The organism is Lederbergia panacisoli (assembly GCF_024626525.1).
Classification (GTDB): Bacteria; Bacillota; Bacilli; order Bacillales; family Bacillaceae_C; genus Lederbergia; species Lederbergia panacisoli.
In genome coordinates, this window is the sequence record NZ_JANJGU010000019.1 from 1 (window position 1) to 57,671 (window position 57,671).

57 protein-coding genes (1 of these 57 running past the window's edge) are annotated in these 57,671 nt (G+C 37.3%); 10 read left to right on the top strand and 47 right to left on the bottom strand.

Annotated elements, in window-relative coordinates:
* Positions 1–375 precede the first annotated feature (375 nt).
* From NQ185_RS17755 to lutA, 10 genes are all read right to left on the bottom strand, one after another.
* Positions 376–1,437: a Gfo/Idh/MocA family protein gene (locus tag NQ185_RS17755; RefSeq protein ID WP_257583372.1), complete on the bottom strand. Its 1,062-nt coding sequence runs from the start codon at positions 1,435–1,437 to the stop codon at positions 376–378.
* 12 nt (positions 1,438–1,449) lie between these two features.
* Positions 1,450–2,313, bottom strand: a complete 864-nt coding sequence (locus tag NQ185_RS17760; RefSeq protein ID WP_257583373.1) for a sugar phosphate isomerase/epimerase family protein — start codon at positions 2,311–2,313, stop codon at positions 1,450–1,452.
* A gap of 31 nt (positions 2,314–2,344) precedes the next feature.
* Complete coding sequence (locus NQ185_RS17765) at positions 2,345–3,328, bottom strand: Gfo/Idh/MocA family protein (RefSeq protein ID WP_257583374.1); 984 nt, start codon at positions 3,326–3,328, stop codon at positions 2,345–2,347.
* 1 nt (position 3,329) lies between these two features.
* Positions 3,330–4,313 (bottom strand): Gfo/Idh/MocA family protein, encoded by a 984-nt coding sequence (locus NQ185_RS17770; RefSeq protein ID WP_257583375.1) that lies wholly within the window; start codon positions 4,311–4,313, stop codon positions 3,330–3,332.
* A 17-nt stretch (positions 4,314–4,330) separates the two neighbouring features.
* Positions 4,331–5,302, bottom strand: coding sequence for a Gfo/Idh/MocA family protein (locus NQ185_RS17775; protein WP_257583376.1), 972 nt, complete (start codon positions 5,300–5,302; stop codon positions 4,331–4,333).
* Positions 5,303–5,314: 12 nt separating this feature from the next.
* Complete coding sequence (locus NQ185_RS17780; protein ID WP_257583377.1) at positions 5,315–6,136, bottom strand: sugar phosphate isomerase/epimerase family protein; 822 nt, start codon at positions 6,134–6,136, stop codon at positions 5,315–5,317.
* A 19-nt stretch (positions 6,137–6,155) separates the two neighbouring features.
* The gene (locus tag NQ185_RS17785; RefSeq protein ID WP_257583379.1) at positions 6,156–7,364 is read right to left on the bottom strand and encodes an ROK family transcriptional regulator; all 1,209 of its coding nucleotides are present in this window, start codon (positions 7,362–7,364) and stop codon (positions 6,156–6,158) included.
* 118 nt (positions 7,365–7,482) lie between these two features.
* Complete coding sequence (locus tag NQ185_RS17790; RefSeq protein WP_257583380.1) at positions 7,483–8,202, bottom strand: LutC/YkgG family protein; 720 nt, start codon at positions 8,200–8,202, stop codon at positions 7,483–7,485.
* The gene (locus NQ185_RS17795; protein WP_257583381.1) at positions 8,199–9,626 is read right to left on the bottom strand and encodes a LutB/LldF family L-lactate oxidation iron-sulfur protein; all 1,428 of its coding nucleotides are present in this window, start codon (positions 9,624–9,626) and stop codon (positions 8,199–8,201) included. The genes NQ185_RS17790 and NQ185_RS17795 overlap by 4 nt, the downstream gene beginning before the upstream one ends.
* 16 nt (positions 9,627–9,642) lie before the next feature.
* Entirely contained in the window at positions 9,643–10,359 is a 717-nt protein-coding gene (gene lutA, locus NQ185_RS17800; RefSeq protein WP_257583382.1) for a lactate utilization iron-sulfur protein LutA, read from the bottom strand.
* Between the two features lie 185 nt (positions 10,360–10,544).
* On the opposite strand from lutA, the gene NQ185_RS17805 reads away from it, so the two are divergent.
* Complete coding sequence (locus NQ185_RS17805) at positions 10,545–12,188, top strand: DUF4091 domain-containing protein (protein ID WP_257583383.1); 1,644 nt, start codon at positions 10,545–10,547, stop codon at positions 12,186–12,188.
* 165 nt (positions 12,189–12,353) lie between these two features.
* On the opposite strand, the gene NQ185_RS17810 is transcribed toward NQ185_RS17805, so the two are convergent.
* The 14 genes from NQ185_RS17810 to NQ185_RS17875 all read right to left on the bottom strand — a co-directional run bounded on the left by NQ185_RS17810 (position 12,354) and on the right by NQ185_RS17875 (position 31,687).
* A complete protein-coding gene (locus tag NQ185_RS17810; protein WP_257583384.1) occupies positions 12,354–14,726 on the bottom strand; it encodes a glycoside hydrolase family 95 protein in 2,373 nt (790 codons plus the stop codon).
* 103 nt (positions 14,727–14,829) lie between these two features.
* Positions 14,830–16,083 carry an alpha-L-fucosidase gene (locus NQ185_RS17815; RefSeq protein WP_257583385.1) on the bottom strand — a complete coding sequence of 418 codons (1,254 nt, stop codon included), beginning with the start codon at positions 16,081–16,083 and terminating at the stop codon, positions 14,830–14,832.
* Between the two features lie 67 nt (positions 16,084–16,150).
* Positions 16,151–17,023, bottom strand: a complete 873-nt coding sequence (locus NQ185_RS17820) for a sugar phosphate isomerase/epimerase family protein (protein WP_257583386.1) — start codon at positions 17,021–17,023, stop codon at positions 16,151–16,153.
* Between the two features lie 17 nt (positions 17,024–17,040).
* Entirely contained in the window at positions 17,041–18,318 is a 1,278-nt protein-coding gene (locus tag NQ185_RS17825; RefSeq protein WP_257583387.1) for an alpha-L-fucosidase, read from the bottom strand.
* 109 nt (positions 18,319–18,427) lie between these two features.
* On the bottom strand, positions 18,428–19,258 hold the full coding sequence (locus NQ185_RS17830) for an amidohydrolase family protein (RefSeq protein WP_257583388.1): 831 nt from the start codon (positions 19,256–19,258) through the stop codon (positions 18,428–18,430).
* Positions 19,259–19,283: 25 nt separating this feature from the next.
* A complete protein-coding gene (pfkB, locus tag NQ185_RS17835; protein ID WP_257583389.1) occupies positions 19,284–20,207 on the bottom strand; it encodes a 1-phosphofructokinase in 924 nt (307 codons plus the stop codon).
* Positions 20,208–20,304: 97 nt separating this feature from the next.
* Positions 20,305–23,664 (bottom strand): DUF4832 domain-containing protein, encoded by a 3,360-nt coding sequence (locus NQ185_RS17840; protein WP_257583390.1) that lies wholly within the window; start codon positions 23,662–23,664, stop codon positions 20,305–20,307.
* A 74-nt stretch (positions 23,665–23,738) separates the two neighbouring features.
* Entirely contained in the window at positions 23,739–25,001 is a 1,263-nt protein-coding gene (locus NQ185_RS17845) for a Gfo/Idh/MocA family protein (RefSeq protein WP_257583429.1), read from the bottom strand.
* A gap of 35 nt (positions 25,002–25,036) precedes the next feature.
* A complete protein-coding gene (gene nagA, locus NQ185_RS17850; RefSeq protein ID WP_257583391.1) occupies positions 25,037–26,200 on the bottom strand; it encodes an N-acetylglucosamine-6-phosphate deacetylase in 1,164 nt (387 codons plus the stop codon).
* 52 nt (positions 26,201–26,252) lie between these two features.
* The gene (locus NQ185_RS17855; protein ID WP_257583392.1) at positions 26,253–27,092 is read right to left on the bottom strand and encodes a carbohydrate ABC transporter permease; all 840 of its coding nucleotides are present in this window, start codon (positions 27,090–27,092) and stop codon (positions 26,253–26,255) included.
* Positions 27,093–27,105: 13 nt separating this feature from the next.
* Entirely contained in the window at positions 27,106–28,047 is a 942-nt protein-coding gene (locus NQ185_RS17860; protein ID WP_257583393.1) for a carbohydrate ABC transporter permease, read from the bottom strand.
* A gap of 74 nt (positions 28,048–28,121) precedes the next feature.
* Complete coding sequence (locus NQ185_RS17865) at positions 28,122–29,399, bottom strand: ABC transporter substrate-binding protein (RefSeq protein ID WP_257583394.1); 1,278 nt, start codon at positions 29,397–29,399, stop codon at positions 28,122–28,124.
* A 105-nt stretch (positions 29,400–29,504) separates the two neighbouring features.
* Positions 29,505–30,236 carry a GntR family transcriptional regulator gene (locus tag NQ185_RS17870; protein ID WP_257583395.1) on the bottom strand — a complete coding sequence of 244 codons (732 nt, stop codon included), beginning with the start codon at positions 30,234–30,236 and terminating at the stop codon, positions 29,505–29,507.
* A gap of 458 nt (positions 30,237–30,694) precedes the next feature.
* Entirely contained in the window at positions 30,695–31,687 is a 993-nt protein-coding gene (locus tag NQ185_RS17875) for a 2-hydroxyacid dehydrogenase (protein WP_257583396.1), read from the bottom strand.
* A 101-nt stretch (positions 31,688–31,788) separates the two neighbouring features.
* Between NQ185_RS17875 and NQ185_RS17880 the strand changes: the two genes are divergently transcribed.
* Both NQ185_RS17880 and NQ185_RS17885 read left to right on the top strand, forming a co-directional pair.
* Positions 31,789–31,953, top strand: a complete 165-nt coding sequence (locus NQ185_RS17880; protein WP_257583397.1) for a hypothetical protein — start codon at positions 31,789–31,791, stop codon at positions 31,951–31,953.
* Between the two features lie 123 nt (positions 31,954–32,076).
* Positions 32,077–32,694, top strand: coding sequence for a YktB family protein (locus NQ185_RS17885; protein ID WP_257583398.1), 618 nt, complete (start codon positions 32,077–32,079; stop codon positions 32,692–32,694).
* Between the two features lie 415 nt (positions 32,695–33,109).
* Here NQ185_RS17885 and NQ185_RS17890 read toward each other — a convergent pair whose 3' ends face one another.
* Positions 33,110–33,931 (bottom strand): ABC transporter ATP-binding protein, encoded by an 822-nt coding sequence (locus NQ185_RS17890; RefSeq protein WP_257583430.1) that lies wholly within the window; start codon positions 33,929–33,931, stop codon positions 33,110–33,112.
* Between the two features lie 127 nt (positions 33,932–34,058).
* On the opposite strand from NQ185_RS17890, the gene NQ185_RS17895 reads away from it, so the two are divergent.
* The gene (locus NQ185_RS17895; protein WP_257583399.1) at positions 34,059–35,528 is read left to right on the top strand and encodes a cellulase family glycosylhydrolase; all 1,470 of its coding nucleotides are present in this window, start codon (positions 34,059–34,061) and stop codon (positions 35,526–35,528) included.
* Positions 35,529–35,566: 38 nt separating this feature from the next.
* On the opposite strand, the gene NQ185_RS17900 is transcribed toward NQ185_RS17895, so the two are convergent.
* The 3 genes from NQ185_RS17900 to NQ185_RS17910 all read right to left on the bottom strand — a co-directional run bounded on the left by NQ185_RS17900 (position 35,567) and on the right by NQ185_RS17910 (position 39,098).
* On the bottom strand, positions 35,567–36,751 hold the full coding sequence (locus tag NQ185_RS17900; RefSeq protein ID WP_257583400.1) for an MFS transporter: 1,185 nt from the start codon (positions 36,749–36,751) through the stop codon (positions 35,567–35,569).
* Positions 36,752–36,848: 97 nt separating this feature from the next.
* The gene (locus NQ185_RS17905; protein ID WP_257583401.1) at positions 36,849–37,640 is read right to left on the bottom strand and encodes a histidinol-phosphatase; all 792 of its coding nucleotides are present in this window, start codon (positions 37,638–37,640) and stop codon (positions 36,849–36,851) included.
* Positions 37,641–37,658: 18 nt separating this feature from the next.
* Positions 37,659–39,098 carry an ABC transporter substrate-binding protein gene (locus NQ185_RS17910; protein WP_257583402.1) on the bottom strand — a complete coding sequence of 480 codons (1,440 nt, stop codon included), beginning with the start codon at positions 39,096–39,098 and terminating at the stop codon, positions 37,659–37,661.
* Positions 39,099–39,289: 191 nt separating this feature from the next.
* Between NQ185_RS17910 and NQ185_RS17915 the strand changes: the two genes are divergently transcribed.
* A complete protein-coding gene (locus NQ185_RS17915) occupies positions 39,290–40,126 on the top strand; it encodes an AraC family transcriptional regulator (RefSeq protein ID WP_257583403.1) in 837 nt (278 codons plus the stop codon).
* Positions 40,127–40,272: 146 nt separating this feature from the next.
* Entirely contained in the window at positions 40,273–40,683 is a 411-nt protein-coding gene (locus tag NQ185_RS17920; protein ID WP_257583404.1) for a YuzC family spore coat inner layer protein, read from the top strand.
* Between the two features lie 259 nt (positions 40,684–40,942).
* Here NQ185_RS17920 and NQ185_RS17925 read toward each other — a convergent pair whose 3' ends face one another.
* Positions 40,943–41,254, bottom strand: a complete 312-nt coding sequence (locus NQ185_RS17925) for a DUF3892 domain-containing protein (protein WP_257583405.1) — start codon at positions 41,252–41,254, stop codon at positions 40,943–40,945.
* A 33-nt stretch (positions 41,255–41,287) separates the two neighbouring features.
* Positions 41,288–41,908, bottom strand: a complete 621-nt coding sequence (locus tag NQ185_RS17930) for an SAM-dependent methyltransferase (protein WP_257583406.1) — start codon at positions 41,906–41,908, stop codon at positions 41,288–41,290.
* A gap of 72 nt (positions 41,909–41,980) precedes the next feature.
* Between NQ185_RS17930 and NQ185_RS17935 the strand changes: the two genes are divergently transcribed.
* On the top strand, positions 41,981–43,015 hold the full coding sequence (locus tag NQ185_RS17935) for a mechanosensitive ion channel family protein (RefSeq protein WP_257583407.1): 1,035 nt from the start codon (positions 41,981–41,983) through the stop codon (positions 43,013–43,015).
* Here the strand turns inward: NQ185_RS17935 and NQ185_RS17940 are convergent.
* The 6 genes from NQ185_RS17940 to NQ185_RS17965 form a co-directional block, all read right to left on the bottom strand.
* On the bottom strand, positions 42,990–43,547 hold the full coding sequence (locus tag NQ185_RS17940; protein WP_257583408.1) for a hypothetical protein: 558 nt from the start codon (positions 43,545–43,547) through the stop codon (positions 42,990–42,992). The genes NQ185_RS17935 and NQ185_RS17940 overlap by 26 nt on opposite strands.
* A 3-nt stretch (positions 43,548–43,550) precedes the next feature.
* Positions 43,551–44,183: an SCO family protein gene (locus tag NQ185_RS17945; RefSeq protein ID WP_257583409.1), complete on the bottom strand. Its 633-nt coding sequence runs from the start codon at positions 44,181–44,183 to the stop codon at positions 43,551–43,553.
* Positions 44,184–44,271: 88 nt separating this feature from the next.
* Positions 44,272–45,954: a cbb3-type cytochrome c oxidase subunit I gene (locus NQ185_RS17950; RefSeq protein ID WP_257583410.1), complete on the bottom strand. Its 1,683-nt coding sequence runs from the start codon at positions 45,952–45,954 to the stop codon at positions 44,272–44,274.
* Between the two features lie 13 nt (positions 45,955–45,967).
* The gene (locus NQ185_RS17955; protein ID WP_257583411.1) at positions 45,968–46,435 is read right to left on the bottom strand and encodes a cytochrome c oxidase subunit II; all 468 of its coding nucleotides are present in this window, start codon (positions 46,433–46,435) and stop codon (positions 45,968–45,970) included.
* 15 nt (positions 46,436–46,450) lie between these two features.
* Positions 46,451–46,585: a cytochrome C oxidase subunit II gene (locus NQ185_RS17960; protein WP_257583412.1), complete on the bottom strand. Its 135-nt coding sequence runs from the start codon at positions 46,583–46,585 to the stop codon at positions 46,451–46,453.
* Positions 46,586–46,783: 198 nt separating this feature from the next.
* On the bottom strand, positions 46,784–47,398 hold the full coding sequence (locus tag NQ185_RS17965) for a hypothetical protein (RefSeq protein WP_257583413.1): 615 nt from the start codon (positions 47,396–47,398) through the stop codon (positions 46,784–46,786).
* Between the two features lie 142 nt (positions 47,399–47,540).
* On the opposite strand from NQ185_RS17965, the gene NQ185_RS17970 reads away from it, so the two are divergent.
* The gene (locus NQ185_RS17970; RefSeq protein ID WP_257583414.1) at positions 47,541–47,948 is read left to right on the top strand and encodes a hypothetical protein; all 408 of its coding nucleotides are present in this window, start codon (positions 47,541–47,543) and stop codon (positions 47,946–47,948) included.
* 121 nt (positions 47,949–48,069) lie between these two features.
* Here the strand turns inward: NQ185_RS17970 and NQ185_RS17975 are convergent, their stop codons facing one another.
* The 3 genes from NQ185_RS17975 to cyoE form a co-directional block, all read right to left on the bottom strand.
* Positions 48,070–48,756, bottom strand: a complete 687-nt coding sequence (locus NQ185_RS17975) for an RluA family pseudouridine synthase (RefSeq protein ID WP_257583415.1) — start codon at positions 48,754–48,756, stop codon at positions 48,070–48,072.
* 226 nt (positions 48,757–48,982) lie between these two features.
* Positions 48,983–49,450, bottom strand: a complete 468-nt coding sequence (locus NQ185_RS17980; RefSeq protein WP_257583416.1) for a cupin domain-containing protein — start codon at positions 49,448–49,450, stop codon at positions 48,983–48,985.
* Positions 49,451–49,649: 199 nt separating this feature from the next.
* Positions 49,650–50,567 carry a heme o synthase gene (cyoE, locus tag NQ185_RS17985; RefSeq protein WP_257583417.1) on the bottom strand — a complete coding sequence of 306 codons (918 nt, stop codon included), beginning with the start codon at positions 50,565–50,567 and terminating at the stop codon, positions 49,650–49,652.
* A gap of 137 nt (positions 50,568–50,704) precedes the next feature.
* Here cyoE and NQ185_RS17990 point away from each other — a divergent pair, with 137 nt between their 5' ends.
* Positions 50,705–51,127: a cupin domain-containing protein gene (locus tag NQ185_RS17990; protein WP_257583418.1), complete on the top strand. Its 423-nt coding sequence runs from the start codon at positions 50,705–50,707 to the stop codon at positions 51,125–51,127.
* A gap of 53 nt (positions 51,128–51,180) precedes the next feature.
* Here the strand turns inward: NQ185_RS17990 and NQ185_RS17995 are convergent, their stop codons facing one another.
* The 4 genes from NQ185_RS17995 to NQ185_RS18010 all read right to left on the bottom strand — a co-directional run bounded on the left by NQ185_RS17995 (position 51,181) and on the right by NQ185_RS18010 (position 54,025).
* A complete protein-coding gene (locus tag NQ185_RS17995; protein WP_213130950.1) occupies positions 51,181–51,363 on the bottom strand; it encodes a hypothetical protein in 183 nt (60 codons plus the stop codon).
* Between the two features lie 74 nt (positions 51,364–51,437).
* Positions 51,438–52,250, bottom strand: coding sequence for an adenosylmethionine decarboxylase (speD, locus tag NQ185_RS18000; protein ID WP_257583419.1), 813 nt, complete (start codon positions 52,248–52,250; stop codon positions 51,438–51,440).
* A gap of 200 nt (positions 52,251–52,450) precedes the next feature.
* Positions 52,451–53,380: a glutaminase A gene (gene glsA / locus NQ185_RS18005; protein WP_257583420.1), complete on the bottom strand. Its 930-nt coding sequence runs from the start codon at positions 53,378–53,380 to the stop codon at positions 52,451–52,453.
* 75 nt (positions 53,381–53,455) lie between these two features.
* Complete coding sequence (locus tag NQ185_RS18010) at positions 53,456–54,025, bottom strand: vWA domain-containing protein (protein ID WP_257583421.1); 570 nt, start codon at positions 54,023–54,025, stop codon at positions 53,456–53,458.
* 88 nt (positions 54,026–54,113) lie between these two features.
* On the opposite strand from NQ185_RS18010, the gene NQ185_RS18015 reads away from it, so the two are divergent.
* Positions 54,114–54,596, top strand: a complete 483-nt coding sequence (locus tag NQ185_RS18015) for a hypothetical protein (protein WP_373370829.1) — start codon at positions 54,114–54,116, stop codon at positions 54,594–54,596.
* 51 nt (positions 54,597–54,647) lie between these two features.
* Here NQ185_RS18015 and NQ185_RS18020 read toward each other — a convergent pair whose 3' ends face one another.
* The 4 genes from NQ185_RS18020 to NQ185_RS18035 form a co-directional block, all read right to left on the bottom strand.
* Entirely contained in the window at positions 54,648–56,021 is a 1,374-nt protein-coding gene (locus NQ185_RS18020; RefSeq protein ID WP_257583423.1) for an MDR family MFS transporter, read from the bottom strand.
* A gap of 261 nt (positions 56,022–56,282) precedes the next feature.
* The gene (locus tag NQ185_RS18025; RefSeq protein ID WP_257583424.1) at positions 56,283–56,498 is read right to left on the bottom strand and encodes a helix-turn-helix domain-containing protein; all 216 of its coding nucleotides are present in this window, start codon (positions 56,496–56,498) and stop codon (positions 56,283–56,285) included.
* A gap of 10 nt (positions 56,499–56,508) precedes the next feature.
* On the bottom strand, positions 56,509–56,988 hold the full coding sequence (locus NQ185_RS18030; protein ID WP_257583425.1) for a DUF2975 domain-containing protein: 480 nt from the start codon (positions 56,986–56,988) through the stop codon (positions 56,509–56,511).
* Positions 56,989–57,166: 178 nt separating this feature from the next.
* A protein-coding gene (locus NQ185_RS18035) for a putative bifunctional diguanylate cyclase/phosphodiesterase (RefSeq protein WP_257583426.1) crosses the window boundary here: on the bottom strand, positions 57,167–57,671 show its final stretch. The gene runs 2,066 nt beyond the window's last position; 505 of the gene's 2,571 nt are visible here — the last part of the coding sequence; its start codon lies off the right edge, out of view; the stop codon is at positions 57,167–57,169.

The window sequence follows — 57,671 nt, forward strand, 5'->3', positions numbered from 1 at the left end:
TTCGCCCTTGTTACCCTGAATTCAAACCATTGGCGTGTTTGTCAAGGGCGATTGCGGAGTCATTCCACTAATAACTGGAAAGGGAACTGAGTATCTATTGAGTTTTCATAGAACTTTTGACACTACCTTCAAAGTAAGTTTCCCAATATATTAATTATGTTAAAATCCCCCCTATAAGACTTTAATACTATCTTTCTCCAGTGTCTTTATTAAGTTTACATTAACATAAAAGATGTAATAATTTCAATAGTTTTTTCAGTATTTTGTGAACCTTCAGATAATTAGACACCCTTCAACATTTTCCTAAAATTAAAAGGAAATCCACCCCTATTTCTAAGAGCGGATTTCCTTTTAAATGATTGCTTTGTGTAGAAATTATTCGAAATAAATCTCTTTTCCTTTTTCTGCTGATTCGTAAATACCACATAATATTTTTGTCATTTCGACACCATCCTGGACTGGGCTGAATGTTTCTTTCTCACCTAAGCAAGTGTCGACAAAGTGATTAATTTCATTTTGGAAGCCATCGATAAAATCAAATGTCAGACTATCTACTTGTGGAGTCACATTTAAGATTGTATCGTGTTTTTCTGTTATGATTGCAAGTTCCGGCTCTACTTCTGCCCCGCCTTTTGTACCATAAAGCTTCACAGCAATTTCATCCTTTTTAGCATGAAGCGTAAAGCTCACATCCACAAGCATAGAAGCGCCATTTTCAAAGCGGATCATTGCATTTGCCATATCTTCGACCGTATTTTTCTCTGGATCATAGTCGGCTGCTTGATAGAAAGAAAGATTTTTAATATTTTTACGGTTTCCAAGTTTGTTATACGTATTACTAGAAATAGATTTTACTTTCGGACGTCCCATCAAATACCATAATACGTCGATAACGTGTACACCGATATCAATTAATGGACCTCCGCCGGATCTCTCAACATCTGAGAACCACCCACCAGGATTTCCAAGGCGGCGAATACATGTTGCTTTCGCAAAATATATGTCACCAAGCTCGTCTTTTTCGATGAAATTTTTTAATATTTGTGTGTTGGACGCATATCTTCTCACAAATCCAACCTGTAATTTCTTACCACTGTTATTGACTGCTTCTTCAAGCTTTAATGCTTTTTCAACACTTGTTGTCATTGGCTTTTCAACGAGAACGTGTTTGCCGCTATTTACTGCAGCTGTAGCAATTTCAGCATGAGTGTTATTCCATGTACAAATACTTACTGCATCAATTTCTGGATCATTCATTAATTCGTTATAATCGACGTAAACTTTCTTCGCACCAAACTTTTCTGCTTTATCTTTTGCTCTTTGTTCATTTAAGTCACAAATGGCATAAAGTTCCACTTTTTCATTATTCACATATGCTCCTAAGTGAGCTTCAGATATTGAACCTGCTCCGATAACACCAATTTTTAATTTACCCATGATATTTTCCTCCTACACTTCCCCTAATAGTCTGCGAACATTGTCTAAAGCTATTTTTGAAGCTTGTTTACATTCTTCCATACCTTCGAATTCTATTGAAACATAACCATCAAATCCGGAATTTTTTACGATTCTTACAATCTCTTCCATATCGATATCCCCTTGGCCCACAATTGCTCCTCTTAAATAGTTACCTGCAATTGTTTGGAAAAATCCTTCGCCAGGGTTTTGATAGGATGGTCTGATATAGAAATCTTTAAAATGTAAAACCGATGCATGCCTGATGTTTTTCTTTACTGCGGATACAGGATCTTCGTCTGCACATAAGAAGTTGCCGATATCCACTGTCGTTTTAAAATTGTCGCGGTTCACTTCATTTAACAAGCGCAGGACGCGGTCACTTGCTTGAACATGGAAACCGTGATTTTCTATGCTCGTTGTAATCCCATATTGAGCTGCATAATCGGCAATTTGTTGGCATGCATCTACGATTATAGGAAGATCTTTTTCAAATTGAACAATTGAGGTATCCGCTGGTGCACGCCAAGCAACATCATGTCTCATGAACTTAACTCCAAGAGCATTTGCGATATCTACTTGTTTTTTTACTCTTTCAATTTCAGCATCAAAGGCTTCTTTTGTTTCAGTTAAAAAGTTAGCTCCAATTAAGTAATGTGAAAGCTCGATGCCTGCACTTTGTGCCTTTTCTTTAATTTGTTCAATGAGCTCGTCGTTATCATCAAGACTATATCCAATTGGAACGATCTCAATATGATCTCCGCCATTATCTGCTACCCACTGAATAGCATCTAAAATTGTCATTTCTCCGGAATTGATCGCTTGATATAAACTGTATGAACTTAATCCAATTTTCATTTTGTTCACCTCGTATGGATGTATCGAAATATTATTGTCTTTCTACTATCACAGTTTGACCTTTTTCACTTGATTCATATGCTGCTTTCACAACTTCTAATGTACGTAATCCATCTGTACCCGTAATGGAAGGGGCTTTTCCTCCTTTTACAGATGCGATGAAATCGCGTACTAGTCCCTCGTCCATATCTTCTGCGAAAGGAAGTTGAGAAATTTCTTTTGCATCATCATTGTAATAAAGAGAATGTTGTTTAAACGCATCAACTTGTAAATTCCCTTTAGTTCCAATGAAATTGATGATAGCATCTCCCCAAGTTGGGAATGTTTGTGGCCTTGACCAGCTTGGATCGATAGATACGATAACGCCAGATTCAAGCTCCAAAGCAACCATTCCACAATCTTCCACATCGATATCATAAAATCTTCTATCAAGTTCTGCATAAACGCTTTTCACTTCATCATTAAGCACCCAACGAATAATATCCATGATATGGACGATATGGTCCGTTGCAGCGCCGCCTCCTGACAGATCCTTTTCAATAAACCAACCGCCAGGCATTTTACCGTGGTTCGTTCCATTGATGGCAACAATTTCACCAAGAGCTCCGGAATTAATCAACTCTTTCGCTTTTTGGAATCCTGGTGCAAATCGAACTGGGTATGCGATTTGCAAGATAACTCCTTCTTCTTCACAAGCCCTGATCATTTCTTTTGCATCTTCTATTTTAGTTGCAATCGGTTTTTCACATAAAATATGTTTTTTAGCTTTAGCGGATTTGACGACATGCTCCTTATGCTTTGCATTTTCGGAACATATCACAACTGCATCAATATCTGAGCTTAAAAACTCATCTAGACTCGATACATATTGGCAGCCAAAATGATTGGCCATTTCCTGTCCGCGCTTAGAATCATCATCCCAAATAAACGCTAATTCAGTATCAGGGTGATTTACTAAATGAGTTGCGTAGCTATGTGCATGCATGTGAGCAAAACTAATGATGCCGACTTTCATGTTAATTTCCCCCTTTTCCTAGAGTGACGGGTTGTCCTTCTTGAGCGGATTGGATTGCTGCTTCGGCAACCTTTATAACTTTTAACGCATCCGCTGCAGTTATGATTGGTTGTTCTTCTCCAGAAAGACATTTTACGAAATGTTCCAATTGACGTTGATATGGATCCTTTTCCAAAATGTTTCTCGGAATTTGCACATGTTCTTCTGAACGGAATTGAACGGCCAATGGATTGCTATCGTCGTAATTGTATGTAATCATTCCTTTATCGCCGGTTAATTCAAAGGAAGCTTTAAATTTCGTTTCTGCCCAAGAAAGCTCAACATGCGCAATTGTACCGTCCGCCAGTTTTAAGTTAATGAATCCATACTCTAGATTTCCATCTTCGCCACTGCGTTTTACGCGTTTAGCCATCACTCTTTCTGCATCGCCAAATGTCCAAAGCAACCAGTCCAAATCATGTACGCCTAGGTCCATGAATAGTCCACCGCTTTTTGACTCATCGGTATACCATGAATCTGCTGTAGGGTGCGGAACACCTCTAGACATTCTAATAACTCCCGGATTTCCGATTGCTCCATTTTTAACTTGATTCTTTGCCTCCACATATTCCGGGAAGAAACGCAGTGTATGACCAACATGGAGTTGAACTTTGTTTTCTTCACAAACCTTGATAATATCTTCTGCTTCTACACTGTTTAAAGCGAGCGGTTTTTCACAAATCACATGTTTCTTATGATTAGCGGCTTCCACAACAAGGGCTGCATGCGTATGAGTAGGTGTGCAAATATCAATTACGTCAACATCTGTATTTGCAACGAGCTCTTCAATGCTGCTGAAAGCCTTTGTTCCGTATTTACTTGCTACCTCATTAAGTCTATCTTGATTTCGGGCGATAACACCAACTATTTCTATTCCCTCTATTTTTGACCACGCGTCTAAATGTCTTTGTCCAAGTTTTCCTGAACCAATTACTGCTATTTTCATTACAATCCCACCTCACATTATAAATCGGACAAACTAATTACTTTATCTTCTTGATTTGATTGATTAGCAGCAAGTGTCACAGCTAATGTTTTCAAACCATCCTCGTATGAAGCTAAGATTAGATCTTGATTATTAGTTCTCACCGCTTCGATAAAAGTGCGATCTTGAACTTCGTAGAAATCAACCTCTGATTCATACGTTTCTGTATGGTCCTTTTCAACAATTTTAAGAGTAGTTCCAACCAATTCAACACGGAAATCACGACCTAATACTTCAACCCCCATGCGATGATCTGGTTGAGTGAAGGAACTGTCCAAATGCCCTACAGCACCTGATGAAAAAGTGACGTTTACAGAAGTAACATCCGGAATATTAATATTCTCGATATCATCCATTACTTGCAGTGACATATTGGCACTGACCTTTTCGATTCCACCACCAAGATATGCCATTAAGTCCGCTACATGAGTAGCCTGCTCGACTAATTGGCCGCCGGATTTGCTCATAATGCGATACCACGGTGTTTGCACGAAACTAGAAATATATTGACCACGAACCATCGCAATCTTTTTATCTGCTAAGTATTCTTTCGCTTTTTGGATCGTATCTAAATAACGAAGGCAATATCCAGAAGCATTGATGACACCTGATTCACGAATAACTTTTGCTTTTTCCTTCGCCAGCACAAGATCGAGCTCTACAGGTTTTTCCACCAGTAGATGAATTCCTTTTTTGACGGTTTTTTCTTCTATATCACCATGTGCAAATGGCGGTACGCTCACAAATAAAGCATCTAACTGTTCATTTTCCAACATTAAGTCAAAATCGGTATAAACAGATGCGTTATATGCTTCACCTTGTTTTTCGGCATTTTCTTCGTTTATATCGCACACAGCAACAATTTCGGCATTTTCATTTTCGGAAACATTTTTTAAATGGACAGAAGCGATACCACCGACACCAACAAATCCTACTTTAACTTTTTCCATGAATTCACTCTCCTAGGCTTTTAAAATAACATCTAAATGACGTGCAGTATCATCAGCTAAAGTGCTTGGGCATATGGCATATGGCGACAATTCCGCAACTAATGTATCTTCGTAACCAATCTTCTCAAGTGCATCTTTAACCGCTTTCCAATCAACATCACCTGCAAGCAGTGGAACAAATCCGGTAATATTTCCTACACTTGTACTAAAGTCTTTCACATGTACTTTAAAAATTCTTTTGCCTAAAATGTTGATCCATTGTTCTGGAAAACCGAACTGCAATACATTCCCAACATCAAAATAAGCTCCAATATAATCTGAATCTAGTTCATCAATGTATCTAGCCATCTCAAGTGGAGAAAGTAAAAATTTATTCCAAACATTTTCAATGCCAATTTTGACATTATACTTTTCAGCTGTAGGAATAATTTTCTTGATTGCTTCTTGACTTCGAACGTAGCATTCATCATAAGAGACTTCTTTGGAAACGGCTCCTGGCACGAGCAAGATTGTATCGATTCCTATGAAACTAGCAATCTCCAACATTTTTCGGACAACTTGTATCCCTTCTTCTCTCACATTTTCATCGGGCGAGCTCAAAGGAGTTTTCCAGAGCAGGGATGTCGACAAGCTTCTTAGCTGTAATTGATACTCATTCGCCATTGCAAGGATTTTTTCAGCTTCTTCTTTCGTCGTCTCTACTGTTAGCCCAACGCCGCCTGCTTCATTTAAATTGAGCTCGACAGCATCAAACCCAGCATTTCTGCTATACTCAAACACTTTTTTAATAGGTGTTCCCTCAGGATAACACCATTGATTGATTCCTTTTAGCATAAATACCCCTCCTAAAATGTCACTTTAATGTAAAGTGGAATAATTCATGAAGCAAGAGCGATGCTGAACCTACTACCTCCGATTCATTTCCGAAAGAACTTGGAAAAACTTCAACGTTATGTGTATGCGTTTGCAGGGCAAACTGAGAAATATGATCATTCACCTTTTTAATTAAAAGTGGATTTTCAAATGCCAAATCTCCGCCAAGAATAATTCTTTCAGGGTTAAATAAATGGATGAGATTGACTAGGCCTGTCCCCAAATAGAATGCCACATCTTCTAGAATAGAATTGGCTAATACATCGCCATCGTAAATAGCCTTTCGGAATAAATCTGGTGTAATGTTTGAAAGATTCCCTTCTACTTCTTCTACTAAAAGGGAGTCCTTTCCTGCCTTAATTTCAAAAACAATTCGTGAATAAATGGCATGCCAGCTAACATAATTTTCAAGGCAGCCAACATTTCCACAATTGCAAGTTGAACCTTTATAATCAATCGTTGTATGGCCAAACTCACCAGCTCCCCCGTGAAAGCCCCGGAAGATTGAATCGTTCAGAAGCATACTGGCCCCAACACCATCTCCAATTGTCACATAAATTAAGTTTTTGGATTGCTGATAATGCCCAAAACCTTTTTCCGCGAGCAAACTTCCATTCGTATCATTATCTATGTAAGTAGGTATATGAAACGCTTCTTCTATTGCACTTTTTAAAGGTAGATTGTGAATTTTAAGTTTTGGATTATAGGCAACCACTCCTTTTTCAGAGTCGACAATTCCTTGAATCGTGATCGAGATACCAAGACAATTATTAAGATTGCTGCATTTATTAAAAAAATGATCAATCATTTTAATCAGTTCAGCGCTTAAATCTAGTTCAACATTCTCATCTAAGGTGTGAACTTCTTTCCTTTTTACTTTAGCATTCAAATTCAATTCCGCTATCGTAATTTTTGAGGCATCAATCGCCACACCAATCAGAAAACAAATATCTGGATTCAATTGCACTAAAATAGGTTTTCTTCCGCCACTTGATTCCCCTGTTCCACCTTCTACAACTAGTAAATCGCTAATAAGATCACTTACCGCAGATGTAACAGTAGTTGGACTTATATTAATCTTTTTAGCAATCTCCGCCCTTGAAATAGGACCATTTTTGCGGATAACATCTAGGATTATTGACTTATTAAGTTCCTTAATAAGCTGTAGGTCACCTGTCCTTTTCAACATAATCTCCTTCCATTAAAATCGCTTAATAAGTTTCTTTCTCCAGTGCCTTTATTAAGTTTAGAATATCATAATAAACCTATTACTTTCAATCGAATACTTCTTTAAAGCGGAATTTTTTCTATAAATCTTCTATTACAATATATGCTGCATTTACAGGTCCATGAACTCCAACAACAAGATTCATTTCAATGTCGGCCGAATTGCTTGGTCCAGTAATGAAATTTATACATGAGGCAAGATGTTCCCCATTTTTTACTTTTTCCCTAATCATCCTTGCTGCCTGTGTCATCCTTGGAACAATGGAGCTTTTTGGAATAAGGATGAGGGATTTCAAAGGTAAAAAGCTAACAGTTCTCCCATGATTATGATTGTTAAATAAGACCGCAGTCCCAGACTCCGCTAATGTAATATCGCTTATAGTGATTCCAACATTTGCATTTTCTGCAAGTTTTATATTTTCTTTACCTAATTGTGGGTTCCATTGATGAATTTCTACATTTTCTTCGGGCCATATTTCATTAAATAATGACGAAAGTCCATATTCATCAAAACGGGAATCCTTCCAGGTTATGATCGGTCCTCCACCATATTCCGAAACGATTTTTCGCATCGTTTCAACTAATCCCGCCTTATTTGTTTCGATTAGATCTGTATGTATTTTGGTGCATTGTGTTTTCAAAGCTTCCAATAATTCATCAGCATCGGCATTCTTTAACACGGCATCTTGAGGATGATAGCTCCACTCAGGTCTTTCGACGTTTGATAGGGGTGTATCTCTCCCTAGTTGGACTGCAATTTTATTTAGAAAAGAATCTCTATTTTGAATGGTTCCACTCATTGATCCTCACCCTTTTTATGGTCTTTAAACCAATCTCGGAATCTCTCTTTATTTGGAGCCGGAAATTCACGAATTTCAGTCCATGCTTTTAATGGACCCACACCTTTGGAAATCTTATTGCCGTCTGTAAATGGATTCATAGCTGTAGGAGCTATTTTTGAACCTAGTTTGTAAAGGGATGGAGATGCCGCCCCTAAACCAAAAGCTTTCATCGCTAGTTTCTCGGAGATAGGAGCTCTTCCTTCTTTTTCAACAATAACTTGGCGATGTTTATGCAATAAATCGTGGAGTGGAATTTTAACTGGGCAAGCCTCCGTGCAAGCGCCACATAATGTTGAAGCATATGGAAGTTCTTTATAGTCATCATAACCACCTAATAAGGGAGAAAGGACAGCACCGACAGGACCGGAATATATCGAGCCATATGAATGGCCGCCTACATGCCGATAAACTGGACATACATTCACACAGGCTGCACAGCGAATACATTGAAGAATCGAGTGAAATTCTCCGCCTAAAATATCAGATCTTCCATTATCGACAATAACTAAATGAAAATCTTCGGGCCCATCGACATCCCCTTCATCTTTTGCACCGGTTAGTACTGTGATATAACTTGTTAGCTTTTGCCCAACTGCACTTCTTGTAAGTAGACCTACTAGAACTTCCAACTCTTCAAAAGTCGGGACAAGCCTTTCCATTCCCATTACGGTAATTTGCGTTTTTGGTAAGGCTGTGACAAGATCAGCATTCCCCTCATTTGTCACTAAACAAATTGAACCCGTTTCGGCCACCGCAAAATTACAGCCGGTTATGCCAACATCTGCTGTCAAATATTCCTCCCTAAGCATTTGTCTCGCATGCCAAGCTAATTCTTCAGGTTTTTCGGTCTGCTGATAGTTTAGTTTTTCTGTAAAAACGTCTCTAATTTGCTCTTTATTTTTATGTAAGGCAGGGGCAACAATATGCGAAGGAGGATCGTGACCATCTATTTGAAGAATATATTCACCAAGGTCAGTTTCAATTACTTCACATCCAGCTTCCTCAAGAAATGGATTTAAATCGATTTCTTCTGTCACCATTGACTTTGATTTGACGACCTTTTTGGCATTTTTATTTTTGATCACACCACGGATATAGTCATTTGCTTCTTCAGGTGTTTCCGCAAAGAAAACATGTCCTCCTCTTTTTGAGACATTCTCACTTAATTGATACAAATAATAATCCAGATTTTCTAAAACATGCTTCCGGATTTCTTCTCCAAGTGAACGCCACTCTTCCCAGTTTCCAAGTTCTTTAGCTGCATCTATTCGCCTTGTCTGCAGCCTTTCTTGGGCGCCAGAAACCGCTCCCCTCATAAAATTATTTTGAATCCCGGTATCAACACGCTTTTTAAAGTCGCCAGTATCAATTTTCATTGGCATGTTTTCCCACCTCTTTTCACCTGGTATTTAATATTTCTGCGATGTGCATTACCTTTACTTGTTTTCCAAGACGATCTATTCTTCCGCCTATATTCATCAAACAGCCACAATCTGCACCGATTAAATATTCGGCTTCGGTTTCATCTATATGTTGTACTTTTTCATCCACCATTTGTTCTGAAATTCGGGACATTTTCACCGAGAAAGTCCCACCAAATCCGCAGCAATGATGTTTCTCAGGAAGCTCTGTATATTCAAGACCCTTTACATTTTCCAACAGTTTCATAGGTGCTTCAGTGACACCTAAAAGTCTTGTCATATGGCAGGAGGTATGAAAAGTTACATGCCCTTGGAACGTAGCTCCAACATCTTCAACCTTTAGAACATCCACAATAAATTCGGTCATTTCATATGTTTTCTGTTTAAGGGCTTTTGCTTTTGGTCCCCAAACTGGATCCCCTTTAAAAATATTCTCATATTCGTGAAACATGTATGCGCAGGACCCTGAAAGTCCAACGACATATTCTGACTCCTCAAAAGCATCCATCATTCTTTTCATCGCTTCTTTTGAATTTTTCACGTAACCGCTATTATAAGCCGGCTGACCGCAGCAAACTTGTGACTCGGGAAAATCAACCTCACAACCGAGCTGTTCTAGTAACTCCACTGCCGCTTTACCTACATGGCTATGAAACATATCTACTAAACATGTTGCAAATAAACTGACTTTCATATTTTTCAACCTTCTTCCAAATATTGAAGATTCATATAATTCTACTTTATTCCTTTATCGATCAGCAGTCAACAGACCATCTTATGACTACCTTTTTATTATCCATTGCTAAAATTCTCCCTAAGAATTAATATAAAAATTACAGAAAGATGGCATTTACAACTTCATCAATGGGGGATTTATTCATGGCTAATTTTGAATTTCGGTTAACAGATTCATTAGAAAAAGTATTTCCAGCAAACACGCCAAATACGATACCATTAAATGACATTTCAATTTTCCAAAATGAACAATTTTCTTTTCAGATTGCTTATCGTTGTTTTGACAATAAGAAAGCTCATATTCTTCTAGAAGCTGATGATACAATTTCTACTTCTGTTAGCCTTGTGAAAAAAGTACCATCTACTCTACCAGCATATGCAGATTCACATGATGAAAATTACCTTTCTACTTTGCCAGGATTATTTCCCGATTTGCTTGCTCCGGCAACGACTGAAAGAATTGAGCTAGAATCAGATGGTTGGAATTCTATTTGGGTTGATGTTTTTCCTAAAACTGGAGCTATTGGTGAAAAAGCATTAAATATAACAATTACCGATGAAAATTACCATTCCATCTTCGAACAATCTTTAACGATTCGGGTCATTCCGTATGCGCTGCCAGAACAAAAATTAATTCATACACAATGGTTCCACACTGACTGTTTGGCAAATTATTATGGTGTAGAAGCTTTTACCGATGAACATTGGCGTATCATAAATAATTTCATTCGTGCCGCCGCAAAAGAAAATGGGATTAATATGATTCTTACTCCTATCTTCACACCACCTTTGGATACGAGAGTTGGGGGCGAACGAACAACCGTACAACTCGTGCAAATTTCATACAAAAATAGCGAGTACAATTTTGATTTTACCCTCTTAAAAAAATGGTTAGAACTATGCAAAAAGAACGGAATAAAATACATTGAAATTGCCCACCTTTTTACACAATGGGGCGCCGAGTATACTCCTAAAATTATGGTAACAGAAGATGGGAAGCTAGTAAGAAAATTTGGTTGGGACGTGGCTGCAGACAGCACAAAATATAGACTGTTTTTAGATTCATTTCTCCCTGCATTAACTGAGTTTTTAAGAGAAAATTGGGACTCAGAAAAAGTTTATTTTCATATATCAGATGAGCCAAACGAAAACAATATTGCTACTTATTCAAAAGCGAAAGCAATCGCAGAACCCTATTTAAAAGATTTTAAAATCATTGATGCGTTAAGCGATTATTCATTCTATCAGAAAGGAATTGTTACGAAGCCTGTTGTAGCGAATGACCATATCCAAACTTTCATTGATCATAATGTCGCTAATTTATGGACTTATTATTGCTGTGCCCAAAATCAAAAAGTAAGCAATCGTTTCATGTCGATGCCTTCAGCAAGAAATCGAATCATCGCAACACAATTATTTAAATATGAGATTGAGGGATTCCTACATTGGGGATATAACTTTTACAACAGCCAATATTCGGTAGAGCTAATAAATCCTTATGAAATTACAGATGCAAAAAAAGCTTTTCCTTCGGGTGATACGTTCCTTGTCTATCCAGGGGAGAACGGCGAAGCAATTCCTTCTATTCGTTCACGGGTCTTTTATCAGGCTTTACAAGATCTACGGGCATTTCAATGGCTTGAACATTTAAAAGGTAAAGCGTTTGTTTTGAATATTATTGAAAAGTCTCAAACAATTACTTTTGACGATTATCCGAATGATAAGGAATATATTTTCCAATTAAGAGAAGAGGTTAATAGGGAGATAGAACAAGAGCTAAGTAAATAAAACCAAAAGGCGAAGGAATATTCCCTTCGCCATTTTTGTTTTTTTCCTTCAGCGCTCGCTTTCCATTAGGAGCCCGGGAGCTGCCTCAGCATTAGATTCATGTGGGATTTCCCGAGGGAGTCTCGCACCTTCTGTTCCAATCAACAGACTTGAAAATCGGCAATCTTATATAAATATTAATTGATACTTCTTATTTTTATTCATTTCAATTTCTATTAATCCATCAACTGGTGCTATCACTTTATCCTCTTTTTCTTTTTGACGAATAATGACAGATTTACAGGATTTTAGAATAAATGAGTTCCCGGCATTAGAAATTACCTCTATTTCATCCACAAGCTTCTTATCCCAGGATATATTCACTTCAAAACCACCTTGAACGCGAATTCCCTTAATAAAACCTTTAATCCAAGTCGACGGAAGTGCAGGTAATAGTTCAACATAGCCTTTATGAGATTGAATGATCATTTCGACTACTCCGGCTGTATAGCTGAAATTCCCATCAATTTGAAAGGGCGGGTGTGCACCTAAAAGGTTCGGGTATATTCCTCCTCCAACGAAAACCGTATTATTGGCGTCAACAACATTAAATAATTGTTGCAACAATGTATTTACTCGTTCACCATCTTTCAACCTTGCCCATAGACAGATTTTCCATCCAAGACTCCAACCAGTCCCAATATCCCCTCTTCTGTTAAGAGTTTGCTTGACAGCATCCAGTAAAGGACCACCCTTGATTTGCTTGCCCGGATAAACGCCATATAAATGTGAAACATGGCGATGATGTAGTTCAACATCTTCGTAATCGATAGCCCATTCTTGCAACTGTCCATATTTTCCAACTTGCATTGGATATAAACGGTCCCTTGCTCGTTTTATATTCTCTATCCATTCGTCTTCGATACTTAATACAGCTGCCGCCTCGATGCAATTTGTAAACAAATCCCAAGTAATTTGCAAATCCATTGTTGCCCCTTTTGTGACTGAACCTACTTGTCCCGTTTTGGTATAAAAGAGCTGTTCCGGTGAAGTAGAAGGCGAAGTTGTCAAATAGCCACTTTCATCCTCTACCAACCAATCTAAACAAAAATCAGCTGCCCCCCTCATAAGTGGCAACGCTTCTTTTTCTAAAAATGCTCGGTCTTGAGAAAACGAAAAATGTTCCCATAAGTGACGGCATAACCAAGGACCTGCCATTGGCCAAAACGCCCAAATGGGGTCTCCGTGGCGGTCGCCTCCTACTGGATCTGCTTGCCTCCATAAATCTGAATTATGGTGAGCTGTCCATCCTTTTAATCCATAGCGATCACTTACCATTTTCTCTCCATTTAATGCTAATTCACTAACAAGTTTTAATAGTGGGCGGTGACATTCCGGTAGATTCGTTGTCTCAGCTGGCCAATAGTTCATTTCTGCATTGATATTTAACGTATAGTTAGAAGACCACGGTGGACGAGTTGAGTCATTCCAAATCCCTTGTAAATTTGCAGGCTGAGTCCCTTCCCTAGATGATGAAATCAATAAATATCGCCCATATTGGAATAATAGTTCAACCATTCCTAAATCGTATGCACCATACTTCTTCACTCTCTCATCCGTGTCAAGTATGATTTCCGAATCATCGTAATCCAATGAGAATTGAACACGGTTAAAGAGACTTTGATAATCTTGAATATGTTCAGCCTTCAGTTGCTCATATGAAATACTCATTGCTTTAGCAAGAATCTCTTCATTTTTTCGAGTTAAATCGTCAAAAAATTTCCCGGGCAATTGATCAAAGCCATTAAATGAAGTGGCAACTGAAAAATATAATAAGGCTTTAGTAGCATTCTTAATGGAAAGGACTCCATTTTCAGAACTGACTTTTCCGTGTTCTGCTACAACTCCCAATCTCCCTTCAAAATGAATCGCGTCAGTTTCCTCGAATTCTCCATACACGATAGGGAGTTCGTTTTCATGAACATAATTAGGTTCGCATTTTTCTGGACAAATGCCTTGTAAAATTACATTTTCATTCGAATTAGAAATTTTATATTTTAATGGACTGTCGAGTGTAATATTTACATTCAATCCATTTTCTATTGAACTTGCAAGTTGGATAACTAACACTTGATGTGGGTGGGAAATGAATGCTTCTCTTGTGTATTCTGCTTTACCAACTATGTATTTTACAGTGGATATTGCCTCTTCTATATTTAAATTCCTTTCATATTTCTGAGCTGCATCACCATGTAAATAATGAATGTTTAGATTGCCAAGTGGCATATAGGCTTGAGTATACGGACCAAACATATTCTTCGTTTCGTTAATTGCTTCTTCATATTTTTCTTCATCAATGAATTTCCTTACCTTTTTAAGTGAATCCCTGTCATCATAGCGTTTATCTTTTTTAGGTGGACCAGACCAAAGCGTGTCTTCATTCAGCTGAAATTGATCAACTTCAACGCCGCCAAAGTGCATAGCACCAATTTTCCCATTACCTAGTGGCATTGCTTCAGTCCAAGTTTTTGCGGACTTTTTATACGTTAACAAGTTCAATGGATCATCCTCCGTCAATTGTTTATAACTTATTTGAATGAAAAAAAGAATACACTTCAGCCCAGACCACGGTGTATTCTTTTGTATTCTATTGAAAAAGGGTTTAAACCAGCAACTGCACGTTATTCGTTAAGTAACAAGAAAATTCATTCATTATCGGTGATGCTGCTGAGTCCGTCACTCTTAATTTTAATTTACTCGTTTTAATTGCAGAAAATTGCTTAATATAGCGATGGCCGATTGCAGATCCTTCTACAATTACTTTCCACACTTCATCGGCAAAAGCTAAGATTTCAAATTTACGTACCCGCTCACCATATTCAATATTTTCCATTAAAGCAATATGATCGATTAACATTTCTCTTTCTAAGGTTAATTCTAGCTCCCGTCCATTACCTGATACAGTCCCTAGAGGATTCGAAAATCTTCTTTTAATTTCAGCTCCAAATTCCAACAGACGCCCGGCATCAATTTCTGGAATTAATCCACGATTGTCTGGTGAAACGTTCAATAATAAGTTTGTCCCATGTCCGACAGAATTGTAATAAATATGCATCAACTCATCTAACGAACGGAGACTTGCTTCATCATTTGGGTGCCAGAACCAGTGTAGCTTACGGATCGGAACATCGCATTCAGCAGGCAGCCATTCAGGAGTGCCCGGCAGCCAATTTACCTTTTCATCTGAAAACATGCTGATTTTCGCAGCACTTTCGGTATTCCAGCAAGGATATGGAGCTAGGCCCTCTTCATTGCCTACCCACCTAATGGTCGGTTGCCCCATATTGAAGATCATTGCATCCGGCTGATATTTTTTCACAATGCTAATGATTCTTTCCCAGTTATACTCTCTACCTTCTGAACCAGCACCATCAAACCAAACTTCCACGATGGGGCCATATTGTGTCAATAGTTCTGTTAGCTGTTCGGAATAAAAATCATCATACGCTTCTGCATCTTCATAGGAAGGCTCATGTTGATCCCATGGAGATAAATATAGTCCAAAGTGAATGCCTTCTTTTTTACAAGCATCCGCACATTCGCGGACAACATCACCGTTGCTATTTTTCCAAGGGCTTGATTTTACAGAGTAATCAGTCGTTGCTGTTGGCCAAAGACAAAAACCATCATGATGTTTTGCAGTCAACACAAAATATTTAAATCCCGCATCTTTTGCAAGCTTCACCCACCCTGCAGCATCCAATTCTGTTGGATTAAACAATTCAGGAGAATCCGTACCTTCTCCCCACTCTTGATCACAAAAAGTATTAATGCCAAAATGGCAAAAAACACCTAATTCGAGATTTTGCCAAGCTAGTTGTGATTTTGTTGGAAGCGCAAGTTTATTTATTGCCATTTTTTCCACACCTTGTTTAATAAAATATGTTTAACTGAAGTTGATATTGACGAAAATAATAGCGATCCTAAACCTCATTCCAAAATCTTCTTATATTATCCATCCCGATCTTGGAACCTACCTTACAATCTTCCATACCTTCAAACTCAACCGTAATATAGCCATCGTATCCAGATTCTTTAACAAGCTTTACGACTTCCCGAATGTTAATATCGCCTTGTCCAACAATGGCACCTCTCAAGAAATTGCCATTAGCTGTTTTGAACCAATTTCCTTCTCCTGGATCTTGATAATATGGACGATAATAAAAATCTTTAAAATGAACGAGGGAAGCGTATGGCAAGTTTTTCTTTACCCCCACTAGGGAATCTTCATCAACACACATAAAATTACCGATATCTAAAGTTGTTTTAAAGTTTGGTCGATCAACTTCCAGTAGTACGCGTTGCACCCTATCACTTGCCTGCACACAGTGTCCGTGGTTTTCAATCGTCGTTGTAATACCGTATTGGGCTGCGTAATCAGCAATTTGCTTACTTCCCTCTACCATTAACGACAAATTTTTCTCAAACCATTCAATTGTAATTTTCTCCGGAGGTAGTGTGAAGGCAGTAACGTCATGGCGCATATGCTTAATGCCCATGCGATCGATAAGATCAACATGACTTTTTAACCTATCTACTTCCTCTTTGAATTCTTGCTCCGTTTCCTGAACAAAGTTTGCAGGCATAGAATAGTTGGATAACTCAATCCCAACTGACGCTGCTTTTTCACGAACGGCGTCTGCAAGTTCTACATTATCGATTAGAGTAAAACCGTATGGAACAATTTCCATATGCTCTCCACCATTGTCAGCAATCCATTGAACGACATCAAGAACATCCATTTCCCCTGAGTTTAGTGCACTTAACAAGCTATATGTACTCAAACCAATCTTCATAACATTTTCCCCCTCTATTAATCTTCAACCAGTTCTAATTCAATGACCGTATCGCTTTCATCAGGAAGTCTTGCTCCTTCTAAATTGATGAATGCCCCACTCTCTATATCTGAATATTGCTCTGCCATCCAAGGGGTTTCGACTTTTAATTCGGATCCATCGGCAAGTAATCTAGCTTTTTTAATTTTACCTTTTAATCCAGCAAAATAAATGGGTCCAATACCTCTGTCAAAAACATGTGCATAAAGCTTGTTGCCATTTTGCGTATATCTTCCCCATTCAGGTTTTGGCAGGTTGGCGGCTTTACTTCCGTAAATACTTTCTCCGTTTCTCTGCATCCATTTACCAACTTCTTGTAAAATCTCCAGCGATTCTTCAGGAATTATTCCTCTTGCATCAGGTCCTACATTTAAAAGTAGATTTCCATTTTTACTGACACACTCAACTAAAGTGCGGATGACTTGTTTCGAAGATTTATAATTTTTGTCTTTTGAGTGATAGCCCCAATTATCATTCAATGTAATACATGCTTCCCACGGTATTTGTTCACCATTTTCATCTAAGATTCCTTCTGGTGGGACAATTTGTTCTGGTGAGTAAAAATCACCAGCATATATTTCTGGATCGCTCGATTTTATGTTCCCGCCAAGTCTATTGTCAATGATGATATCAGGTTGGATATCACGAATCATTTGAATTAACTCTGTCGCCTTCCACTTTTCACCGGTCATATCATCATAAGAAAAATCAAACCACATAATATCGATTTTTCCGTAATTAGTGAGAAGCTCCCTTACTTGTCCATGCATATATTCGAGGTATTGATCAAAATCAATTTGCTTATCCCTAAAATTTTCATTATCTCTCATTGGATGATTGCGGTCACCGAAAGCAGGATAATCCTCATGATGCCAATCAATGATTGAATAATAAAAGCCTACTTTCAAACCTTCTTCCCTAAACGCTTCTACATACTCTTTAATCAAATCTCTTTTTGCCGGAGTGTTGGTAGCTTTATAATCTGTTAGTTTGCTATCAAATAAACAGAATCCATCATGGTGCTTTGTTGTAAGCACTGCATATTTTTGCCCCGCTGCCTTTGCTGCCCTTGCCCATTCTTTTGGATTATAATGAGATGGGTTGAACTCCTCAAAATATTTCTCATAATCGTCATTACTAATCTTTTCAACGCTTCTAACCCACTCACCCCTTGCAGGAATGGCGTACAACCCCCAGTGTATAAACATTCCAAATCGATCATCTAAAAACCACTTTGTGCGTTCTTTCCTATCCATCTATTAGCCACCTCTTTCAACATATCCCTCAAAACTAGAGAGCGATTACATTAAAATTAGCACCTTCCAAAACTACTGTCAATTTGACATATCTGAATACTCAACAGTTTTATATTCTATAAAATTGCTTCGCATTTCCACCAAAAAATAAATCTTTATCTTTTATAGACATCTCTGTTACAAGATTTTCATTTATGACTTGAATAACCTCATCATATGAAGCGGCAAGTAGACAAACCGGCCAATCGCTTCCAAACATGATCCGGTTTGCTCCAAAACAATTAAGAACGTGTTCAATGTAAGGTTTAAAGTCCTTTAACTCCCATGCTTGATGATCTGCTTCAGTCACGAGACCAGATATTTTACACATGACCGAATCAAATTTAGAAACCTTCTCCATTCCAACTTCCCACTGATCCCATTGTTTCTCCTTTATATTAGGCTTTGCACAGTGATCTATAACTGCTCTTAATGTTGGAAACCTTTCCAATAGTTCTAAAACAACAGGAAGATGTTTCGGATAGATTAAGAGATCAAGCGGGAAATCATTTTCAATTAATATCTTGATGTTCTTCTGTACTTCAGGTCTTAATATCCATCGATCATCTTCCATACTTTGAAGCATCGGTCTAATGCCAACAAATTTCGGGTGATTTTTCAGCCGTGCAAACTGCTCTGGAAATTGATCGGATGACATATCCATCCAGCCAACAATCCCACCAATCGAATCGTGTTGTTCTGCAAGCTCCAATAAAAATTCGTTCTCCCTTAAATCAGGAGATGCTTGGACTACAATCGTCTTATCAATACTATGTTGTTTTAAATGCGCCTCAAGATCTGCGGGAAGGAAATTGTGATAAATCGCAGTTAAATCAGATGTTGGCCAAACTGTATGGTGATTTTCAAGTTTCCAATAATGCTGATGTGCATCGATTTTCATTTTATCCATCCTTTATTACAACCATTTATATTGCTGTTATACTAATCTCCGACAATAACTTCTTGACTGTTTTTTCCTGAATAAATCCAGTCTTCTTTTCCATGGCATTTGCCATTCCGCAAGCGCATGCCATTTTTAGGCTATCTTCATAGGCATAGTTATTGTAAATTGAATATGCCATTCCTGCTATCATACTGTCACCCGATCCTACCGGATTTGCAACGGGAATAGCTGGAATGTTCGCCTTCAAAATAATGTCTTTCCTAACAAGCAAAGCGCCGTTTTCACCTAATGATAGAAGAACATTTTGGACTCCTTGATTGCAAATTTCCTTTGCCACTTCAATCATGTCATCAATGTTCTTTAAATCTTTCCCGGCAAATTGGGATAATTCCTCTTGATTCGGTTTAATCAAAAAAGGACTTCCTTCCACTCCAAATTTTAGAGATTCTCCACTAGTATCTAAGAGGAGTGGAATATTATTTTCTTTTGCTATTCCACTAATTTCTTTATAAAAGGATGATTCCAGCCCTAATGGTAAACTACCTGAGGATACAATTAGTCTAGCTTTCTTTAGCATTTGTTGATATGTATGCAGAAAACTTGCTTTTTCTTCCTCTGATATAATTGGTCCCTTTTCCATCAATTCCGTCTGAGTGCCATGACCTTCATCAATAAACGCTAAACACGTTCTAGTATCTTCCTTAATTGAAGTAAAAGACTGCTCCAAACCATCCTTTATCAATTGTTTCTTAATCCATTCTCCATTTTGTCCTCCAAGAAATCCTAGGCAAAGTGGCTCTACACCAAGTTGTTTGAGTACACGAGAAACATTTAAACCTTTTCCACCCGCAGTCTTATTTCCGTTTTCCACTCGGTGCCCTTTATCTAATTCAAAATTATTTACACGATAGGAAACATCAATTGCAGGGTTTAAAGTAACTGTCATAATCAAAAATATCAACCTACTTTATATGTTATTTAATATTTACGATATCAATAAACGAGTAGGAAGCAAAATCTTCCTACTCGTAATTGTGATTTTACTATTTAGAAACTGTTAAAGCTTCGAGTTCTGTCCAACCATCTTCGCGCTCCGCTTCAATGGCTAGCTTAATGCCAGGAAGGTTAGTTTCTTTATCCAGAATGGCAACTACTAATGTATAACGTCCCGGCTTAAGTTTATTAGTGATAGGGAAATGGACATCTACCTGATGTCGTCCTGGAAGCCATTCACGAATATCTATTGAATCAATTGTTTGAATGCTTTCTTCGACAATGTTGCCTTTGTTATCGGCAAAAGCAAATGCAAGCGGCCATTTAAAATAGAATGGAGCAACACCTTTATTGTTCCAGGTCATTGATAAATTCAGTTGATCGCCAACTCTAGATTTTTTATTATATTCAATTCCCTCCAGGACAAATCGGTAACCCATTGTATTGTGCAACAAATTAATATTTGCCTGCTGACTATCAGTAACGTCTTTGCCTTTTACGTACGAAACTGGTGAAGCAGGACCCATCCATGAAGAATGGCTTTCCCTAGCTTGCTTTAATGTTTCCATGATAGTGTCGTCTGAAAGGGATAAGAGTGAATTTCCACTATGGAATTCCCCACCTGAAAATGCTTTTTTCCAAAAGTCCGGCATTCTTGACGCAGCTTGTGCTTCTGCTGGAGTTCGCCCATCATCTACATATGGACCAATTTCATTCCAACCATTTACAGTCCAATCAATCCAAGTTTCCGTAGCCCCTTTGCTTCCAAAGACATCATTAAACAATCCTAGGTTGTTTTCAGCAGCAATCGGAAATGGTTTCCGCATCCCGATCATTTTGTTTGTAAAATGGTCTATATAATGTTGTATATATTGATCTGAAACAGAGAGATTAGGGAATTTACCAGATACTTCTTCTGGCCAATTGTGAAACTCGCCCCAATGTCCAAGACTTCCGATTTGGATAAAGGCAATTCGAGAATCATTATTATATCGTTCAGCTAATGCTTTAATAACTCTCTCATGTTCAGCAATCAACATCTTACTATTATAATTAGGCGCAAAACCAGAACCTACCACCGAAGGTGGCGTATTATACCACTTACCTGCCCCAGCTTTCCCTTCAACCTTTATCAGTTCTTCATAAAGCCAATTTGGAATATCCATATCAGGGTCGTTTCCAGGATCATCTAAAACGAAACGGAGATTAATTTTCACTCCATCTTTCGTCCATTTTTCAAATTGAAAATGTTTTTCCATAGCTTCCCAATTAAAAGATCCTTTTTCTGGCTCGAGGTCTCTCCATGTAAAATTGGCATAAACAAGCGAGTGTGGTTGTCCTGATTGCTTGTTAGAGATTGCCCAACCAGCCCATCCCATATATGGATTGTTTAGAACGTCGAATCTCTCAATTGGTTTCATGACATTTGTCTTTTCGTCACTCTGCATCGATTCTTCTAAATATAACGGGTTTTCTCCTTTAGCCGGAAGATGATAGGCTTCTTTTCCAATGTAAGCGATGTTAATTGGAGCAGCCTTTTTCATTCCAATCTGATCTTGATAAAAATAATATAGGGCATAATCCGAAGTAACTTCAGCACTTACAGGACCTTGTAGTTTCCAATTTTTCTTTTTATTATCATAAAGATACAGTTGGTTGTATTTAATCATGGCATCAGCGCCAAAGGAGTTCCATTCGGAAGAATCCCCTGTTTTGGATTTTGTATCTGTATCTAGGAAGAAGGTGTTTTGAGTGTTAATATTATCACCTTCCACAAGTAGATAGATTTTTTGGTTATCCTCTGCAGCGCTAACCGTAACTTTTTCACCTTTTCCCTTAATGGCAGTATCAATGTTGGCCCAATCACTATCATCGCCATCTAAAATAATCTTTCCACCAGTTGGACCAGTTGCTAGGGCATACTCGCCTTCACTAGAAACTGCGGGAGCATAGTCGCCACCAACACCAATAGCGACTCGCATCGTATCTTCTACGTTTGCAAAAGATGAAAGGTCAGCCTCTGTTTCTAATAGTTTCACACCTGTCGTATTAGAATTAGCTACTATCCATGGAACAGGACCGATTTCCTTCCAAGACCAGCCAGATCCATCGCTTTCGTATAATCTTCCATTTTGAATTAAGAAATCAGCCCCGGTCCGTTTGAATTCCCAGCCCTGATACCCAGTTTCAAAATTATTATCGCTATCGATAAATATATTCGTTTCTTTATCGAAGTTCGATGCAAGAGCAAGTATTGACAATTTTTTATTACCGGCAAATGCCTTCATTGAGATTACATCGCCTTCACCTGTCGCTGTTACGGGTAAGTTTTCCCACTTTTGCTCGTTGCCGTCAACGACCATTTTCGGTAAAGGGGGGTTAATGACCGGCGCCTTCTGACCAGATGCTGGTACTCTTATGTCATTGGATGTCAGCCCAAGCGAAATTGCTTTAGGCTTGGTAATTTCTAAATTTCGAAGCGGTACACGATATTCAATTGTTTTTATATCCCCATCAGCTATTTCAGCATATTCTATATCTGCCCCCTCAACAGGTCCCCAATTCCAACCTGCGCCAGTGCTTTTATAGAGTCCTCCATTCTCAACTAGCCAATCGCCTCCAAATTCAGTCCACCCAGCATCTGCGTAACCTGTATCCGAGCTGCGGTCTGTATCAATAAAAATATCATTAAACTCCGCCATTCTACCTTTAGCAAGTAAAAAAAGATTTTCATGATCCATTGCAGCATATAGCATTGTCTTTCCATCAGCTGATATAGCAACTGGCTCTATTCCATCCCAATCATCCATTTCTGCATCCACCGTAATATTTACATCAGGACCGAAGGCAGAATCTGCCTGAGGAGGCACAACAAGCATGAGGCGACCAGGAGATGGCAAATATTGACTTCCCGGCTGAGCAAAAGCAACCCGCATATTAACATTGCCATCACTGTCAACCTTAGATAAATCCAATTCAAGTTCCCTGACTAATCCATCATAGACTTCCGACGATTCTCCAACGGCATCCCATTGTCCATCCTTAACAATCCAGATTTTTCCGTCTTCAATTTTTACATCTATACCTGTGCTGTTGGTCCAGTATGGGATCGTTAATCCGGTTTTTTCATTACCATCTATATCTATATACCATGTTCCTCCTGATTCAAGTCCAGGACCTTTTACCATTGCGAATAATTTTCCATCTTGCTGCACAGCTTTCATGACCTCTAACTGCTGGGCAGAAGACATTTTGGAATGGTTAACATTTGACCATTGCTCAGGAAGTCCATCAAACATACCACCATTTTCATCATGTTGCAGGTTCGACCAGCCTCCTGTGATAATAAGGGATAGAACCATAAACAATCTAAAGCTATCCTTTAATTTTTGACTAAGATAATTTCGCATACATATTTTCCTCCTACCATATTCTTTTTGGTTGGAATGTAATGGCCTCTAGATGCTAATTATCTATCATTTTTTCAAACTATCGTTTTACTATTTCGCAATTGGGTTACGTATTCATCCATATCAATCGTTTTTCCAGTTATTCTTGATTCTTCAGCGGCAAATGCAATTAGGTGGCTTTTAGCCGAAACAATCCCTGAGCTATGACTCTCGTTTACATTACTTCTAACTTGTTTGATGAAGTCTTCCATGATCAGCGTATCTGCTCCGTCATGGCCACCTTCAACTTTTTCCGGATTAATCTTTTCCACTCTTCCAGAGAAGTGCTTAATCTCAAGTTCATTAATATAATGGTTACCGCGGATTTCGCCTTTTGTGCCCATAATTTTAAACGTTCTACTTGTCTCATTTGTAAATGCGGACATTGTGAACGCTACAGTGACTTCATTGTCGAATAAAAGATTAACGACTTGATGATCAACCACATCATTGTCGCAGCGATAAACACATCTTCCATATGGGCCTTCCTGCAAGGCTTTAAGTCTTTTTTCGTACTTCGGTTCAAGGGTAACTACATTTTGCGGCCATTCATCTTTTTCATTTAAATACATTTTAATCGCTGAGAATGGGCACTCTCTTTCTACCTTACAACCGTCTGTACATCTTGCAGTAGATCCTTCCGGAGCATTTGCTTCATTAAAGTATGTTAAGCTTCCAAAAGAAGAGATCTTTACACATTCAGCTCCGACTAGCCACTGTAACATATCCATATCATGGCAGCTTTTTTGTAAAATCATTGGACTTGATTCCTTTGAATTGCGCCAATTTCCACGGACGAAGCTATGGGATTGATGCAAAACCCCAACATTTTCATTCCACTGAATAGATGTGACCCGACCAATCGTTTCTTCCTCTAGTAGGCGTTTTAGCGCTCTATAATATGTGGAATATCTCATTCCATGGCAAACAGAGAGGAGACTCCCATATTTTTCAGCTTCCTCTGCCATTTCCAAGGATTCCGCTGGAACTGGTGACATCGGTTTTTCCAATAATATTTTATAACCTTTTTTAATTGCTTTCATAGTGGGCTCATAATGCATGCGATCTTGGGTGCAAATTAAAAGAGCTTCACATAATTTAGGTTGATCTAAAAGTTGTTCCCAACTTGAAAATTGCATTTCAACAGGAATGTTATGATCTTTAGCAAATTTCTCTCTTCTTTCTGGATTTCCTTCCGCAACAGCAATAAACTTAATTTCTTGCGGGTTTTTTATGGCATAACTTGCATATGCATGCATCCCCCGAGCACCAGCACCAATTAAAGCAGCATGAATCATTTTTATCATCCTTCCACCCTAAAAATTTATGTGAACTAGGATTGCTTAAAAACCTCAATCCCTTTTACATACGTAGATAAAATAGATAATTCATCATCAACGATTAAAAAGTCAGCATCTTTCCCTTTTTCTATTGATCCCTTTACATGATCAATCTTAGCTTGTCTCGCCGGTACCATTGTGTAGGAAGGCAAGACATCAAGCAGGGAATATCCAGTAAAGGAAATTACGTTTCTAAGTGACTGGATCATTGTTAACGTACTACCCGCCAAACTCGATCCGTCGGATAAGTACACTTGACCATTTGTCACAAATACACGCCCATACTCCCCATCAGGCAAACCTGCACAAAATACAGCGTCCGTAATAGCGCAAGTATTCCAAACTCCTTTTACATCGAAAAGGAGCTTTACCATTTCCGGATGCACATGGATGCCATCCGCGATAATTTCTGTTGTAAGTTCTTTTAAAGCCATTCCCGCTCCAGCAACACCTGGTTCACGATGATGTAAGGGGCTCATCCCATTAAAATGGTGGGTTGTATGTGTTGCACCTGCTTGAATCGCTTCTAAAACCTCATTGAAATTTGCATCAGAGTGCCCAATAGACACTGTTACTCCTTGCTCTTTGAAATATTTCACAGCTTCATAGCCATTTTCAACTTCCGGAGCAAGCGTTACTAGTTTTATAAGATTATTGGAAGCTTTCATATAGTCATCAATTTCGTTGATAGAAGGCAATCGAATATCAGACTTTTCTTGGGCGCCACTTCTCTTTTCATTAATAAAAGGTCCTTCCAAATGAACTCCTACTAAATCAGCACCCGGCATTCCCTTTTCAAATGACTCAGAGGCACAATTTAAGGCTTTGATAATTCTTTCCCTTGATGCTGTTGAAGTCGTTGCTAAAAATGAAGTGGTCCCATGCTCAGCATGAAAAGCACTAATTTCAGCAAGAGATTCATATTTTCCATCCAAAAAACTATATCCGTTTCCACCATGAATATGAACGTCGATAAGACCGGGGATTATAGATTTCCCTTGTACGTCTACCGTTACATCATGATTTACAGTTTCTGGATTACCTTCGCCAACCTCTTCAATTTTCCCATTCTCATTTACTAGAATCCAACCTTTATCGATAACTTTATCAAGCAAGAAAATTTTTGCATTGGTAAATAAAGCCGATTGATTTTTCATAAAAATTTCCTTTCTATCTTTTAAACTATTTTTCTCATACCGAAAACATACTTTACCCTTTTGTACCCGACAAAGCAATTCCTTGGACAAACTGTTTTTGTAACACAATAAACATAAGAATCATTGGCCATGTTGCAAGTAGGGATCCTGCCATCAGAACAGGGAAATTCGTTATATATTGTCCTTGTAATGATGCCAAACCTGCAGATAAGGGCATCTTGCTTGGTGAATTATTGACGATAAGTGGCCACATCAAGTCATTCCAAGACCAGAGAATCGTGAAGATCGCAAGTGCTATCAATCCCGGTTTCGCTAAAGGAAGCATAACTTTCCAGTAAATCTGAAAATGGTTACATCCATCCAATTTCGCTGCATCTTCAAGTTCACTTGGAATCGTTAAAAAGAATTGCCTTAGTAAAAAGGTTCCGAAAGCACTAGTAATACCAGGGACAATTAAAGCTTTTAGGGAGTTAAGCCATTCTAGTTTTACCATAATTAAATATTGTGGAATGATATATGCTTGGTTTGGAACCATCAAAATGGATAAAAGTAGAATAAATAAAACGTTCTTCCCCGGAAAATCGATTCTTGCAAAAGCATAGGCAGCTAATGAACAAAATAATAATTGGCCAAAAGTTTTAAAAAAGGTAGTAAAAATTGTATTCCAATAAAAGTTAAGGAACGGTAGTGTTATAAATATTTCCGAAAAGTTTTTCCATTCTAGATTACTTGGAAAAATAATAGGGGGTACCTGTGTCGACTCCCCAAATGTTTTAAAGGCGGTCAAAACCATCCAAAGAAAAGGAGTGGTCATGATGATTGCTCCTATTATCAAAATGATGTGGATGGCAAATTTATTTGTTTTCCTGTTTGAAACACTATGTACTGACATTTAATATCCCTCCTCATTCATAATGTACCCATTTCTCCTGCATCCTGAATTGTAAAATAGTGAATAATAATATAATCACAAAAATAAAGAGAGATATGGCGGCTGCATAGCCTTTATCATTATTAATGAAGGCTTCTTCATAAAATAAATAAACTAATGTATGTGTATCGCGAATGACAGGACTATTAGGCCCAATCATCATATATACCAATTCAAAGACCTGGAATGTGCTGATGAGTGACATGACAGAAACAAAAAAAAGCGTTGGTGTTAATAATGGAAGAGTAATCCTAAAAAACTGTGCCAAAGGACTGGCCCCATCAATTTCTGCCGCCTCATAATATGTTTTAGAAATTCCTTGTAAACCAGATAAGATAATAACCATGTTATAACCAATCGCCCCCCAAACAGAAACCAATACTAATGAGTAAAGGGAAATATTGGGATCTGTTAACCAATTAGGACCGCTAACTCCAACTAAACTAAATACATAATTTATTAAACCGAAATCCCCGTTATATAGCCATTTCCATACAATAGCCACAGCAGCTGGCATCGTAACAACTGGAAGAAAATAAAGGGTTCGATAAAACGCTACACCTTTTATTTTTTGATTTAATAATACCGCGACTATTATGGATAAAGAAATTCCAAGTGGAACGGATAACACTGTATATATCGCAGTATTCTTAAGTGCCGATAGAAGATTCGGGTCTTGAAAGAGTCGTTTATAGTTGACTAATCCCGCAAATGAATATTGACCAAATCCCCCCCATTCTGTGAGACTCAAATAAAATGATTGGAATACTGGCCAAATATTGAAAATCAATGTTCCTAACATTGTTGGGAATATCATTGCATACCCCCAAAAATAGTCAGATCTTTTAATTTTATTTAACTTTTTTTTCGGTTTTTTATTTAATGGTATTCCTTCTTTGTGGGCCTGTATTTGCATGATCTCACCCCTGGTAATATACTATTTTGGAAGAAGTGTTAGATAAAATATCCAACACTTCTTCGCAAAGTTATTTATTTCTTTTCTTCTGCAAGAACTTGGTCTACCTTCTCCGCCACCTCTTTAACAGCGTCCTCAAGACTCATATTTCCTGCCCATGCTTGAGTAAGAATTTCCGTTTCAATTTGTTGCCATTTACGTGTTTCAACAGATGCAGGGTTTGGTACTGAATCTTGCGCCATATCAATAAATATTTGAAGGTTGAAATTTGGATTCGATTGCACCCAAACATCTTGTGTTCCTTGATATGCAGGAATTACAGTACCTGTTTCAGCCTGAATCTTATGTGCTTCTTCCGATCCTAGGAACTTAGAAAACTTCCAAGCTTCTTCAGCATGCTTGGTATTTTTGGCTATAACATTTCCAAGTCCATGAATGACTACCGCATCTTTTTCACCAGCAGGTAATGCTGTGACGTCTACTTTATCTTTTGTATATTCGTTCTTAGCAAATTCTACTTGCATCCATGATCCATCGAATAACATAGCAACTTTACCAGACTCAAATAGTGATGTTGCAGGAGTATCGGTCATTTGCGCAACCGTAGGAGAAACTTTATGCGTATGGATCATATCATACATAAATTTAATTCCTTTTAATGACTTTTCATCTGCATGGCCAGCATGGGTTAAGTCATCATTAAGAATATATCCACCAGCTTGATATACTGTATTATAAATACCAGTTTGCCCTGCAAGAGGTGCCGCGAATCCCCAAATACCATTTCCTTCATCGGTTAATTTTTTTGCATTTTCAACTAGATCATCCCATGTCCAATTTTCATTTGGATATTCTAAGCCTGCATTATCAAATAATTCTTTGTTATACCAAAGACCGATTGTATCAAAATCTTTGGGAATTGCGTAAAGCTCATTATCTACTGTATAGGTGTTAACAAGCGCCTCCGGATATTTAGATAAATCTACTTTATCTAAATCGGCTTGTTCAGTGATAGGGAGTATAACTTTACCTTCAGCATACTTTTGAATATTTGCTGAATTTAACCAAAAGAGGTCCGGCAAGCTCCCACCAGTTGCCGCTGTTTCAAGCTTCGTCCAATATTGATCCCAAGGCGTAACTTCAACTTTAACCTTAATATTGGGGTTCTCCTCTGTAAATTTGTCTGCAATTTGTTGCATAGCAGGTGCTTGGTTTGCATCCCAGATTGCATAAGTTAGTGTAACATCGCCTGATTTTGTTTTACCGCCATCTCCAGTTGTTTTACCATCACCAGAACATCCTGACAAGAACACAAATAACAATACGACAATAATGGATAGATACTTCTTCATTCACAATCCCCCTAAGAATTAGTAGTTTATTTATACTTTCTGCGAATATATGCAGAAAGGAATTCCACTATTCGGTATTTGTCGGTATCTTGATGATAATAAAATTTATAGTAATTCTGTATAAAATCTACAGCGATCACCACGAACAATTGAGTGGCAAAATTCTACAGGAACCTCATATGCATCGAAGGCTATTCTATCAAGTGCCAAGGCGGGAAAACCCTCCTCGACCTCCAAAAACCGACTTTCATATGATTTAATTAGAATAGGCTCAAATGTTTCCTTTGCCTTCGTTACAAATATCCCGTATTCTTTTTGCATGAGATCATAAAGAGAATTCCTTTCTAACTTTTCATGCGATAATCTAGGACAATATTTTTCCGGTATATAGGACGTTTCAAAGATCACGGGTTCTCCTTGGGCATAACGTATACGTTTTAGTTCAAAAACATAGTCTTCTTCATTAATTTTCAACTGCTTCGCAATTCTTGGCTTCGCTTTCTTTTTTTCAATATTCTCGATTACATCCATAGGAGACAATCCTCTTTCCTTCATAACTTTACTGAAACTATAAAAACCAATCAGCGATTGTTCAAATTTTGGACGCGATACGAAAGTTCCTTTCCCTTGGACACGATATAATATTCCGTCCTGAACAAGATTTTCTATCGCTTTCTTAACTGTATTTCTACTAATATTATATTCTTGCATTAATTGATTTTCAGATGGGATTATATCGCTCGGTTTCCATATACCGGATTCAATATTTTCCCTCAATATTTCTTGTAATTGATGATAAAGTGGAAGAATGCTGCTACTATCTAATATTTTATCCATTTTTTCCCCCTTGCAGTGAAGAAAGCGCTTTAAAATTATTAAATAAAACATTTCAAGTTAGCTTTTGTTCTTTAATAGTGTATTGAAGTAAAAGGTGAGATATTATGAATGGTTAGATTGGCGGCAAAAAAACATTTTTGTATTTCTTCGGTGATTGGTTTGTTAATCTGAGGTGATTTTACTGGCTTATATGTCTTGAGGTAATAGGTGAGAATTTAAAAATGAAACCCTTCCATTGTGGGTAAGAACATCTGTTGAGAAAGCCACTAATAGACTAAACATTTTAAATTATTCAAATCATAACATGGTCGGGTTGTTGGGTCAACCCTCTGATTATTTATTTTTTTTTAAAAATAAACAAAAGAAAATGCCCGAAATAAACAGAGTTTCGAGCATTTAGATATAAGATCGTAGTTTAAGATGTGGGTTTAATATAATAAACATTTCATTCTCAAAATCTAGTAAACTGAATCAACCGTCCCTTTTCCAGTTAAAACAGCCACTATATTCTGTGCTGCCCGCATCATCATTGCATCTCTTGTTTTCGTTGTAGCCGACCCTATATGTGGGACGGTTACGACATTTTGCATTTTCAATAACGGGTTATCCTTTTCAACTGGTTCCTTTTGAAAAACATCGAGTCCGGCACCATAGATTTCTTTTTCTTTCAAAGCGCGGATCATTGCTTTTTCATCAACCGTTTTCCCACGGGAAACATTAATAAAAAAGGCTGTATTCTTCATGAGTTTAAATTCTCTTTCCCCGATTAGGTGCTCGGTCTCAGGTGTAAGTGGTGTGAGTAATACAACGAAATCGGATTTTTCCAATAAGGAATCTAAATCGCAATATTTAGCCTCATATTTTTCTTCTGCTTCCGGCTTTCTGTTTCGGTTGTAATATAGGACATCCATATTGAATCCAAATTTCGCTCTCCTTGCCACTGCTTCTCCGATTCTTCCCATCCCTATGATTCCAATAGTTGAACTATGTACATCTAAGCCAAAAATTTCTTGATCATCCTTTATCGGATTCCAATTTCCAGTTTTCACTAACTGATCCAATTCAGTGATTCTTCTTGCGGACGCCAATATAAGAGCAAATGTTAAATCAGCCACCGTTTCATCAAGGACGTAAGGAGTGTTTGTGCCAATTACGTTATATTCTTTCATAGCTTCAACATCAAAGTTGTTATACCCTACCGATACATTACTAACAACCTTTAGTTTAGATGCTCTTTTTAAAAGTTCTTCATCAATTCGAATTCCCGAAGTTAAAAGTCCATCAACTTCTTCTAGTTCTTGTAAAAGAATTTCCCGCGGAATACGGTCTTCCCCAGTCCATTTGCTTAATTCACAGTACTCAGAAAGATAATTTTCCACTTCTATCGAAATCGGAAGAGTTACATAAATCTTTGGCTTCACCGTTTTTTCCTCCTTTTTTAAAAACAACAATACTTATATTTTACCATATTGACAGACAATACTGACAAAATTCCTTTCTTCAAATATTTTTATGAATTTGGTGAAAAATAAAAAGGATTGGAGGGATTATAATGGAAAAAGATAGAAGCAAGGGAAGGATCGATCCAAAGGTTGCGCCAGGTATTGACGCTGAAGATTCATATGGTGAAGACGCCACGCAATTGGAAATTGATAATGGGGATTATACGAAAGTTACGAGGCTAATATACGACGAGTATGATCCAAGTGAAAAATAAGTTGTTAACTTTTGAAGATTTGTCGCTTGCGACGTATCTTCTTTTTTTGCTTCATCCTTTCTGATTAACATACGCGCTTATATGTGAGATGATAAATAAAAACAATAATTGAAGGGGAAATCTATGGAATTTAAAGGATTTACACAAAATGATTTTAACACGTTTCATATTGATGGACTTGAGGAAAGAATGGAAGCAATCCAACAAAGGATTCAACCAAAATTTAAAGCAATCGGCGATATTTTGACTGATGATTTATCTGCCATGGTCGGGTCCGAAATGTTTTTACATATTGCAAAACATGCAAGGCGAACAGTAAATGCACCAAAAGATACTTGGCTTGCAATCGCGGGTAATAAGCGAGGGTATAAACAGCATCCCCATTTTCAAGTCGGTCTTTTCGATGATCATCTCTTTATATGGTTGGCCTTCATTTATGAATTGCCGAATAAAACGACGATTGCTAAAAATTTATTAAAAAACATACAAACGATTAAGAAGACAATCCCATCGGATTATGTAATTTCTTTAGATCATATGAAAAAAGAATCCACTACGGTGGCAAATATTAATTTAAAAGAATCTCTTATTCGCTTTCGCGATGTGAAAAAAGCGGAGTTTTTAGTTGGGAAGCATATTGATGCGAATGATCCCATTCTTCAGGATGGAGACCGCTTTATTGAGCTAGTAAAAGATACGTTCGAAACGCTCGTTCCTATTTATAGGCTAGCTTATAGTTGAATTTTTCACGTTGGGGGCCCTTTGAACACTTTATTGCTACCTTTTTGGTGATTTTTTCTCGTTCAGGGGCACATTGAAACGGTCATCATGACCTTGCAATCGGTTTTTTCACGCTCAAGGGCACATTGAAACATTCATCGTGACCTTGCAATCGCCTTTTTCACATTCAGGGGCACATTGAAACGTTCATCGTGACCTTGCAATCGCCTTTTTCACATTCAGGGGCACATTGAAACGTTCATCGTGACCTTGCAATCGGTTTTTTCACGTTCAGGGGCACATTGAAACCCTAATTATGACCTCTCAGCCTTTTTTAAAACAATAAAGGTCACATTCAAATGATACAATGTGGCCTTAACAATTTTTTATGGAAAGATAAACTGTCCATTTAAATTTAGTGTCTCAATAGTAAGATTCATTTCTTTTCAACTGATTCAAATTTAGTCCAACCTACATCTTTTCTAACGGAAAGCCACGGACGACCATCTTCCCAATGAACTCCGACGGAAATACCAAATGTTTCTGTTAATAAGTCATCTGTCACCACATCAAACTTTGGTCCTGCAGCAACTATTTTTCCATCACGAAGAAGCAGCACATGGCTAATTTCTTCAACAAGCTCTTCGATATGATGGGTTACATATATTAAATGGCAGTTGTAATTAGCAATCTCTTTAGTTAAAAGTAAAACATCTTCACGGGAAAGGATGTCCAACCCCGAACATGGTTCATCTAAAATAAGAATTTTTGGGTCGCTCATTAAAGACCTGGCAATCAGTACTCTACGTTTTTCACCTTGAGATAAGAGATTATATCTTTTCCCTTTCAAATAATCTAAACGGAAATTGTTAACTAATGTATCTGCCTTATTCCAATCTTCCTCTGTCACCTCTTCGTACAATCCGATAGAAGCAAACTTCCCACTTACCACGATTTCTTCGACTGTCTCATAATCCATCACTTCAGAAAAGCGTTCTAATGCACTGCTGACAAAACCAATTTCTTTACGTAAATCAGGGATATATGTTTTTCCAAATTCCCGTCCCAACACGGAAACTTCACCGGTTGTAGGAAACTGATATCCGGTTGCAATATTCAGTAAGGATGTTTTTCCAGATCCATTTAAGCCAAGAATTGCCCAATGTTCATCCTTATTTATTACCCAGTCTATTCCTTTTAAAATTTCCTGCTTATTTCTCCTGAAAGAAACGTTCTTCATAGATACAACTTTTCCCACCATGATAACCCTCACTTTTTCTGATCTGTTCGAATTCTTTTATTATAACACTAAAATATTTTACTTTTAAAAATATTCACTTGATTAAATGGTAAAATGATTTCATCACATATTAGGAGTTGGAAATATGAGAGGACCTGTAAAAACGAATGGGGATCGTTTTACGGACAAATTGGGGAGACAAGTGGTGCTTCACGGTGTCAATATGGTTTGTAAAGATAGGTCGCAAAATTATATCGGCTCATGGTCGGAAAAGGATTTTGAGAAAATAAAAACATGGGGACTGAACGTCATTAGGTTGGGCGTAATCTGGGATGGAATTGAACCCGAACCAGGCATTTACGATGACGATTATATTGAAAAATTACAGCAATTGATTCAAATGGCAAATCAATATAATCTTTTCGTTTTCCTGGACATGCACCAAGATTTATTCAGTTCCGAATTTGGAGATGGTGCACCCGCTTGGGCAACGATAACAGATGGAGAAATGTATGAACCGGGTCATGTATGGAGCGATGCATATTTATTTAATGGAGCTGTACAAAAGGCATTCGATCACTTTTGGAACAACACTCCGGGTCCTGATGGCATCGGTATCCAAGACCATTTTATTAAAGCTTGGGGATATCTAGTCGAGAAACTGCATCACGAGCCAAATGTTATTGGTTATGATTTAATAAATGAGCCGTTTATAGGGAGCCCTGTTCAACAAGTTAATGAGCGAATGTTTAGTACATACGCGCAAATTTATAGTGAACGATACGGTGAGGTAGATATCGAGCAGTTGTTTAAGGCGTGGAGTGATCCAAGTAATAAACATAATTATTTGAGTTTACTTGAAGATGTTGAGGCATTTAAAAGAGTGGTAGACTCCCCGACTCACATTTTACAAGCATTTGAGGAAAGTCATCTCTCCTCTCTGTATCGAAAAGTGGCGTCTGCCATACGTGAATCAGATAAAGATGGAATATTATTTTTGGAGACAAATTACTTTTCCAATTTGGGCACATCAAGTATGATTCTTCCAGTTGAAAATGACTCAACCCAAGCCTATGCTCCTCATGCTTATGATTTAGTCACTGATACAGAATTAGCTCATACAGCGAATGATCGCAGATTAGAATTAATTTTTGAGCGGCATGAGGAAACTAGAAAAAGATTGAATATGCCTATGCTAATTGGTGAATGGGGCGCATTTTATGAAACAGACAATACCGGGCACGTATCTGTGCATATACAAAGATTAATTGAAAAATACTTGTGCAGCGATACATACTGGGACTATGTTCCGGACATGGATAAAAGCTTATCCTTTTTAGGGGTTCGGCGTGGTTTTCCGAAGGCGGTCGCGGGGCAATTATTGCAATACCGTTATGAGCATAGTTTAAATACTTTTCAAATGAAATGGGATGAATCTCCGAATATAGCAGCACCAACCGTTATTTATCTTCCTGATATTCGTAAATTGAATATTACTTTAAGTCCTAAAGATAGCACGTTTGAAATTAAGCCAATCGACAATACCTATGCCGGTTACATAGAAGTTCCTCAGACGACTGATGGAATTCGCAGCATTACGGTGACGAAAGGATAAAAAAGACCGGATTTCCGATTTGGAAATCCAGTCTTTTTTTACGCAGACAACGTCAATGGTTTTTGACGATTTTTTAATGCCAAACCACCCATTAGCAAAATTCCTACTCCTACAAGCATGCTTGGAATTATGAAAATTCTTGGGCTGTATCCTTCAACCAAAAACGGTAATGCATATCCTGCAAGAGACGCCATTTGGAATAAAAATACGTACATACTTGATCCAAATCCAATTTTCGTATGGAACATTCTTTGCACATACCCCATAACGACGCCATACAACACAGAAACATAAAATGAATAAAGTGGCTGGACAAGGAAAAAAACGAATAGTGGTGGACTTGTACTATAAACTGTATATGTAACAAGCGCAAAAAAACTACTTAATAAAATGACCCGCTTACTGCCGAACTTCATCGCCCAATATCCCGCAAACGTCATGAAGAGCAATTCAAATACTGCTTGAACACTCCATAAGTACGACATAATTTGTGGTTTTTCAAATAAATCAACGACGACAAGCTGCAAATAAAGTCCTCTTAATGAATCGGCACACCCAAGTAATAAAAGGGCAAAAAGCATAATGAACGAGAAGGCTTCTCCTTTAGAGACATTTGACTCTACATCAATCGGATCATATTCTTTATAAAGCAATAAGAGAACGAAAAGTAAGAAATAACCTGCTAAGTTCCCTAGAAGAATCCCTTTAAAACTAGCGATTAAAAATAAGTTTGCACCTAAAAGGAGGCCAACGAAAAATCCAACACTCATCATCGCCCGCAGCCATATTTGCGCGATTTCAAAAATAGCGGGAGCAAGCTTCATGAAATGATTTCTTGCCATTGCGAAAAATTGCCCCATAATCAATCCTGAAGGTGCAATTGCTATAATCATTCCTATAAGTGCTTCAATATATGTATCCGCCCTCATATAGAGGACAAGTCCAAACATACATAACACTAAAGCAAATAGAGGCAATGGCTTTTTACGTTTCATTTTATCACTAATAAAACCAACCATAATCGTTATGACCATATTCATTAACACGGAAACTGAGAAAATGGAAGCGATCTGGACTTTAGACAACCCGATTCCTTCACTCATATAAACCGCATTCATCGGGGCTAAAATTCCGGTCCCAATTCCGTATAAAAATAATCCTACTAGCAGATACCAAGCCCCTTTAATACTTAAAAACTCTTTAAAGTCCTTGAATATATTCATCTTTGCTTCTCCCATTTCCTCATACGAGTATTTTAGTATTATTATATAACAGCATAGGAAGATAAAAAAGAAGCAGGAAATTCCTGCTTCAAATTTTTTATAAAGTCTGCATAAATCTTTTTCTCTCCCGAAACGTTGCCCACTCACGAAAACCTAATTCTTTTAAATGTTCTTTGACTTGCTCAAAATGATTGCCGACCTCTTCTGGTTTATGAGCATCTGAGCCAAACGTTACTTTAACACCATGGTATAGAGCTCTTTCTAGGAAGTCTGCACCGGGGGCCCAATTTTCATCAGATGAGTTGATTTCAATGGCAACATCATTTTCGGCAATTTTCTTCAAAGTAAAATCCGTAGCCTCAGTCTTTACATCGGTATATCCTGAATAATACCTTTTTAATGCATCTACATGACCTAAAATATCATACATTCCGCTTTCGGCAGATTGTGAAATATAGTCATAGTATTTTTCTTTCACTTTAACCTTTTCCTTTGATGTTAGACCATCCCAGTATTTCCCGTCATAAATGCTTATTCCGTGATACCTATGCACGGAGCCAATAATATAATCAAACGGATATGAATGGATTACTTTTCTATATAGGTCTAAATGGTCTGGAATAAAATCGGCTTCGATACCTAAAAGAACCTCAATTTTCCCTGCGAATTCCTTTTTTAAATCAAGAACTTCCTGCACGTAAATCGGAAAGTCACTTTTCGCCATCGTACCGCCAGGGGAAGGATGATCCTCATCTTTAGCAAATAAAGGTGTATGGTCCGATATCCCAATACTCTGTAAACCATTATCAATAGCTGCAATAATATATTCCCGAACAGAACCTGTTGCATGACCACAACGTTCATGGTGCGTGTGAAAATCAAATTTCATAGTGACCTCCATGATAAATTAATCTAAATCGAGTGATCGAAGATGCCCTTCAGTTTTCTTTAATCCATCCTCAACACTATCTTTTCCACTAAAAACAGAAGACATTGTTTGATTAACCGCTTCAATAATTGCATTGAATTTTACAATAAGATGATTTTCCGCTTCTCTGCCGTGTTTCATTGATCCTTCATGTACTTGTCTAAATTCATCAACATCCATGCCGATTAACTCCGCTTGTTCTTCATACCATATTTCGAAAAGGGTTGAATCTGCAGGTGTTCTTCCTACTTCAGACATATATTTGTAGGCAGGACCCACCCCATTTTCAGGATCAGCCAAATGCTTCACGAACTTCCAAGCTGCTTCAGGATGCTTACTAGCTTCTGAAATACTCCAAGGGTCAACGTAAAGAGGAACCTTTCTTCCCTCATGATAAGGAACAGCCGCAATCCCCCAGTTAAATTCAGCCTCCCTGAAAGAACCCAAGCCCCAGCCACCTGTAATTGTCATAGCAACCTTTCCAGTCATAAATGGATCGCCAAGTTGAGAAATGGCATCTAATGTTGACTGATTTGGAGAAACTTTATATTTATTAATGAGGTCGACATTATATTGAAGTGCATCTATATTTTCTTGTTTGAATAAATCAGGTTCTCCCATCTTTCCAGTCGTGTAAGCCTCTGGTTTAAAGAAATCACCCCCAAATGCCCAAGCCATCGCTGTTGGAGAAAGTGAATTGGAAAAACCAAAAACTTGATTTTTACGATCACCAACATCATGAGTTAACTGTTGTGCAACTTCCAGCATCTTATCAAAATCCCATGAAGTATCATCCCAATCCGTCGTTGGATAAGGAATACCAGCTGCATCAAATAAATCCTTATTAAAATATAAATAGGTGGCATTACTTACTAATGGGACGCCGTAATATTTGCCATTCACATTATAAATATTTAGCAAATCTTTGTTCATTGTCTCAAGCTCCGATGCTTCTTCTCCAATGAAAGGAGTCAAATCTTTTAGAGCTCCCATTTGCATATATGTTGCAAATCCACTTTCCGCTTGGTTCGGATTCCAAACATCGGGGGGATTGCCGCTTGAGATCATTGTAATTAATTTTTGGTCAAATGCCTCATATGGATAATTTTCTATTTTCACTTGAATATCCGGATTTTTTTGTTCAAAGGAGGCTACAACTTCCTTTTGCCATTTTTCTTTTACAGGGTCAGATGCCATCGTCCAAACAATTTCAACTAGTTCTGTTTTATTTTCATTGTTATTTGTGTTTTCATTTTCACTTTTGTTTTCATTTTCATTTGTGTCTTCACTTTTATTTTCGCTGTCATTCCTGTTCCCTTCAGTTTTACTGCTATTTCCACAGCCAGATAACATTAATGCGCTGAGCAATAGTAAAATTAAAGGCAATAAAAATGCTTTCTTTTTTAAAATACCATCCATCCAATATCCGCCCCCCGTGTTAGATTGATGAAAATCCTGTAAAAAAAGATACTTCCCTTTTCATCTCTCCCTCTTATTAAGATTGTTTGCAAGTATAGAATATCATTATGGTAGAATGGTATTCTATACATATATTCTTTTTCTTCTGACTGTTCTACATATTCTATTATTAGTTTTATGGGGGGACTGATTTGGAAACAAATTTTTATAAAGCTACTCCTCTTGATATTAGTCGAGAAAAAAAGATTCATACTACGATGCCAGATCGTCATTATCACGACGGATACGAGATTTTGTATCTCGTTTCGGGAAATGTTTATTATTTTATTGAAGACAAAACCTATCATGTATCTAATGGGACACTGCTTATCATAAATAAAAATGATATACATAAGCTGGTAAATTCAAGCGGTACAACATTTGAAAGGGTCACGCTACTTTTTAAAAATGAATTCATCGAAAATATTTTAAATTCAGGTTGGGAATATGATGTGTTCTCAATTTTTACTTCCGGACGAAATATCGTAAGATTGGACGTCAATGAACAGAATGTTATCGAAAATTTATTTGATAAAATGGTCCGTGAATTTAATGTTCAACCCGCTGGGTATAAGGATAGTTTAAAAATATTACTTCTCGAGGTCCTTATATTTATTAAAAGAATTGTCGATTCTAAACATATCCATGATGATGTTGAAACAACCTTCACCCACAAAAAGGTTTTTGAAATGGTTGATTTTATCAATCAACATTACGACCAAAGATTGACTGTTGAAGAAATCTCAAGAAAATTTTATATTAGCTCTTCTTATTTTTATAAAGTATTTAAAGAAAACACCGGTTTTACATTCATTGAGTATCTTAATAATGTTCGAGTAAAAGAGGCCATTTCACTATTAAAAGAGAATCATTATAAGGTTGGAGAAGTTGGGGAAAAAGTTGGATTTGAAAGCACTACCCATTTCGGTCGTGTTTTTAAAGGAATTACTGGATGCTCACCTATAAAATATCGCAACATTCATTTTTGAAAATCTGATCGTTATTGGCGATCGGTTTTTTTGTTGGTTGTTATTTTTCTTTTCGTCATTATGATTCGTTCAATGTGAGTGTTTCCGATGAACAGCCACTAATTCAGCACATATGATATAAGGCGTATGAGGAGAGGAGGGATAACTTGTATACTCCTAATTTTTATTACTATCCATATGGTTACTCATACAGGGGAGTCTTCGCCTTACATCATTTTCCACGGGCGTATTGCGCTGTTCCGCAATCCACAATACAGCGGCAAATGTTTCCATCCATTAATACTAAAAAGTTTGTTCAGTCGACCGAAAAATATCGAGCGCTCGTGAATGAAGCGAATAAAATAATAAATAAAATAAGCACCACCCCAAATTTAGCACACGACCTTATGGATGCTGCTCAAAAATCCAACCAAAGTAAAGTAGATCAATTAATACAATCCACCGGCATCACCGTCAAAGCCAAAAATCATTTTACCCCGGATGGTCTCGTTATTGAGTTATCAAATGCTATTGATTCCGGTGATTGCTGCACATTAAAGTTGGCATTAAGGTGGTGAAAAGAAAAGCGGAAGTTCCTGTCCATCGACGTACGGCCCACAGGATGTGGGTCCGTCGACGAAGACATAAGGACGTGGCGTTATTAGTCGACGTTCCTTTTTCGCCCCAAGACTTGCGATAAAGGAAACACGACGAGGGACGAGTCTGGCTTCCTACGCAAGCGCAAAGGACAGGAAGTTTGCTAGTCGACGGCTGCTTGCGCTAGACATTAGATGAAATAAGGATACCCGCATGAGGAATCCTTATCTTTTTTTTATTTTAAAATGTTGGTAAATTATCTAAATTGTTTTCTTTAATTCCATCAGGTTCACTGCGGATAATATCTCTTCCGTATTTATGAAATACGTCAATATGGGCAATCTTCCCAGCCTTCGCTTCATCAAGTGCTGTTACATAATCTAATTCACGGCCAGATTGGGTTTTAAAGGCAATAATATCCCCATCATCGTTTTTTCTGACAGCTACTATTTGCTCTTTTCCTTCATGGTCTGCGTGGCTCCCATCTATTGCCTGCTGTTCGCTTTGTTCCCGATATTCATTATAGATTTTTTCAAAATCTTTTTCTTCCAACTTTAACACCTCCCACAGACTATGTTCTGCCATCTAGGAGTGTTTTATGTAGTTTAAACTATAGATCAAAAATTTCTCGTTTGGATTATAGCGATAAAGACTTGGAATGATAACTTCATTTTTCAACTCAAATGGAGTGTGATTTTCTAAATAAAATATATAGTCCTCGGAGCTGTAATATAGAATTAAATCCACTTCCCTTTCACTCTTTTCAACAGAGCGAAGAATATTACCGACCACTTTCATAAAAATTTGAATCGTAAATGGGTTAAAAAAATAAAAGCGATTGTCCTGTGGATGAATCTCATAATTTTCCGCAAGGCACCATTGGAAATGAATTTTGTCATTTCCCGATCGATGTTTCTTTAAAAATCGCTTTTTATTCTCTACAGCTTCTAGATACAACTCCTCATTCATTTCAATTCCCGTAACTGATGATTTAAATAAATGATGAATAAAAAAAAGCAAACGTCCCTTTCCACACCCAAAATCAACGACACGATCGCTGTTCTTTAGCTCATATTCATTAAAAAAAATTTCTAAGCCACTATAAGGAGTTGGCTCATATCGATGGTAATGCAAAGACTGATTAAAGCCCATCTGTTCCCCATCGGTTTTAATATTTAGTAATGCATCATAATATTTTTCATTCACGTTAGGAGGTCCTCTCTTTTGTTTGTTTTTGAGGTGAAAAGGGTACATCTTGGTAACAAGGGGGATTCTTGCATGGAGCAGTTTAATGGCATTTTAAAAGTATTATCTTTGAAAGAAATTTTCTTATTTATTGTATATGTCATTGTTATTTTTTTCGTAAAATGGGGATTGCTCCTCACTTTAAAAAAATGGCTGAAATCAGATTGGGCGAAAAAACGCGTCCTTCCTACAATCGAGTCTCTCCTCAATTGGGTATGCTTTTATGGAACGATCCTCTTGTTCCTTTTTTATTTTTCCAAAAAATCATGGCTTTTTTCGGCAATCTATGAAATAGATGGAGTTGAGGTATCATTATTTCTTATCATTGTCGCTATTATGATTATTACATTTGCGAGCAGGCTTGTAAAAACATTTAACGCCCACATCATGCCGGTTATATATGAAAAATTTGATGTCGATATAGGGTTAAGCTTTACAATTAATCGACTCATTTATTATGTTGTTATGATTATCGCTTTGATCATAAGTTTTCAGATAGTCGGGTTGGATTTGCGGGCATTTGTAGTCGTCTTAAGCACGCTCGGAATTGGAATTGGATTTGGCCTCCGAAATGTTGCAGCGAATTTTGTCTCAGGAATCATCATCTTATTCGAGCGGCCAATGGAGGTTGGAGAAACCGTTGAAATAGAAGAAAAGGTCGGTCAAATTACTAAAATTAACTTAAGATCCACGGTCATCACACATAAAGGTGGAAGATTGGTCGTTCCGAATCAATATTTTATCGAGCAAATTATTAATAGCCGAACTGGTGAGAAATTGACTGCAGAAGTGAGGGTGAGGGTACCATTTGGTGCAGACTCCCAAAAAGTTGAAGCATTGCTTTATAAAGCAGTTAAAAATATACAGAAACCTTCAACAGTTACTATTCGTTTTATCTCTTTCGAATATTCAGCTATGGAATTTTTGGTTGAGCTTCCAGTAAAAAACGGTGCTGCCAAAGACAAGATTGAAAGCAAAATAAGGCACTCCATCGTAAAATCTTTTTCGGAAAATAATATTGATCTGGCCTCTTGCATGGATCCTATTCATATTTCGAAGAATCTGTAAAAGTGATATAAAAAAGATAAATGACCATACAGATTGCCATTGTCATAAAGCCCCAACCAAGTGTGATTTGCTGAATTAATAAATAATTATTGCATAATTGTACCGGGGCAAAAATGTAAAGCCAGCCCATTCCGATAAACATAATAGTAAAACTGATGAAAATAACATTTTTCCATTTGCTGCTAATTTTTTTCCAACTATCACGTAATGGTATACCTGCTAAAAATGGCAAACTAATAAACTTAAAAATTTCTATAGCTTGAATGGTAAGTGCTTCGTCCATTGTGCGCGGGATCATCCAGTACACCCAAATAATCGTGAATAACAAAATTCCTGGAACGCCATTTTGATTCCACTTTTCAAAAAATCTCGGAAATCGAATTTGAAAAAACTTAGCCATTAGAAATCCTGCAATAATCAACATCGGCATTTGCATATGCATGTGAATAATCATGACAGATTCCATTAAAGAAGCTACGGGTGGAATAACTAAGAAAATAAATAAAACGAGACCATATATTGATTGTTTCATAAATTATTCCCCCACTTCTTTTTCAATAGTACTTACTATTTTCTTTATCGCTCCATCAATATTCTTATAATCCATCACTTCAACGAGAGTGCCTTTTTTATCGACTAAATAGAACGCGGAGTTATGAGCAAAGTTTCCATATTCATCCGGAATCACAATGACTCCAAACTCTTTTAGTAATGTATCTAATTCCTGTTGATTTGGAATTCTCGCCATCCTCCATATTTCACCATCACTATTAAAATGTTCACGGTACTTATCCAAAATCTCTGGAGTATCCCTTTTCGGATCAAAGCTAATGCTTAAAAAGTCAATTTCTTCCCCTAAATATTTATCTGGAATTTGCTGAAATACTTGCGACATATTCCACTCCAAATCCACACAAACAGTCGTGCAGGACGTATACATAAACGAAATTAACACATACTTCCCTTTAAACTCCGAAATACTATACTCACGCCCTTTACTATCCTCCAACATCACACTCGGAAACCCCGGCTGCTCCTTCATCAACTTATTAACCCTCGCAGTCTCCGCCGTATATGCCTGAAACCCATCAGTCCCCGTATAAAACAACACAAACCCAAACACCAAAACAAGCATAACAGCAACTGAATTATAACTACCCCTCATCATAAAAATCACATCCTTAAAAAGTGAAGTGCCAGGCACCGGAACAATTCAGAATGTATTGAATTGTTTGGGTGCCTGGCACTCGAACAATTTACCAGGTCTTAAATGGTGGTGATCCTGGTGGTGCGTTGACGATCATGTCGACTAGTGGGATGACGTATCCCATGGCGACGACTAGGAGCATGATTAAGATTGTGCGGCTCCAGCGTTCTGTCCAATATGGGGTTTTAACTGCATCTTCTTCTTCTTCTGCGATTGGGAATTCTGTTTCGCCTTTTGGTGCAAAGAACATGAGATGAACGACCGCGTACACTTGTAAAAGGACACCGATAATGAGGAATGTTCCTCCAACTGCGAGAAGCATTAAATATGGATTCCAACCCAATGCTACTGCGCTGTCGCCATACGTTGTGAAGGATGTTCTTCGAGGTGCACCGAATAATCCAACATAATGCATTGCCCCTGACATAAACAACATCCCAATTGTCCAGATAATCGTTTGGATAACGCCTAATTTATTTATTTTTGGTGTTAATACGCGTTTTGAAATATACGGAACTAACCAATAACTAATTCCGAAGAATGTTAGGATAACGGATGTACCTACTGTTAAATGGAAATGCCCTACAACCCATAATGTATTATGAACCACTTGGTTCAACTGGTTTGTTGTTTGAGCAATTCCGCCTGCTCCAGCCGGAATAAAGGCAATCATAGCAACCATTGGAGCAAGGAAACGTACATCACCCCATGGTAGTTTTTTATACCATCCGAGCAACCCTTTTCCGCCTTTTCTCCTTGCAGTACGTTCAAAGACTGCAAACATCGCGTATGCTGTCATTAAAGAAGGAAATCCAATTGCTAAACTCATAAATACATGCATATATTTAATGGATTCTGAAATTCCCGGGTCAATAATTTGATGGTGGAAACCACCAGGAATATTCATGATAACTAATGCGATAACTACAAATCGGGTCAATGTATCATTCCAGCGTCTGCCGCCAATAATTTTAGGTACAATTACATACCAAGCTGAAACGGCTGTTAAATACCAAATGTTTACTAACGTATGACCGAATGCCCAGAATAAAGTACGAGCTACCATAACGTTGATTGTTTTTACCCAGCCAAATGACCAAGGAATAATTGTTAAAACTTCAATTGCAACAGGGAGACTTCCGAAAAATAATAGAACGAATACGCCTGTAGCAAAGAAAGAAAGAATTGGAACATGCTGTCCTTTATGATTTTTCCTCCAATTTGCCACTTGGATAAATGCTCCAAAAGCACACATCCAAACACCTAATACGATAAAGACTAATCCAATGTAATAATATGGTGAAGCGGCCATTGGCGGATAAAATGTGTATAAAACAGATGCTTTATTCAGCAAAATTGGAACGACTGCAAATACGAAACCTACGAGCTTCATTCCAAAACCGATCCACGCCATTTTTCGTACCTTAGGAAGAAGTCCCCCTAGCGTATGAGAAAGGCCGGCATAAAAATATCCAATTGTAAAGAATGCTGTTAATACTAAGACTAAGAGCAATCCATGTGCCGTCAGAACTTGATAATAGTTAAACCAAGATGGTAATTCCAGAAGACCCGCGCGGTTTAATCCTTGTAATAGCCCTAAGATCCCACCAACAAGTAATGCTGCAAACGCTACTAATAAATATGATTTCGTTAATATTGCATCTTCTGGACTAATGCCCAATGCTTTATTTGCTTTATCTTTAAACGTTGTTTTTCTCACCAGTGCTTCCATTTCATACACCTCCTTATTTAACCGTAATGGTTGTACTCATATATTGGTGCCCTGCACCACAATACTCATTACATAACACTAAATATTCACCAGGTTTTTCAAACTTCTGCTTCACTTTCTGAATATAGCCTGGCATGACCATCGCATTTACGTTTGTATTAGCGATTTGGAACCCATGAACAACATCTTTTGACGTCAAAATAAAGTGAACCGTTGATCCAGCAGGAACTTCAATATTGCTTGGTGTAAAATTAAATACTTCCAACGTCATGACCACTTCATATTCGTTGTCACCAATTTGTTTAATACCTGGGTGATCAAATGGCGCCGTCTGATCTACCTTTTGAGGATCGATTATTTCCTTATTGCTTGGCGGCCCCATCCCTTGAACAAATGTTTGATATCCTGTTAATAGCATGAAACCAATGATCATTCCGAAACTTAAGATAAGCCATATTTCTTCCGAACGGTGCATCTTCATAATTTATATCCCTCCTTATAATCTGACCATGTAAAGCCCGTAAAGAACTAAATATGTTAAAAGAATAACGGCACCTACTATCCCTACGGAAAACATTGTACCTTTCAAATTTTCCTTGCTTTCATTTTTGACACGGTTAACCTTCGCCATTTAAAAATCAACCTCCTAACGTGTTCTTACTTGCATCTTAATTGATAATGCTTCTCAAAGATGTGATGTGGCTCACATATATACGTGAAGCAGATTTGACAATTTTTTGAACGAACAAAAGCGGAAGCATTGTAACTAGACAAAAAAATGTCCTGAAAGCATGCTTAAATCTCGCATACCTTCAGGACAAGTGTTCATTTATTTTTTTGGTGAGGATGTGTATAAAATGGCGACGAATCCATTAGTTATTAAAAACAGTGACCACATTATACTAATGCGGTTTAATACTTCATTTTTAAAAATATCTCTCGGCTGGCTACTAAATAGATCTGAAATATAGTTTGCTGATAAAGGGAGCCACGCAAATTCTATTAGCAATAATATATGAATTATAAGAAAAACACTAACATGCATTAAAAAACCTTGTTTTACTGACTTTGCATAATTTATTTGCATTATATTTGAAGTAAGACGCTTGTCCTCAATTGGCACTGGCTTACCCTTCAAATCGAGAATTTTTCTTTTAATATACAAATCTAACTTTTGAATATTTCGATTCCCAAATGTTAATGCATAAAAATAAACAACCAAAATGGTAATTTGAAAGAAGGATATACGCCCTGTATTCACATAATCCATAATAGCAATAGGTAAATCTAAACATTCAAACATAACAGTGAAAGTCAAAAATATAACTTTAGCTCTTGTATCAAACCAATATTTAAGCACCAAAAAAGTAATAAAAGCTAGCCAAAATAAAACCTCTAGCACAATCAACAAGTGCCATTTATATGTAGAAATTATTTCTAGCAAAAATATAATCCCTCACCCCCACACCTAGAAGGTCTATTTATAATCTATGACCAATTCTCTTAATGAATGCATTTTTCATATTTAAGTCATATTTTCTAAGAAAACCTTATATGATAGTGTATCTATGATGGTTGGAGGGAATATGTTGAAAAATAATCAGGATACGCTAATAACCGGGGAAATGCTAATCAATTATTATGAGCTGAATAAGAAGAAAAAAGAAATCGAAGCCGAAATGAATCAGTTGAAGAAAGTTTTTCATGATTATTTCGATCATCATATTGGCTCTTTAGATAAAGGGGAAATTACCTTAAGCGGATATAAACTTCAAAGGCAAATAAGAAAAACAGAAAAATTTAATGATGAAGAAACGATTAAAAGATTGGAACAATTAAAGATGAATGACCTTATTCAAATTGTAAAAAAACCAGACACTATAAAAATCAAATCCGCTATTAATTTAGGATTTTTACAAGAAAAAGATCTTGAAGGCTGTATCGTAACTACTACTGCTCCCGCAATATCTGTTAAGCCGCTGACACCAAGGTGAAAAACATGTCCATCTACCAACAGCCTTTCTGTTAACTAGCCGTCCAACTGCTTTACTGGCCGTCCAACTGCTTTTACTGGCCGTCCCCATTAAAAAAATCAAAGCCGAGGCTTTGATTTTTTTAATCGTTTTTAATACTCCTCCATATATTCCAAGGATATTCTTTTGGTGGAAATGAGTGAAATTCTACTATTTCTTTTAGAGTTGGATGTGTAAATTTTAGCGAGTGGGCCCATAATGCAATTTGTTGGCCAGGCTTATTGAGTGCTTGACCATATTTTTGATCACCGAAAAGCGGGTAACCTGATGCCGATAACTGAACACGAATTTGATGGGATCTCCCAGTCAGAATTTTAATGGCAAGCAGACTGAAGTCTTCATTCTGCTCAATGACTTCATACTCAAGAAGGGCTTTCTTTCCTTCTTTATGCGTGGATGGAACAGTAGACACGATGTTTTTACGTTGATCCTTATAAAGATAATGTTCCAATACTCCTTTTTTTCTTGGAGTTACCCCTCTTACAACAGCTAAATATTTTCTTTCTATCGACTGCCTGCGAATCTCATCAGATAATCTCGAAGCAGCTTTGGATGTTTTAGCGAAAACCATGATACCACCAACAGGTCGATCCAGGCGATGGACAAGACCTAGATAAACGTTTCCCGGCTTCTCGTAACGAAACTTTAAATCTTGCTTTAGCAAAGTCTGTAAATCTAAATCCCCTGTACTATCCTTTTGTACTGGAATATTTACGGGCTTTTCTATTATAAGTAGATGATTGTCTTCAAATAAAATTGGAATATGCATGCAACTATCTTTACCCTTTCGCAAATAATCATTTATATAACATTAAAAAACGGAATAGAAAATACATAATTCTGATTCTACTTATTATAAGACAATGTGCCAAAAGGAACAAATACGTTCTTCAGAGACACAAAAAAAGCCCCCTCCTTATGAGAGCGCATTAAAGCGTATACTATATCCCCCATCATGTGCTATATCAATACTAACAATCCACTTTTGATATGTTTTAAGATGACATGATTATTCGGACAATATCATTCCACTTTAGAGGATGACCCACTGATATAGGAGGTGCCCCTGCCTCTTTTTGATTGATTGGCATTACTGGTTCAGTGAAGGTGCTTCCGACATTTGAACTGGGAAAAAAACCAATTACTTTTAAAATATCCGTTCCAATATTACGTATATTATGTGGGACCATAGCCGGGATTAGCACCATCTCTTCTTTTTTCATCGGGCTGACTTCGCCACCAAGAGTGATTTCCGCTTCTCCTTGAAGTATAAAAACAATCTCTTCCGCATTATCAGTGTGGATACCAAGCGCCTGTTCTCGTTCAAGTTCAAAGAAAACGACTGAAGAGTTTTCGGTACCCGTAGAGGAATAATAAGGAAATGCTACTTTTCTTCTGCTATTGGGCTCTTTTTCAATCCATCCCTCTAACATATTAAGCTCGTTCAGATTGACCTTATTCATCTATTTCTCTCCTTTTATGATGCATTGATTTATATTAAAAAAGGTATGAGGGGGGCCGGTAAGTTACAAACAAAATTCATACTTAAAAGATACTAAAATATCCTTCTGCCAAAACTATACAACTCTCCTCTGTTGTTCTTAATAACGCACACCTATATTATACAAAACAAAAAACGCCCTAGCAATAGCAATAAGGCGTTTAAAATGGAATTGTAATAATAATCATTAACAGAAAAATAATTGTTAAATAATTTACGGAATATAGGAAGTTAGCATGCGCCCATTTGAGATCGTTTTTAGTAAAAAATCCTCTGATAGCTAGGACTAGCCAGCCTATATTTAGTGCTGTTGCGATTATGATAAATGTTGTACCTAGCTGTACTAGAAAAATTGGTAGTGGCAGCAGGCATGCTATATATACAAACATTTGCCGTTTTGTTACATCGAACCCTCGAACAACTGGAAGCATAGCAACGCCGGCAGCTTTATATTCGTCATGTTTTTTTATTGCAATTGAAAAGGTATGTGGCATTTGCCATATAAATATAATCATAAATAAAACTATAGGAAGAAGAGGTAATCCAGGTATAATGGCGGTCCATCCTATAAGAGGGGTTACCGCTCCTGAGACACTCCCAATCACTGTATTCAGTGTGTATCTACGTTTAGACCACATTGTGTATAAAACAACATAAGTGAACCAACCGATAAAAGCATAAAAGACCGCTTCAATCGTTGTAAAAAATAGGAAAATGAAGCCAATAATAGAAAGTCCGATTCCTATCGCTAATACTAATTTAAGTGAAAAATGTCCAGTTACTGTTGGCCGTTTTTGCGTTCGCGCCATAACCGTATCAATATCAACATCGTACCAGTTATTAATAACAAGTGCACCAGCCATCACCAATGTACTACCTATTATAGTTAATATGAAAAGATTAAGATTATCTAGAAACGTTTGATTAGAAACATGAAGCGCTAACCAGAATCCAGTAAAGACCGGCAATACATTTGCAAGTAACACTCCCGCTTTAAAAAGCGATTTTAAATCTGTTATGAAAGTAGAGAAATTCCGTTTCTTGTCCCTTTTTTGGGAAGGCAAATCATTTTTATTCATCCAATATCCTCCCGTAGAAAATGAAAAATAATCTTTTCCCATTATAACATTCATTCCCTATTAAAACGTTCTTTCTATTTTATTTGAAATGTTTTATGATTCATTTAAAGCTGTCTTTAAATTAGGGGGATTTTGATTTGTCTAAACTTTCAATAACAGACTTTATTATGCGTACGAGGGACGGGCAAACTCTTGCACCGGAAGGCTCTAATATTTCAATCGCCGAATGGAGTGCGGAAGGTACTCCCGAGGGCGAAACACCCATGTTAATGGCTCCGCTTCATTTACATTATGAAGATGATGAAGCGTGGTTTATTTTAGAAGGCACACTTGGATTTCAGATTGGAGACGATACAATCGAGGCTAATCGTAACGAGGCAGTAATCGTGCCACGAGGAACACCACATACATTTTGGAATCCAAAACAGGAGAATGCACGATATCTAATTATCATGAATAAGCAAACTCAAAAATTGATTGATGCGATTCATAGTACTAGTGACCGCAGTCCTGAAACGATGAAAAAACTTTTTAAGCAGTATGAAGCTGAATTGCTTTAAAATGAGGAAAAAGGGAGCCATTCAATCCATTCGGCTCCCTTAAAAATAATGAATCAGTGCATTCCGCTCCATTCACCTTGATTTTTAGATTTTTTCTCCTTTTTAGCTTTTTCCTTATGAGCGCGGTTTGCATTTGCGCTGCCAAATTCTTTTGAGAACTCTGAATCAGTTTTACTTGAGTCAAATCCTTGTTTGTTTTTTTGTTCCGGATCGTTTTTCTTTGTCCGCTTAGCCATAAATGAATATCCCTCCTTCGTTTCTTTAGTATGGGAATTGAAGTTGGAAATATTCTTCTTCATTTTAATAAGCGCTAGCTATCATAAATATTTTTACCGTAAAAAATTTCTTCCATTTCATTTGTAATTCTTTCGGTAATTTCCTCTTCTTCCCCAGAGCTAAGGTTTTCTTTGGATTGTCCAAATAAATAGTTATCTAAATCAAATTCTTTAAGCTTACATTTTGTGTGAAAAATATTCTCCTGATAGACATTAACATCAATCATATCAAATTCCTCTTTTAGATCATCAGGAATATAGTTTTGGATGGAATTAATTTCGTGGTCTATAAATAATTTATGACCATCCTTCGCCCTCGTAAAACCACGAACTCGATAATCAATAGACATGACGTCCGTTTCAAAAGAACGGATCAAAAAGTTCAAAGCCTTCAATGGCGATATTTCACCACAAGTAGACACATCAATATCAGCCCTAAATGTACTAATCCCTTCATCTGGATGAAATTCCGGATACGTATGCACTGTTATATGGCTTTTATCAAGTTGTATCACGACATTGTCCGGAAGTGGTCCCGGTGACTCCTCATATGATTCTGCCGGAACCTCAACGACAGGCCCCTCGGAAACAAGGACCGTTACACTCGCTCCTTGCGGCACATAATCCTGCTTTGCTACATTTAACACATGTGCACCTATAATATCTGCTACATGCTGTAAAATCTCTGTTAGCCTATCAGCATTGTATTGTTCGTCAATATACTCAATATAGGCCTCACGATCCTTTTTCGTTTTTGTAAAACAAATATCGTACATATTGAAGCTTAATGACTTAGTCAAGTTATTAAAGCCATGAAGTTCAATTCGCTGCTCAGGAGTAAGTTTCATACTGCTGACCCTCCTCAGTTTATGTAGACAATTCTATTCTTTATTAAGATATTGTTATGTTACCCGTTCTGTGAGATAAAAAAACAAACAGCGCCATTGCAAAAAAGGAAAAGACTGCATAAGCTTCTTTCCCCTGTAAATGTCTCTGATATTCTTTGTATAAGTCAAACTTTATACTTTGGGCGAGGTAACCGCCGATGCTAAAACATACTCAATTTATAATTCCTAGACAATAATTCCAATAATTTGATTCCCGCAACGCTATTCCCTTTTTCATCTAATGCCGGGCCAAAAATCCCAATGCCAAATTTACCAGGAACTGCACCCATAATCCCACCTGAAACGCCGCTTTTTGCCGGAATGCCAATTTTTATCGCAAATTCACCGGAGGCATTATACATACCACATGTAACCATGAACGTTTTACAAATACGGGAAATATGAACAGGAATAATTTGCTTTCCACTTTCTAGATCCACTCCATCCATCGCAAAAATCATCCCAATTCTAGCCAATTCCAAGCAATTCATTTCGATTGCGCACTGTTTCGTATATAAATCAATTAGCTTTTCCACATCTTCTTCAATGATGTGATGTTGTTTTAAAAAATAGCACAAAGCCCTATTTAAATAGGCAGTTTTAAACTCAGACTGAGCAACATCTTCACAATAATCTATCGTTGAATCATTCGCCATTTCCCTTATAAAAGATAAAAGTCTTTGGAATCTATCCTCTATACTATTTCCTTTTATCATATGAGTTACGACAAGTGCTCCAGCATTGATCATTGGATTCAAAGGTTTTGCCGGGGACAAAGTTTCTAATTTTGCAATTGAATTAAAGGGATCACCCGTCGGTTCCATACCAACTCGTTCGAACACATAGTTTGACCCTCTATCCATCAAAACAAGAGCCAAGCTAATAACCTTTGATATACTTTGAAGTGAAATTTTCCTCTCGATATCACCCGCGGAAATACATTGCCCATCAGGGTACTGTATGGCAATGGATAAATCATGAGGATTAGCTCTTCCAAGGGCGGGAATATAATTCGCAACCTTGCCTTCTTTTGTGTATTCTCTTGCCTCTTTAACTAAGATATTTAATTCATCACTTGATTGACATGGCATCTTCATCACCCAACCATAGTATGAACCATAGTTTGGAATATCACTCTAAACTTTGTTTAAAACTTAAATCCATCCTTACTTGTATACTCTCCTATTTGTGATTTCCTCGTGAACCATTTCATACATACTTTCAACTCCTGTACTTGATGCTTCAAACGTAAATGCATTATCTGAGCTGACTCCAATATTATCAGCCTCTTTTACTACATCAATATTAGCCCCGATGAAGATAAATTCCCACTGATGCTTTTCTTCTTGTTGCTTAATCATTTCTTTTATTTTAGGGTACTTAAATTCCTGACTTGCATTTTCCATCCCGTCAGTAGTAATAACAAAAATAACCTTATCTGGTTTGCCCTCATTAGAAAACCTATGATCTACCTCTAGTATCGTTTTGCCTACAGCATCAAGCAAGGCTGTATACCCACGCACATAATATTCTTTTTCAGTTAGCTTTATAGTTTTTGCATCAATTCCATTCCATAAAACTTCATACTGATCATCAAATAGAACAGCTGTCACCTTTGTTTCTCCATCAAGATTGTGTTGTTTTTCAATCAGAGCATTAAAACCACCGATTGTGTCATGTTCAAGTCCAGCCATTGATCCGCTTCTATCTAGTAAAAAAATGATTTCAGTCAACATAAAAAAATCCTCCCTTACTCATCTGATGGTATAATCATAGCTGAGATTATCCATATATTGGTCGCCTTTAAAGCGACATTTTGGGGAGATGGACGATTTGCTAAATGAAAAAATTATAGGTGAATTGCAGAAGTTTATTGATCATTATTTTGTTTTAAAAACGTTCAATATATCAGAAGATATCGCTCATGAAAGTATGTACAATGAGGAAATAATCGATTTTATAGAGAACAAAAGAAAACCTTCACTTCAAAAACTACTATTCGATTTTATCGACCAGAAAGGTGCAACTGATCCCGAAATCTATCATAAAGCGGGAGTTGATAGGAAGCTGTTTTCTAAAATACGTTCAAATCCAAGCTATCGACCGAGAAAAAATACAATCATCTCACTTGCCTTGGCTCTAGAGCTTGAACAAGAAGAAACGGATACTCTTTTGAATTCGGCGGGTTACACATTGTCTGATAGTGAAACCTTTGATTTAATCATTCAATTTTGTATAAAGAAAAAGATTTATCATATTCACGATGTTAACCAAGCGCTGGAACATTATGATTTGAAACCTTTATAATGACAAAAGGTTTATCTGAAATCCAGATAAACCCTTTGTCGACCAAAAATATTAACGAACAGCAAGTTCCCTGCCTTTTTTGCTTAAAAGCATACCGGTTACGGCCAACGAGCATATTCCAAGTATGAGCAGTAAAATAAACACATTATGCAAGCTTGATTCTAATGTGAAGCCTTGTAATTCGTCACTCAACCATAATCCTGAAACAGCAATCCCTATTGCTTGTCCAAGGTTTTTTAATAAATTATGGGAACCCATAGCCACCCCGCGGGTCTCCCATTCTACTGCAGATTGAACGGCAACCGTGAAGGCGGTATAAGCCAATCCGAAACCGACTCCTAGCACTCCTGTTACGACCATCATCCAAGCCACTGTCGTTTCGGTCCGGAAAAATACCAACCCAACACAACCTATGATAATAATCGCAATTCCAGCCATTGTTATATGAGCAATTGGTCTCTTGCTCATCCACTTACCTGCCACAAGTGCACCAAACGGCCATGTAACGGACATGGGGAGCATGGCTATACCGGAGAAAGTTGCATTTAAATTTGTTACACCTTGTACCCATAATGGGATATAGAAAGTGATCGTAACAAGAATAAAACCTAATAAAAATCCAGCAACATTTGAAATCGTTATAAATTTATTCTTAAATACGGAAAGCGGCAGCATCGGCTCTCTTCCCTTTGCTTGAATCCAAATAAAAACAGAAAGGCCTACGAATGCTACAATAAATAAAACAGCAATATTGCTAGTTACTTGTTTATACTCTTTAACTAAAGTTAAAGCGTACAAGAAAGAGCTCATACATATTGTAAATGTTAAAATGCCGGCATAATCAATAACCTGTTTTTTCTTTTCAATATGCTCATGTAAAGCAAACCATAATAGAAATAACGATATAATTCCAAAAGGGAGATTCATAAAGAAAATCCAATGCCAAGATATCGTATCGACGATGAATCCACCGGCAAGAGGACCGAAAATACCGGCAATTCCCCATACACTGCTCATCCACCCTTGAATTTTTGCCCTCATGTTAAATTCAAACACATCACCAATAATCGTAAAAGGAATAGTCGATAATGCCCCTGCCCCGATCCCTTGAATAAGGCGGAAAATAACAAGCTGCTCCATCGTTTGGGATAGACCTGAAAGCATGGAGCCAATTAAAAATATGATTGTACCAATTGTAAACATTAGCTTTCGTCCATATAAATCAGCCATTTTCCCAAAAATCGGCGTGCTGATAACGATTGCTAATAAGTAAATTGAAATCACCCACGTATATAAATGGCTTCCCCCAAGATCTGCTACTATTTTTGGCATTGCAGTACTTACGATCGTTCCTTCAATTGCTGTAAGGAACGTCGATATTAATAACGCTATCACAACAGACTTTTGTTTTGTCTCTGTATTCATTTTTTCTCTCCCTTAAGTTGAAAAGCACAGGCATTTTTTACCCATAATAAAGTATAGCAAATTAACAAGTTGCTTACACTCTACAAATCACCCCAATTCCGAGCCTTTAGATGGAGTGAAAAAAGCCATCCACAATTTATCAGGCAGTCAGTTAACCGAAATTTCGCTATAACTTAAAAAAAAATAACAACCGAAATATTCGGTTGCTAAAGATAATGCTTTTTCAATAAGTGCCCGTTCTCACAATAATTTCATCCCTATTCAATCGCCTTCATCACTTCTATATTCTAAGATATCTCCAGGCTGGCATTCTAAAGCCTTGCAAATTGCCTCTAAAGTTGATAATCGTATCGCTTTTGCCTTCCCATTTTTCAATACAGAAAGGTTAGCCATCGTAATTCCAACCCTCTCTGAAAGTTCTGTTACGCTCATTTTCCTTTTAGCAAGCATCACATCAATATTGATAATAATTGCCATTGTTTTCACCTCAGACTGTTAAATCATTTTCTGATTTTATATCGATGGCATTTTTTAATAGTTTTTGAAGAACAGCTGCAAAGACTGCAACTACCAGGCTACCAAAAATAATGACCATTCCAATTAATATCATGCCTGGGGCATCGTCTACTTCCGCCATGAGATATATAAGGGGCAAAAATAAGACAAATAATGCACTGATGATGATGGCGCAGTATTTGATATTTTTCAAGGCCTTTACAGATAACTCCGAAAATGCCAAATTCTTGTCAATATAGTTTAAAAGTCTTAAAGTTTGGAACAAGGCAACAAAAAATATTAATGCCGCTACATACAAACTCATTAAAAAGGGGTATTGTAGATAATCTAATTTTGGGTTTAATTCTGCAAAAAATTCAGCTATCCTAGGCAATACAAATATACACAAAGCAAGGACAGGAAGCCCCATAAGAAAAACAGTGAGCTTTAAAAAGAATGTTTCCCGTTTCATAAAAAGCACCTCTCTTACTTATTTTCAATTTCATTTTAACAAATAATTTATCGTTTTACAATAAATTATTATCCTTTGTGATTATATTATTATTGTTTAGTAAATATCCCTTTAATTTCCGACAAAATAAAAAGCATTCCTCATTAAAAGAAATGCTCTAATTTTTACCCATTCTGAATCATATTTTGTTTTTTTTCAAGCTTCCTGAAAACAATGTCTCTATCTCTTGGGCGTTGATAGGAGGACTAAATAAATAACCTTGAAGCTCATCGCACCCCATTTGCATTAGAGTATTTCTTTCGTCTTTTGTTTCAATTCCTTCTGCTACAACATTTAGTTGGAGACCTTTTGCCATGCTAAGGATGGATTGGACTAATCGGGACTTTTTCATATTTTGATCGATATCGGAAATAAACTGCCGGTCAATTTTGATTTCATCGATTGGAAGTTGCAGTAAAGGATACAAGGAAGAGTATCCTTTTCCAAAATCATCTATTGATATTTTGACGCCAATCTCTTTTAACTGCTTAATAACAGTTGTGACATAGTCCAAATTTTTAATAAAAACACTTTCCGTTATTTCCAGTTTAATATATTCAGGGGATAATCCCGATATTTCCAGCGCTTGCTTCACCATCGAAACCAAATAATCTCGTTGAAACTGTTTTGCTGAAATGTTCACC

Excerpts from the sequence above, each read along its gene's own strand:
- NQ185_RS17755 (WP_257583372.1), bottom strand. The coding sequence starts at position 1,437 with ATGGGTAAATTAAAAATTGGTGTTATCGGAGCAGGTTCAATATCTGAA.
- NQ185_RS17760 (WP_257583373.1), bottom strand. The coding sequence starts at position 2,313 with ATGAAAATTGGATTAAGTTCATACAGTTTATATCAAGCGATCAATTCC.
- NQ185_RS17765 (WP_257583374.1), bottom strand. The coding sequence starts at position 3,328 with ATGAAAGTCGGCATCATTAGTTTTGCTCACATGCATGCACATAGCTAC.
- NQ185_RS17770 (WP_257583375.1), bottom strand. The coding sequence starts at position 4,313 with ATGAAAATAGCAGTAATTGGTTCAGGAAAACTTGGACAAAGACATTTA.
- NQ185_RS17775 (WP_257583376.1), bottom strand. The coding sequence starts at position 5,302 with ATGGAAAAAGTTAAAGTAGGATTTGTTGGTGTCGGTGGTATCGCTTCT.
- NQ185_RS17780 (WP_257583377.1), bottom strand. The coding sequence starts at position 6,136 with ATGCTAAAAGGAATCAATCAATGGTGTTATCCTGAGGGAACACCTATT.
- NQ185_RS17785 (WP_257583379.1), bottom strand. The coding sequence starts at position 7,364 with ATGTTGAAAAGGACAGGTGACCTACAGCTTATTAAGGAACTTAATAAG.
- NQ185_RS17790 (WP_257583380.1), bottom strand. The coding sequence starts at position 8,202 with ATGAGTGGAACCATTCAAAATAGAGATTCTTTTCTAAATAAAATTGCA.
- NQ185_RS17795 (WP_257583381.1), bottom strand. The coding sequence starts at position 9,626 with ATGCCAATGAAAATTGATACTGGCGACTTTAAAAAGCGTGTTGATACC.
- lutA (WP_257583382.1), bottom strand. The coding sequence starts at position 10,359 with ATGAAAGTCAGTTTATTTGCAACATGTTTAGTAGATATGTTTCATAGC.
- NQ185_RS17805 (WP_257583383.1), top strand. The coding sequence starts at position 10,545 with ATGGCTAATTTTGAATTTCGGTTAACAGATTCATTAGAAAAAGTATTT.
- NQ185_RS17815 (WP_257583385.1), bottom strand. The coding sequence starts at position 16,083 with ATGGCAATAAATAAACTTGCGCTTCCAACAAAATCACAACTAGCTTGG.
- NQ185_RS17820 (WP_257583386.1), bottom strand. The coding sequence starts at position 17,023 with ATGAAGATTGGTTTGAGTACATATAGCTTGTTAAGTGCACTAAACTCA.
- NQ185_RS17825 (WP_257583387.1), bottom strand. The coding sequence starts at position 18,318 with ATGGATAGGAAAGAACGCACAAAGTGGTTTTTAGATGATCGATTTGGA.
- NQ185_RS17830 (WP_257583388.1), bottom strand. The coding sequence starts at position 19,258 with ATGAAAATCGATGCACATCAGCATTATTGGAAACTTGAAAATCACCAT.
- pfkB (WP_257583389.1), bottom strand. The coding sequence starts at position 20,207 with ATGACAGTTACTTTAAACCCTGCAATTGATGTTTCCTATCGTGTAAAT.
- NQ185_RS17840 (WP_257583390.1), bottom strand. The coding sequence starts at position 23,664 with ATGCGAAATTATCTTAGTCAAAAATTAAAGGATAGCTTTAGATTGTTT.
- NQ185_RS17845 (WP_257583429.1), bottom strand. The coding sequence starts at position 25,001 with ATGATTCATGCTGCTTTAATTGGTGCTGGTGCTCGGGGGATGCATGCA.
- nagA (WP_257583391.1), bottom strand. The coding sequence starts at position 26,200 with ATGAAAAATCAATCGGCTTTATTTACCAATGCAAAAATTTTCTTGCTT.
- NQ185_RS17855 (WP_257583392.1), bottom strand. The coding sequence starts at position 27,092 with ATGTCAGTACATAGTGTTTCAAACAGGAAAACAAATAAATTTGCCATC.
- NQ185_RS17860 (WP_257583393.1), bottom strand. The coding sequence starts at position 28,047 with ATGCAAATACAGGCCCACAAAGAAGGAATACCATTAAATAAAAAACCG.
- NQ185_RS17865 (WP_257583394.1), bottom strand. The coding sequence starts at position 29,399 with ATGAAGAAGTATCTATCCATTATTGTCGTATTGTTATTTGTGTTCTTG.
- NQ185_RS17870 (WP_257583395.1), bottom strand. The coding sequence starts at position 30,236 with ATGGATAAAATATTAGATAGTAGCAGCATTCTTCCACTTTATCATCAA.
- NQ185_RS17880 (WP_257583397.1), top strand. The coding sequence starts at position 31,789 with ATGGAAAAAGATAGAAGCAAGGGAAGGATCGATCCAAAGGTTGCGCCA.
- NQ185_RS17885 (WP_257583398.1), top strand. The coding sequence starts at position 32,077 with ATGGAATTTAAAGGATTTACACAAAATGATTTTAACACGTTTCATATT.
- NQ185_RS17895 (WP_257583399.1), top strand. The coding sequence starts at position 34,059 with ATGAGAGGACCTGTAAAAACGAATGGGGATCGTTTTACGGACAAATTG.
- NQ185_RS17900 (WP_257583400.1), bottom strand. The coding sequence starts at position 36,751 with ATGAATATATTCAAGGACTTTAAAGAGTTTTTAAGTATTAAAGGGGCT.
- NQ185_RS17905 (WP_257583401.1), bottom strand. The coding sequence starts at position 37,640 with ATGAAATTTGATTTTCACACGCACCATGAACGTTGTGGTCATGCAACA.
- NQ185_RS17910 (WP_257583402.1), bottom strand. The coding sequence starts at position 39,098 with ATGGATGGTATTTTAAAAAAGAAAGCATTTTTATTGCCTTTAATTTTA.
- NQ185_RS17935 (WP_257583407.1), top strand. The coding sequence starts at position 41,981 with ATGGAGCAGTTTAATGGCATTTTAAAAGTATTATCTTTGAAAGAAATT.
- NQ185_RS17940 (WP_257583408.1), bottom strand. The coding sequence starts at position 43,547 with ATGAAACAATCAATATATGGTCTCGTTTTATTTATTTTCTTAGTTATT.
- NQ185_RS17945 (WP_257583409.1), bottom strand. The coding sequence starts at position 44,183 with ATGATGAGGGGTAGTTATAATTCAGTTGCTGTTATGCTTGTTTTGGTG.
- NQ185_RS17950 (WP_257583410.1), bottom strand. The coding sequence starts at position 45,954 with ATGGAAGCACTGGTGAGAAAAACAACGTTTAAAGATAAAGCAAATAAA.
- NQ185_RS17955 (WP_257583411.1), bottom strand. The coding sequence starts at position 46,435 with ATGAAGATGCACCGTTCGGAAGAAATATGGCTTATCTTAAGTTTCGGA.
- NQ185_RS17960 (WP_257583412.1), bottom strand. The coding sequence starts at position 46,585 with ATGGCGAAGGTTAACCGTGTCAAAAATGAAAGCAAGGAAAATTTGAAA.
- NQ185_RS17970 (WP_257583414.1), top strand. The coding sequence starts at position 47,541 with ATGTTGAAAAATAATCAGGATACGCTAATAACCGGGGAAATGCTAATC.
- NQ185_RS17975 (WP_257583415.1), bottom strand. The coding sequence starts at position 48,756 with ATGCATATTCCAATTTTATTTGAAGACAATCATCTACTTATAATAGAA.
- NQ185_RS17980 (WP_257583416.1), bottom strand. The coding sequence starts at position 49,450 with ATGAATAAGGTCAATCTGAACGAGCTTAATATGTTAGAGGGATGGATT.
- cyoE (WP_257583417.1), bottom strand. The coding sequence starts at position 50,567 with ATGAATAAAAATGATTTGCCTTCCCAAAAAAGGGACAAGAAACGGAAT.
- NQ185_RS17995 (WP_213130950.1), bottom strand. The coding sequence starts at position 51,363 with ATGGCTAAGCGGACAAAGAAAAACGATCCGGAACAAAAAAACAAACAA.
- speD (WP_257583419.1), bottom strand. The coding sequence starts at position 52,250 with ATGAAACTTACTCCTGAGCAGCGAATTGAACTTCATGGCTTTAATAAC.
- glsA (WP_257583420.1), bottom strand. The coding sequence starts at position 53,380 with ATGCCATGTCAATCAAGTGATGAATTAAATATCTTAGTTAAAGAGGCA.
- NQ185_RS18010 (WP_257583421.1), bottom strand. The coding sequence starts at position 54,025 with ATGTTGACTGAAATCATTTTTTTACTAGATAGAAGCGGATCAATGGCT.
- NQ185_RS18015 (WP_373370829.1), top strand. The coding sequence starts at position 54,114 with ATGGACGATTTGCTAAATGAAAAAATTATAGGTGAATTGCAGAAGTTT.
- NQ185_RS18020 (WP_257583423.1), bottom strand. The coding sequence starts at position 56,021 with ATGAATACAGAGACAAAACAAAAGTCTGTTGTGATAGCGTTATTAATA.
- NQ185_RS18025 (WP_257583424.1), bottom strand. The coding sequence starts at position 56,498 with ATGGCAATTATTATCAATATTGATGTGATGCTTGCTAAAAGGAAAATG.
- NQ185_RS18030 (WP_257583425.1), bottom strand. The coding sequence starts at position 56,988 with ATGAAACGGGAAACATTCTTTTTAAAGCTCACTGTTTTTCTTATGGGG.